The 57,671-nt window shown below is 74.9% G+C and carries 49 protein-coding genes and 1 pseudogene (1 of these 50 running past the window's edge); 23 read left to right on the top strand and 27 right to left on the bottom strand.

Annotated features, from left to right (window positions below; translation table 11 throughout):
- The 3 genes in view from sdhA to sdhC are tightly spaced (at most 31 nt apart) and all read right to left on the bottom strand, a layout consistent with a single transcriptional unit that may run on beyond the window.
- Positions 1-772: the start of a succinate dehydrogenase flavoprotein subunit gene (gene sdhA, locus KJP73_RS04310; protein WP_213281557.1), read on the bottom strand. Its footprint begins 1,067 nt before the window's first position; 772 of the gene's 1,839 nt are visible here — the first part of the coding sequence; the start codon lies at positions 770-772; the stop codon falls past the left edge of the window.
- Between the two features lie 31 nt (positions 773-803).
- Complete coding sequence (locus KJP73_RS04305) at positions 804-1,253, bottom strand: succinate dehydrogenase hydrophobic membrane anchor subunit (protein ID WP_213281556.1); 450 nt, start codon at positions 1,251-1,253, stop codon at positions 804-806.
- A complete protein-coding gene (gene sdhC, locus KJP73_RS04300; RefSeq protein ID WP_346016320.1) occupies positions 1,253-1,624 on the bottom strand; it encodes a succinate dehydrogenase, cytochrome b556 subunit in 372 nt (123 codons plus the stop codon). The genes KJP73_RS04305 and sdhC overlap by 1 nt, the downstream gene beginning before the upstream one ends.
- A 258-nt stretch (positions 1,625-1,882) precedes the next feature.
- Here sdhC and KJP73_RS04295 point away from each other — a divergent pair, with 258 nt between their 5' ends.
- The 12 genes from KJP73_RS04295 (at position 1,883) to deoC (ending at position 15,126) form a co-directional block, all read left to right on the top strand.
- Positions 1,883-3,025, top strand: a complete 1,143-nt coding sequence (locus KJP73_RS04295) for a mannose-1-phosphate guanylyltransferase (protein WP_213281552.1) — start codon at positions 1,883-1,885, stop codon at positions 3,023-3,025.
- A gap of 43 nt (positions 3,026-3,068) precedes the next feature.
- Positions 3,069-4,286 carry an amidohydrolase gene (locus KJP73_RS04290; protein ID WP_213281550.1) on the top strand — a complete coding sequence of 406 codons (1,218 nt, stop codon included), beginning with the start codon at positions 3,069-3,071 and terminating at the stop codon, positions 4,284-4,286.
- A gap of 229 nt (positions 4,287-4,515) precedes the next feature.
- A complete protein-coding gene (locus KJP73_RS04285; protein ID WP_213281548.1) occupies positions 4,516-5,604 on the top strand; it encodes a BMP family lipoprotein in 1,089 nt (362 codons plus the stop codon).
- 153 nt (positions 5,605-5,757) lie between these two features.
- On the top strand, positions 5,758-7,338 hold the full coding sequence (locus tag KJP73_RS04280) for an ABC transporter ATP-binding protein (RefSeq protein WP_213281546.1): 1,581 nt from the start codon (positions 5,758-5,760) through the stop codon (positions 7,336-7,338).
- The gene (locus KJP73_RS04275) at positions 7,335-8,624 is read left to right on the top strand and encodes an ABC transporter permease (protein WP_433995142.1); all 1,290 of its coding nucleotides are present in this window, start codon (positions 7,335-7,337) and stop codon (positions 8,622-8,624) included. Before KJP73_RS04280 ends, KJP73_RS04275 begins: the two co-directional genes overlap by 4 nt.
- Positions 8,621-9,907: an ABC transporter permease gene (locus tag KJP73_RS04270; RefSeq protein WP_213281544.1), complete on the top strand. Its 1,287-nt coding sequence runs from the start codon at positions 8,621-8,623 to the stop codon at positions 9,905-9,907. The genes KJP73_RS04275 and KJP73_RS04270 overlap by 4 nt, the downstream gene beginning before the upstream one ends.
- A 90-nt stretch (positions 9,908-9,997) precedes the next feature.
- Entirely contained in the window at positions 9,998-10,414 is a 417-nt protein-coding gene (locus tag KJP73_RS04265; RefSeq protein WP_213281542.1) for a cytidine deaminase, read from the top strand.
- A complete protein-coding gene (locus KJP73_RS04260; RefSeq protein ID WP_213281540.1) occupies positions 10,411-11,706 on the top strand; it encodes a thymidine phosphorylase in 1,296 nt (431 codons plus the stop codon). Before KJP73_RS04265 ends, KJP73_RS04260 begins: the two co-directional genes overlap by 4 nt.
- Positions 11,707-11,904: 198 nt before the next feature.
- A complete protein-coding gene (locus KJP73_RS04255) occupies positions 11,905-13,005 on the top strand; it encodes a hypothetical protein (protein ID WP_213281538.1) in 1,101 nt (366 codons plus the stop codon).
- A gap of 78 nt (positions 13,006-13,083) precedes the next feature.
- A complete protein-coding gene (locus KJP73_RS04250) occupies positions 13,084-13,305 on the top strand; it encodes a hypothetical protein (RefSeq protein ID WP_213281537.1) in 222 nt (73 codons plus the stop codon).
- A 61-nt stretch (positions 13,306-13,366) separates the two neighbouring features.
- Positions 13,367-14,455 (top strand): adenosine deaminase, encoded by a 1,089-nt coding sequence (locus KJP73_RS04245; protein WP_213281535.1) that lies wholly within the window; start codon positions 13,367-13,369, stop codon positions 14,453-14,455.
- Complete coding sequence (gene deoC / locus KJP73_RS04240) at positions 14,452-15,126, top strand: deoxyribose-phosphate aldolase (protein WP_213281533.1); 675 nt, start codon at positions 14,452-14,454, stop codon at positions 15,124-15,126. Before KJP73_RS04245 ends, deoC begins: the two co-directional genes overlap by 4 nt.
- Before the next feature lie 130 nt (positions 15,127-15,256).
- Here deoC and KJP73_RS04235 read toward each other — a convergent pair whose 3' ends face one another.
- The 3 genes from KJP73_RS04235 to KJP73_RS04225 form a co-directional block, all read right to left on the bottom strand.
- On the bottom strand, positions 15,257-16,048 hold the full coding sequence (locus KJP73_RS04235) for a hypothetical protein (protein ID WP_213281531.1): 792 nt from the start codon (positions 16,046-16,048) through the stop codon (positions 15,257-15,259).
- A gap of 115 nt (positions 16,049-16,163) precedes the next feature.
- Positions 16,164-18,041 carry a phospho-sugar mutase gene (locus tag KJP73_RS04230; RefSeq protein ID WP_213281530.1) on the bottom strand — a complete coding sequence of 626 codons (1,878 nt, stop codon included), beginning with the start codon at positions 18,039-18,041 and terminating at the stop codon, positions 16,164-16,166.
- Positions 18,042-18,141: 100 nt separating this feature from the next.
- Positions 18,142-18,972, bottom strand: a complete 831-nt coding sequence (locus tag KJP73_RS04225; RefSeq protein WP_213281524.1) for a purine-nucleoside phosphorylase — start codon at positions 18,970-18,972, stop codon at positions 18,142-18,144.
- Positions 18,973-19,327: 355 nt separating this feature from the next.
- Here KJP73_RS04225 and KJP73_RS04220 point away from each other — a divergent pair, with 355 nt between their 5' ends.
- Entirely contained in the window at positions 19,328-20,743 is a 1,416-nt protein-coding gene (locus KJP73_RS04220) for an NAD(P)H-quinone dehydrogenase (protein ID WP_249669094.1), read from the top strand.
- Between the two features lie 7 nt (positions 20,744-20,750).
- Here KJP73_RS04220 and KJP73_RS04215 read toward each other — a convergent pair whose 3' ends face one another.
- The 4 genes from KJP73_RS04215 to KJP73_RS04200 form a co-directional block, all read right to left on the bottom strand.
- On the bottom strand, positions 20,751-22,709 hold the full coding sequence (locus KJP73_RS04215; RefSeq protein WP_213281520.1) for an endonuclease/exonuclease/phosphatase family protein: 1,959 nt from the start codon (positions 22,707-22,709) through the stop codon (positions 20,751-20,753).
- 93 nt (positions 22,710-22,802) lie between these two features.
- Complete coding sequence (locus KJP73_RS04210; RefSeq protein ID WP_213281519.1) at positions 22,803-23,306, bottom strand: NUDIX hydrolase; 504 nt, start codon at positions 23,304-23,306, stop codon at positions 22,803-22,805.
- Positions 23,307-23,310: 4 nt separating this feature from the next.
- Entirely contained in the window at positions 23,311-25,107 is a 1,797-nt protein-coding gene (locus KJP73_RS04205; protein ID WP_213281517.1) for an acetyl/propionyl/methylcrotonyl-CoA carboxylase subunit alpha, read from the bottom strand.
- Between the two features lie 276 nt (positions 25,108-25,383).
- The gene (locus KJP73_RS04200) at positions 25,384-26,013 is read right to left on the bottom strand and encodes a Maf family protein (protein WP_213281568.1); all 630 of its coding nucleotides are present in this window, start codon (positions 26,011-26,013) and stop codon (positions 25,384-25,386) included.
- A 108-nt stretch (positions 26,014-26,121) separates the two neighbouring features.
- On the opposite strand from KJP73_RS04200, the gene KJP73_RS04195 reads away from it, so the two are divergent.
- Entirely contained in the window at positions 26,122-26,820 is a 699-nt protein-coding gene (locus KJP73_RS04195; protein ID WP_213281516.1) for a vitamin K epoxide reductase family protein, read from the top strand.
- A gap of 88 nt (positions 26,821-26,908) precedes the next feature.
- On the opposite strand, the gene KJP73_RS04190 is transcribed toward KJP73_RS04195, so the two are convergent.
- The 4 genes from KJP73_RS04190 to KJP73_RS04175 form a co-directional block, all read right to left on the bottom strand.
- Positions 26,909-28,633 carry a DUF885 domain-containing protein gene (locus KJP73_RS04190; protein WP_249669090.1) on the bottom strand — a complete coding sequence of 575 codons (1,725 nt, stop codon included), beginning with the start codon at positions 28,631-28,633 and terminating at the stop codon, positions 26,909-26,911.
- Positions 28,634-28,699: 66 nt separating this feature from the next.
- On the bottom strand, positions 28,700-28,939 hold the full coding sequence (locus tag KJP73_RS04185; RefSeq protein ID WP_213281515.1) for an acyl-CoA carboxylase epsilon subunit: 240 nt from the start codon (positions 28,937-28,939) through the stop codon (positions 28,700-28,702).
- Complete coding sequence (locus tag KJP73_RS04180) at positions 28,936-29,532, bottom strand: hypothetical protein (protein WP_249669089.1); 597 nt, start codon at positions 29,530-29,532, stop codon at positions 28,936-28,938. Before KJP73_RS04180 ends, KJP73_RS04185 begins: the two co-directional genes overlap by 4 nt.
- Positions 29,529-31,151 (bottom strand): acyl-CoA carboxylase subunit beta, encoded by a 1,623-nt coding sequence (locus tag KJP73_RS04175; RefSeq protein WP_213281514.1) that lies wholly within the window; start codon positions 31,149-31,151, stop codon positions 29,529-29,531. The genes KJP73_RS04180 and KJP73_RS04175 overlap by 4 nt, the downstream gene beginning before the upstream one ends.
- 107 nt (positions 31,152-31,258) lie before the next feature.
- Here KJP73_RS04175 and KJP73_RS04170 point away from each other — a divergent pair, with 107 nt between their 5' ends.
- Positions 31,259-32,179, top strand: a complete 921-nt coding sequence (locus KJP73_RS04170) for a biotin--[acetyl-CoA-carboxylase] ligase (RefSeq protein ID WP_249669088.1) — start codon at positions 31,259-31,261, stop codon at positions 32,177-32,179.
- On the top strand, positions 32,176-33,288 hold the full coding sequence (locus KJP73_RS04165) for an adenylate/guanylate cyclase domain-containing protein (protein ID WP_213281512.1): 1,113 nt from the start codon (positions 32,176-32,178) through the stop codon (positions 33,286-33,288). The genes KJP73_RS04170 and KJP73_RS04165 overlap by 4 nt, the downstream gene beginning before the upstream one ends.
- Before the next feature lie 42 nt (positions 33,289-33,330).
- On the opposite strand, the gene KJP73_RS04160 is transcribed toward KJP73_RS04165, so the two are convergent.
- A complete protein-coding gene (locus KJP73_RS04160; protein WP_213281510.1) occupies positions 33,331-34,815 on the bottom strand; it encodes a PQQ-binding-like beta-propeller repeat protein in 1,485 nt (494 codons plus the stop codon).
- A 167-nt stretch (positions 34,816-34,982) separates the two neighbouring features.
- Here KJP73_RS04160 and KJP73_RS04155 point away from each other — a divergent pair, with 167 nt between their 5' ends.
- Positions 34,983-36,266 (top strand): multidrug effflux MFS transporter, encoded by a 1,284-nt coding sequence (locus tag KJP73_RS04155; RefSeq protein ID WP_283770214.1) that lies wholly within the window; start codon positions 34,983-34,985, stop codon positions 36,264-36,266.
- Positions 36,267-36,381: 115 nt separating this feature from the next.
- On the opposite strand, the gene KJP73_RS04150 is transcribed toward KJP73_RS04155, so the two are convergent.
- The 8 genes from KJP73_RS04150 to KJP73_RS19190 form a co-directional block, all read right to left on the bottom strand.
- Entirely contained in the window at positions 36,382-37,674 is a 1,293-nt protein-coding gene (locus KJP73_RS04150; RefSeq protein ID WP_213281507.1) for an aminotransferase class I/II-fold pyridoxal phosphate-dependent enzyme, read from the bottom strand.
- A gap of 88 nt (positions 37,675-37,762) precedes the next feature.
- Complete coding sequence (locus KJP73_RS04145) at positions 37,763-38,161, bottom strand: PIN domain-containing protein (RefSeq protein WP_213281506.1); 399 nt, start codon at positions 38,159-38,161, stop codon at positions 37,763-37,765.
- Positions 38,146-38,400: a type II toxin-antitoxin system Phd/YefM family antitoxin gene (locus tag KJP73_RS04140; protein ID WP_213281505.1), complete on the bottom strand. Its 255-nt coding sequence runs from the start codon at positions 38,398-38,400 to the stop codon at positions 38,146-38,148. Before KJP73_RS04140 ends, KJP73_RS04145 begins: the two co-directional genes overlap by 16 nt.
- 51 nt (positions 38,401-38,451) lie before the next feature.
- Positions 38,452-38,574 (bottom strand): molybdopterin oxidoreductase, encoded by a 123-nt coding sequence (locus tag KJP73_RS04135; RefSeq protein ID WP_213281504.1) that lies wholly within the window; start codon positions 38,572-38,574, stop codon positions 38,452-38,454.
- 118 nt (positions 38,575-38,692) lie between these two features.
- Positions 38,693-39,208, bottom strand: coding sequence for a hypothetical protein (locus tag KJP73_RS04130; protein WP_213281502.1), 516 nt, complete (start codon positions 39,206-39,208; stop codon positions 38,693-38,695).
- Between the two features lie 145 nt (positions 39,209-39,353).
- Positions 39,354-42,080, bottom strand: a complete 2,727-nt coding sequence (adhE, locus tag KJP73_RS04125; RefSeq protein ID WP_213281500.1) for a bifunctional acetaldehyde-CoA/alcohol dehydrogenase — start codon at positions 42,078-42,080, stop codon at positions 39,354-39,356.
- Between the two features lie 209 nt (positions 42,081-42,289).
- Entirely contained in the window at positions 42,290-44,803 is a 2,514-nt protein-coding gene (locus tag KJP73_RS04120; protein ID WP_249669087.1) for a glycoside hydrolase family 65 protein, read from the bottom strand.
- The gene (locus KJP73_RS19190) at positions 44,800-45,576 is read right to left on the bottom strand and encodes an HAD family hydrolase (RefSeq protein WP_283770213.1); all 777 of its coding nucleotides are present in this window, start codon (positions 45,574-45,576) and stop codon (positions 44,800-44,802) included. The genes KJP73_RS04120 and KJP73_RS19190 overlap by 4 nt, the downstream gene beginning before the upstream one ends.
- Before the next feature lie 316 nt (positions 45,577-45,892).
- Between KJP73_RS19190 and KJP73_RS04110 the strand changes: the two genes are divergently transcribed.
- On the top strand, positions 45,893-47,125 hold the full coding sequence (locus KJP73_RS04110) for an AGE family epimerase/isomerase (RefSeq protein WP_213281497.1): 1,233 nt from the start codon (positions 45,893-45,895) through the stop codon (positions 47,123-47,125).
- A gap of 68 nt (positions 47,126-47,193) precedes the next feature.
- Positions 47,194-48,351 (top strand): SLC13 family permease, encoded by a 1,158-nt coding sequence (locus tag KJP73_RS04105; RefSeq protein ID WP_213281496.1) that lies wholly within the window; start codon positions 47,194-47,196, stop codon positions 48,349-48,351.
- Positions 48,352-48,363: 12 nt separating this feature from the next.
- Here the strand turns inward: KJP73_RS04105 and KJP73_RS04100 are convergent, their stop codons facing one another.
- A complete protein-coding gene (locus KJP73_RS04100) occupies positions 48,364-48,978 on the bottom strand; it encodes a helix-turn-helix domain-containing protein (protein ID WP_213281495.1) in 615 nt (204 codons plus the stop codon).
- Between the two features lie 90 nt (positions 48,979-49,068).
- On the opposite strand from KJP73_RS04100, the gene KJP73_RS04095 reads away from it, so the two are divergent.
- Genes KJP73_RS04095 through KJP73_RS04085 form a run of 3 tightly spaced genes read left to right on the top strand, consistent with a single transcriptional unit; the run spans position 49,069 to position 51,270 of the window.
- Complete coding sequence (locus KJP73_RS04095; RefSeq protein WP_213281494.1) at positions 49,069-50,103, top strand: NAD(P)/FAD-dependent oxidoreductase; 1,035 nt, start codon at positions 49,069-49,071, stop codon at positions 50,101-50,103.
- Positions 50,100-50,777, top strand: coding sequence for a class I SAM-dependent methyltransferase (locus tag KJP73_RS04090; protein WP_249669086.1), 678 nt, complete (start codon positions 50,100-50,102; stop codon positions 50,775-50,777). Before KJP73_RS04095 ends, KJP73_RS04090 begins: the two co-directional genes overlap by 4 nt.
- 13 nt (positions 50,778-50,790) lie before the next feature.
- On the top strand, positions 50,791-51,270 hold the full coding sequence (locus KJP73_RS04085; protein ID WP_213281493.1) for a heme-degrading domain-containing protein: 480 nt from the start codon (positions 50,791-50,793) through the stop codon (positions 51,268-51,270).
- Between the two features lie 37 nt (positions 51,271-51,307).
- On the opposite strand, the gene KJP73_RS04080 is transcribed toward KJP73_RS04085, so the two are convergent.
- The gene (locus KJP73_RS04080; RefSeq protein WP_213281492.1) at positions 51,308-55,441 is read right to left on the bottom strand and encodes a S8 family serine peptidase; all 4,134 of its coding nucleotides are present in this window, start codon (positions 55,439-55,441) and stop codon (positions 51,308-51,310) included.
- 141 nt (positions 55,442-55,582) lie between these two features.
- Positions 55,583-56,266, bottom strand: a complete 684-nt coding sequence (locus KJP73_RS04075) for an alpha/beta hydrolase family protein (protein ID WP_249669085.1) — start codon at positions 56,264-56,266, stop codon at positions 55,583-55,585.
- Positions 56,267-56,374: 108 nt separating this feature from the next.
- Between KJP73_RS04075 and KJP73_RS04070 the strand changes: the two genes are divergently transcribed.
- On the top strand, positions 56,375-56,644 hold the full coding sequence (locus KJP73_RS04070; protein WP_213281491.1) for a DUF7218 family protein: 270 nt from the start codon (positions 56,375-56,377) through the stop codon (positions 56,642-56,644).
- Between the two features lie 22 nt (positions 56,645-56,666).
- On the opposite strand, the pseudogene KJP73_RS04065 reads toward KJP73_RS04070, so the two are convergent.
- A pseudogene (locus tag KJP73_RS04065) lies at positions 56,667-57,467 on the bottom strand (metal ABC transporter substrate-binding protein); the annotation flags it as partial.
- Between the last annotated feature and the right edge of the window lie 204 nt (positions 57,468-57,671).

The following is a 57,671-nucleotide window of genomic DNA, read 5'->3' as shown; positions in this document are numbered from 1 at the left end:
CCAGGCCCGCGAGGCCGGTCGGGTGGAACTGGAAGAACTCCATGTCCTCCAGCGGCAGGCCGCGGCGGTAGGCGAGCGCCATGCCGTCGCCGGTCAGGGTGTGCGCGTTGGAGGTCGTCTTGTAGATCTTGCCCGCGCCGCCGGTCGCCAGGACGACGGACTTCGCGCGGAACACGTGGATCTCACCGGTGGCGAGCTCGTACGCGACGACGCCCGAGACGGCCACGTCCTCGCCCTCGGGGACCTCGCGGGCGGTGAGGTCGTGCGTGAGGATCAGGTCCAGCACGTAGAACTCGTTGAAGAACGCGACCTCGTTCTTCACGCACTGCTGGTAGAGCGTCTGCAGGATCATGTGGCCGGTGCGGTCCGCGGCGTAGCAGGCCCGGCGCACGGCGGCCTCGCCGTGGTTGCGGGTGTGGCCGCCGAACCGGCGCTGGTCGATCCGGCCCTCGGGCGTGCGGTTGAACGGCAGGCCCATCCGCTCCAGGTCGAGCACGGCGTCGATGGCCTCGTTCGCCATGATCGTCGCGGCGTCCTGGTCGACCAGGTAGTCGCCGCCCTTGACGGTGTCGAACGTGTGCCACTCGGGGTTGTCGTCCTCGACGTTGCCGAGCGCGGCGCACATGCCGCCCTGGGCCGCGCCGGTGTGCGAGCGGGTCGGGTAGAGCTTCGAGATGACCGCCGTGCGGGTGCGGGCGGACGACTCGAGGGCGGCGCGCATCCCGGCGCCGCCGGCGCCGACGATGACGACGTCGAACTGGTGGGTCTGCATCGGGGTCGATGCCTCCAAGGCTGTGGGGGTGTCAGGCGGTGCAGAACGACGGCAGCAGGTCGGCCGGGGAGTCCACGGGGCACGGGTCGAAGGTGAAGATCACCAGGGTGCCGAGCACGACCACGACGACGAACGCGGTGTAGAGCGCGAGCTTGAGGACCAGGCGGGTGCCGTCGCGCTCGGCGTAGTCGTTGATGATCGTCCGCACGCCGTTGGTGCCGTGGATCATCGCGAGCCAGAGCATGAGCAGGTCCCAGACCTGCCAGAACGGGGACGCCCACTTGCCGGCGACGAAGCCGAAGTCGATGGCGGTGATGCCGTCGCCCGCGACGAGGTTGACGAACAGGTGCCCGAAGATCAGCACGAGCAGCACCACGCCGGACGCGCGCATGAACACCCAGCCGTACAGCTCCCAGTTGCCGCGGCTCGTCCGGCGGCCGGGACGCGGCGCGACGGTGCGGGGGGCGGGGATCGTCGTCATCACTCGCCTCCGAAGACGTGCATGAGGTGCCGCGGCAGGAACCCCGCCATGGTCACGACGAACAGGCCGAGCACGACCCAGAGCATCACGCGCTGGTACTTCGCGCCCTTGGACCAGAAGTCGACCAGCATGATCCGCACGCCGTTGAAGGCGTGGAACACGATGGCGGCGACCAGCCCGGCCTCGCCGAGGCCCATGATCGGGTTCTTGTAGGTGCCGATCACGGCGTTGTACGCCTCGGGCGACACCCGCACGAGCGAGGTGTCCAGGACGTGCACGAGCAGGAAGAAGAAGATGAGCACGCCGGTGACCCGGTGGGCGACCCAGGACCACATGCCTTCACGGCCGCGGTAGAGGGTGCCGCCGGGGATCCGCTTCGCCGTGGGGGCGGCGACGCTGCGGGGTTCGGCAGGCGCAGTGGGCACGAGAGGCCTCCTGGCGAGTTCGGGCGGGACTGCTGTGTCCGGTCACACAACTGTAGTGATGGTGCGCCGCGCCACCGCCCGCGGGGGTGTCGATCGGCCCTGATGTGACCAAGCGCACACCCGGGTTGGGACCGAGGTCCCTGGTCGAAGATCCACCCGTTGGGGGCCCGGTGTGTGCCGGTTCGTCCCGATACCCTGACCGCCATGCCCGTCCCTGCCGCGAACGCCCCGCGCCCGATCCCCGGCTTCCACGCCGTCGTGCCCGCCGGTGGCGCCGGCACCCGGCTGTGGCCGCTGTCCCGCCAGGGGTCGCCGAAGTTCCTGCACGACCTGACCGGCACCGGGCGCACGCTCCTGCAGAGCACGGTCGACCGGCTGCTGCCGCTCACCGGCCGCGACGGCGTCCTGGTCGTCACCGGCGTCCGGCACGCGGAGGCCGTCGGCGCGCAGCTGCCCGAGCTCGGCCCCGGTCAGGTGGTCGCGGAGCCGTCGCCGCGCGACTCCATGGCGGCGATCGGGCTCGCGGCGGCGGTCCTCGCCGAGCGGCACGGCCCCGACGTGGTGCTGGGCTCCTTCGCGGCGGACCAGGTCATCGAGGACCTGCCGCAGTTCTGGTCGGCCGTCACCGAGGGCGTCGAGGCGGCCCGCGCCGGGTACGTCGTCACCATCGGCATCACCGCGACGTCGCCGTCCACCGCGTTCGGGTACGTCCGCTCCTCGGAGCCGCTCGGCGTGGAGGGCGCCCCGAGCGCCCGGCACGTGGCGGGGTTCACGGAGAAGCCCGACGCCGAGACGGCCGCCGCCTACCTCGCGACGGGGGACTACCGGTGGAACGCCGGCATGTTCCTCGTCCGGGCGGGCGTGCTGCTCGACCACCTCGCCGAGCAGCTGCCCCCGCTCGCCGCCGGCCTGCGCACCATCGCCGCGGCGTGGGACGACCCCGCGCGGCGTGACGCGGTCCTCACCGAGGTGTGGCCCGGGCTGACCAAGATCGCCATCGACCACGCCATCGCGGAGCCGGTGGCCGCCGCGGGGGGCGTCGCGGTGGTGCCCGGCGACTTCACCTGGGACGACGTCGGCGACTTCGCGTCGCTCGGGACCCTGCTGCCGCCGGTCGGCGTCGACGGGGCCCGGACGCTCGGTGACGAGGCGCTGGTGCAGCGGATCGACGCCGGGGGAGCGGTGGTCGTGCCCGCGGCCGGCCGGACCGTCACGGTGCTGGGCGTGCCGGACGCCGTGGTGGTCGACACCCCCGACGCGCTCCTCGTCACCACCCGCGCGCACGCGCAGGCGGTCAAGCAGGCGGTGGACGGCTGGCGCGGGCGCGGCCGGGACGACCTGCTCTGACGCGCACGCGCCCCGGCCTGCGCGGACGGCTAGGGTCGGTCGGGTGATCGTCGACGCCACCCGGGTGACCCAGCTCGTGGACACCCTGCAGCCCGAGCTGGTGGAGGTCCGCCGCGACATCCACGCCCACCCCGAGCTCGGCCGGACCGAGCAGCGCACCACCCACCTGGTCGCGGACCGGCTGCGGCTGGCCGGGCTCACCCCCCGGATGCTCGCGGGCACCGGCCTCACGTGCGACATCGGTCCCTCGTCCGTGGAGACCGGGCGCCGGCGGATCGCGCTGCGCGCGGACATCGACGCCCTGCCCGTGCAGGAGACGACCGGCCTGCCCTACGCCTCGACGGTGCACGGCGTCGCGCACGCCTGCGGCCACGACGTGCACACCACGGCGCTGCTCGGCGCCGGCCTGGTCCTGGCCGAGCTGCACGCCGCCGGGGAGCTGCCGACCGGCGTGCGGCTGGTGTTCCAGCCGGCCGAGGAGGTGCAGCCGGGCGGCGCGCTGGACGTGCTGAACCAGGGCGCGCTCGACGGCGTGGGCCGGATCTTCGCGCTGCACTGCGACCCGAAGGTCGACGTCGGCCGCATCGGCACCCGGATCGGCCCGATCACCTCGGCGTCCGACGAGGTCACGGTGATCGTGACCGGCCAGGGCGGCCACACCTCCCGCCCGCACCTCACGGGTGACGTCGTGTACGCGCTCGGCCAGGTCATCACGCAGGTCCCCGCGGTGCTCGGGCGCCGGCTGGACCCGCGCTCCGGCGTGAACCTCACGTGGGGTGCCGTGCAGGCGGGCTCCGCGCACAACGCGATCCCGGCGTCCGGCTCGGTGCGCGGGACGCTGCGGTGCCTCGACGTGCGGGCCTGGGAGCGGGCGTCGCAGGTCGTGCACGAGGCGGTCGAGCAGGTCGTCGCGCCCTACGGCGTCGAGGTCGAGGTCCGGCACCAGCGGGGCGTCCCGCCGGTCGAGAACGACGAGCGCGCGACCGCGGTGCTCGAGGCCGCCGCGCGGGACGTGCTCGGCGAGGACTCCGTGCAGCTGACCGAGCAGTCGCTGGGCGGCGAGGACTTCGCCTGGTACCTGACCAAGGTGCCGGGCGCGATGGCCCGGCTGGGCACGCGGACGCCGGGCGGCCGGACGTACGACATCCACCAGGGCGACCTCGTCGTGGACGAGCGCGCGATCGGCGCCGGTGCGGCGCTGCTGGCGCGCGCGGCGCTGCTGGCCGGCACCCCCCGGTCGGGGGACGTCACGGGCGCCTGACCGGCACACGGGTGGTCCGCTGGGCCGGTCGGGTGAGTTCGCCCGGCGGGCGAATGTTCCAAGTGAGTAACGAAGGCCCTCGGCGACCTCCCGGTAACACGACGGACACCTGCGCGTGGCTAGGGTTCGTGGCGAACACCGGACGGAACCGTCGTGTGCGGCGCGCAACGAGGCGCGCGGCCCGGGCGGGCGACCCGGACCGGTCGACGACGAGAAGCAGGAGTGTCGCGTGAAGAAGATCATCCGTGTGGCCGCCCTCAGCGGGGCTGTCGCGCTCGCCCTCGCCGCCTGCGGCAGCGCGCCGGAGGAGTCGGACGACAACGCCGGTTCCGACGGCGGCTCCGACTTCAAGGCCTGCATGGTCTCCGACTCGGGCGGTTTCGAGGACAAGTCCTTCAACCAGTCCGGTGCCGAGGGCCTCGACCGCGCCGCGGAGGAGCTGGGCATCGAGGAGGTCAAGGTCGAGTCCACGGCCGAGACCGACTTCACCCCGAACATCGACTCGCTGGTCTCCCAGGGCTGCAACCTCATCATCGGCGTCGGCTTCCTCCTCGAGGACCCGATCCAGACGGCCGCCGAGGCGAACCCCGACATCGAGTTCGGCCTCATCGACTCCTCGTTCTCGGACGCCGACTTCAACCCGGTGACCCTGGACAACGCCAAGCCCCTGCTGTTCAACACGCAGGAGGCCGCGTACCTGGCCGGCTACGCCGCCGCCGCCACCTCGACCACGGGCACCGTCGCCACCTTCGGCGGCATCCAGCTCCCGTCCGTGTCGATCTTCATGGACGGCTTCGTCGACGGCGTCGCGAAGTTCAACGAGGACAACGGCGCGAACGTGGCGGTCCTCGGCTGGGACAAGGAGGCCCAGACGGGTTCCTTCACCGGTGACTTCGAGAACCAGGCCAACGGCCAGAACATCGCCAAGGGCTTCATCGACCAGGGCGCCGACGTCATCATGCCCGTCGCCGGCCCGGTCGGCCTGGGTGCCGCCGCCGCCGCGCAGGAGGCCGGTGACGTCACGATCGTCGGCGTCGACGCCGACTGGTACGAGACGGCTCCGGACTACTCCGGCATCGTCCTGACCTCCGTCATGAAGGAGATCGGCCAGGCCGTGTACGACACGGTCAAGGAGGCCTCGGAGGGCAACTTCTCCTCCGACCCGTACGTCGGCACCCTCGAGAACGAGGGCATCGGCATCGCGCCGTTCCACGACTTCGACTCGGTCGTCCCGGCCGACGTCAAGACGGCGATCGACGAGCTGAAGGCCCAGATCATCGCGGGCGACCTGGTCGTGGAGTCCCCGAGCCAGAACTGACGCACGCACCACGGTGGCCCGGGCAGCGAGCCTGCCCGGGCCACCGGTGCGTCACCGGCCGGGCGACGGGGGCACGACCGGGACGGGTCCTACGACTCACCGTCTGAATTGCCCTAGTGTGCGCACCACGAACGATCGAAGGAGCAGGCCCACGTGAAGCTGGAGCTGCGCGGGATCACCAAGCGTTTCGGCGCCCTGGTGGCGAACGACCACATCGACCTCGTGGTCGAGCCCGGCGAGATCCACGCGCTGCTGGGCGAGAACGGGGCGGGCAAGAGCACGCTCATGAACGTGCTCTACGGGTTCTACGACCCGGACGACGGCGAGATCCTCGTCGACGACCGTCCCGTGACGTTCGCCGGCCCCGGCGACGCCATGGCCGCCGGCATCGGCATGGTGCACCAGCACTTCATGCTCGTCCCGGTGTTCACGGTCGCGGAGAACGTCGTCCTCGGCTACGAGCCGGTCAAGGGCGGCGGGATGATCGACCTCGCCGCCGCGCGCCGCCGGGTCAAGGAGATCTCCGACCGGTTCGGGTTCGACGTCGACCCCGACGCCCTGGTCGAGGACCTCCCGGTCGGCGCGCAGCAGCGGGTCGAGATCATCAAGGCGCTGTCGCGCGACGCGAAGGTGCTCATCCTCGACGAGCCGACCGCGGTGCTGACGCCGCAGGAGACCGACGAGCTCATCGCGATCATGCGCCAGCTCAAGGCGGCCGGCACGTCCATCGTCTTCATCACGCACAAGCTCCGTGAGGTCCGCGCCGTCGCAGACCGCATCACGGTGATCCGCCGCGGCAAGGTCGTCGGCAGCGCGTGGCCCGACGCCGCGGAGACCGAGCTCGCCTCGCTCATGGTCGGCCGTTCCGTGTCCCTCGGCGTCGACCGCGCGCCCGCGCAGGCCGGCGAGGTCGCCCTGCAGGTGCGGAACCTGACGGTGCTCGACGAGGCCGGCGTGCGGCAGGTCGACGACGTGTCGTTCGACGTCGCGCGCGGCGAGATCGTCGCGGTCGCCGGCGTGCAGGGCAACGGGCAGACGGAGCTCACCGAGGTGATCCTCGGCCTGCAGCACCCCGTCGCCGGCTCCGTCGTCCTCGACGGGACCGAGCTGGTCGGCCGGACGGTGCGCCAGACGCTCGCCGCGGGCGTCGGCTTCGTGCCCGAGGACCGCACGGAGGACGGCGTCGTCGCCGACTTCTCCGTGGCGGAGAACCTCATCCTCGACCTGTTCGACCGCGAGCCGTTCGCCCGCGGGGTGTCGCTCGACCCCCGCAAGGTCCGCGCGAACGCCGAGCAGCGCACGGTCGAGTTCGACGTCCGGACGCCGTCGGTCGACGCGCACGCCGGCACCCTGTCCGGCGGCAACCAGCAGAAGGTCGTGCTGGCCCGGGAGATGTCCCGCCCGCTGCGGCTGCTCATCGCCTCGCAGCCGACCCGCGGTCTGGACGTCGGCTCCATCGAGTTCGTGCACAAGCGGATCGTGCAGGAGCGGGACAGCGGCACCCCGGTCATCATCGTGTCGACCGAGCTCGACGAGGTGCTCGCCCTGGCCGACCGGATCGTCGTGATGTACCGCGGCCGGATCGTCGGCGTCGTCCCCGGCGGGACGGACCGCGACGTGCTCGGCCTCATGATGGCCGGCGTCCCGCAGGACGAGGCCGTGCAGCAGGCCGCGTCCCACCACACCGTGCTCGGCGAGGCCGACATCGACGCCTCCGAGGAGGACAGCAAGTGAGCCAGGCGACCCCCGCCCCGGACCAGCCGGCCGGGTCCACCGCGCCCGCTCCCGCCCCGCGCGAGGACGGGCTCGAGTCCCGCTCGCAGACCGCGCTGCGGGAGATGCTCAGCAGCAGCTGGCTCGTCACCGTCGCCGCCCTCGTGCTGGCGCTCGTGATCTCCGGCGTGCTGATCGCGGCGGCCGACAGCGACGTGCAGGACGCCGCGACGTACTTCTTCGCCCGGCCGATGGACTTCTTCTCCGCCGCGTGGGACGCCGTCTGGGGCGCGTACGTCGCGCTGTTCCAGGGCGCCGTGTTCGACCCGGCCGCGACGACGTTCGCGCGCGCGATCCGCCCGATCACCGAGACGATGACCTGGGCCGTGCCGCTGATCCTGGCGGGCCTCGGGCTGGGCATCGGCTTCCGGGCCGGCATGTTCAACATCGGTGCGCAGGGCCAGATCATCCTCGGCGCGGTCTTCGCCGGGTACATCGGCTTCGCGTGGGATCTGCCCCCGGGGCTGCACCTGCTGCTCGCGGTGATCGGCGCGATGATCGGCGGCGGCCTGTGGGCCGGGATCGCGGGCTTCCTCAAGGCCCGCACCGGCGCCAACGAGGTGATCGTCACGATCATGCTCAACAACATCGCGATCTACCTGGTCGGGTACCTGCTGACCACGACGGCGTTCAAGCGCGGGTCGAGCAACAACCCGATCTCGCCGCCGCTGAAGGAGAGCGCGCTGTACCCGCTGCTCCTCGGCTCGCAGTTCCGCCTGCACCTCGGCTTCGTCGTCGCGATCCTCGCGGCGGTGTTCGTGTGGTGGCTGATGAACCGGTCGACCATCGGCTTCGCGTTCCGCGCGGTCGGCTCGAACCCGAGCGCCGCGCGCACCGCGGGCATCAACGTCAACCGCATCTACCTCGTCGTCATGGTCGTCGCCGGTGCGCTGGCGGGCATGGCCGGCTCCGCGCAGGTGCTCGGCACCGAGAAGGTGCTGACCGCCGGCATCGCCGCGAGCTTCGGCTTCGACGCGATCACGGTCGCCCTGCTCGGCCGGTCCAAGCCGCTCGGCACGTTCTTCGCCGGTCTGCTGTTCGGGGCCCTGCGCGCCGGCGGGTTCGCCATGCAGGCCCGCACCGGCACGCCGATCGACATCGTGCTGGTCGTCCAGTCCCTCGTCGTGCTGTTCATCGCGGCGCCCCCGCTGGTGCGTGCGGTGTTCCGGCTCCCGGCCCCCCGCGGCCGGGCCGGCGCCCCCGCGCCCGAGCTGTCCGCGCCCGTCGTCAAGGAGGCCGCCGCGTGAGCGCCGTGACCGCACCCGCCCCAGCCGCGCCGGCCGCCCCGGCGGCGCAGGTCCTGCCGCCCGTCAGCCTGCGGGCGCCGATCGGCTACGCCTCGGTCGCCGTCCTCGCGCTGCTGCTGTTCGGCGTGCTGCCGGCCTCCGGTCGCGAGACGACGTTCACGATGTTCGCGCCCGGCGAGGACATCCGGTTCACGGTGCCGTCCAAGGCCACCGCGATCGTCCTGTGCCTCGTCGCGCTCGCCCTGTCCGCGTGGTCGTTCTACGCGGCGCGGAACCGTCGCAAGGTCGGCATCTGGCTGCCGGCCGTGTACGCGGTCGTGCTGATCTTCGCGCTGCTCACCTGGGCGGTCGCCGGCAAGACGCAGCCGCTGCCCCTGACGAGCCTGCTGCAGGGGTCCCTGTTCCTCGCGGTGCCGCTGGTGTTCGGCGCCCTCGCCGGCGTGCTGTGCGAGCGGTCCGGCATCATCAACATCGCGATCGAGGGCCAGCTGCTCGCCGGGGCGTTCCTCGCCGCGGTCGTCGCCACGCTGACGCAGAGCGCGTACATGGGCCTCATCGCCGCGCCGATCGCCGGTGCGCTGGTCTCGGCCCTGCTGGTGGCGTTCGCGATCAAGTACGTGGTCGACCAGATCATCGTCGGCGTCGTGCTCAACGTGCTGGTCGTCGGCATCACGTCGTACCTGTTCTCGACCGTGCTGAAGGACAACGCGACGACGCTCAACGCGCCGCCGCGCCTGCCGACGCTGCCCATCCCGCTGCTGTCCGACATCCCGGTCATCGGCCCGGTGCTGTTCCGGCAGACCGCGCTCGTGTACCTGATGTACGTCGTCGTGGTCGTGCTCCAGGTGCTGATCTTCCGCAGCCGGTGGGGCCTGCGCCTGCGCGCGGTCGGCGAGCACCCGAAGGCCGCGGACACCGTCGGCATCAAGGTCAACCGCACCCGGGTCCGCAACACGCTGCTCGGCGGCGCGGTCGCCGGCCTCGGCGGGGCGTTCTTCACCGTCGCGAACGGCCTCGCGTTCGGCAAGGAGATGACCGGCGGGAAGGGCTTCATCGCCCTCGCCGCGATGATCCTCGGCCGGTGGAGCCCGAAGGGCGCGCTCGCCGCGGCCCTGCTGTTCGGGTTCGCCGACAACCTGCAGGTGGTGCTCGGCATCATCGGCACGCCGATCCCCAGCCAGATCATGCTGATGACGCCGTACGTCGTGACGATCTTCGCCGTCGCGGGCCTCGTCGGCCGCGTGCGGGCCCCCGCCGCGGAGGGCATCGCGTACGTCAAGTGAGTCCACCGGCCGCCGTCCCGCCACCCGCGGGCGGCGGCCGTCGTGGTGTCGTGGGGCGGCCGGTCCGCCCCGAGAGGAGCCGGACCTGAGATGACCACCACCCCCACGATCGACTGGGACGCCCTGCGGGCCGCCGCCACCGAGGTGATGCACCGCGCGTACGTCCCGTACTCGAAGTTCCCCGTCGGCGTCGCCGCGCTGGTCGACGACGGCCGCGTGGTCGTCGGCTGCAACGTGGAGAACGCGTCCTACGGCCTGACGCTGTGCGCCGAGTGCGCGCTCGTGTCCGGCCTGCACGTGTCCGGCGGCGGGCGCCTGGTCGCGTTCGCCTGCGTGGACGCCCACGGCAACGCCCTGATGCCGTGCGGCCGCTGCCGCCAGCTCCTGTGGGAGCACGGGGGCCCCGACCTGCTCGTCGACACCGTGAGCGGGATCAAGCCGATGACCGAGGTGCTGCCCGACGCGTTCGGGCCCGCCGACCTGGTCGAGAGGAAGTCCGACAAGTGAGCACCGAGCAGTTCGACGCCGTCGACGTCATCGTCACCAAGCGCGACGGCCACCGCCTGAGCGACGCCCAGATCGACTGGGTCATCGACGCGTACACCCGGGGCGTCGTCGCCGAGGAGCAGATGTCCGCCCTCAACATGGCGATCCTGCTCAACGGCATGGACCGGGCGGAGATCGCCCGCTGGACCGCCGCGATGATCGCGTCCGGCGAGCGGATGGACTTCTCCGGCCTGCGCCGCCCGACCGCCGACAAGCACTCCACGGGGGGCGTCGGCGACAAGATCACGCTGCCGCTGGCGCCGCTGGTCGCCGTGTTCGACGTCGCCGTCCCGCAGCTGTCCGGCCGCGGGCTCGGCCACACCGGCGGCACGCTGGACAAGCTCGAGTCGATCCCGGGCTGGCGCGCCGCGCTGTCCAACGACGAGATGATGGCGCAGCTCGACGGCGTCGGTGCGGTCATCTGCCAGGCCGGCTCCGGGCTCGCCCCCGCCGACCGCAAGCTCTACGCGCTGCGCGACGTCACCGGCACCGTCGAGGCCATCCCGCTCATCGCCTCGTCGATCATGAGCAAGAAGATCGCCGAGGGCACCGGCGCGCTCGTGCTCGACGTCAAGGTCGGGTCGGGCGCGTTCATGAAGGACCTCGACCGTGCGCGCGAGCTCGCCCGCACCATGGTCGACCTCGGCACCGACGCGGGCGTGAAGACGGTCGCGCTGCTCACCGACATGTCGACGCCGCTGGGCCTCACGGCGGGCAACGCCCTCGAGGTCCGCGAGTCCGTCGAGGTGCTCGCCGGCGGCGGGCCCGGCGACGTCGTGGAGCTCACCGTCGCGCTCGCGCAGGAGATGCTCGCGGCCGCCGGCAAGCCCGACGTCGACGTGGCTGCCGCGCTGCGGGACGGCCGCGCCATGGACGCCTGGCGCCGGATGATCGCGGCCCAGGGCGGCGACCCCGACGCGACGCTCCCGGTCGCCCGGCACACCGAGCAGGTGCTCGCGCCCGCCGACGGCGTGCTCACCCGCCTCGACGCGTACGCGGTCGGCATCGCGGCGTGGCGCCTCGGCGCGGGCCGCGCCCGCAAGGAGGACCCGGTGCAGGCCGGCGCGGGCGTCGAGCTGCACGCGAAGCCGGGCGACACCGTCCGGGCCGGGCAGCCGCTGATGACGCTGCACACGGACACGCCCGAGCGCTTCGACCGCGCCCGGGACGCGCTCCTGGACGCGGCGGAGGTCTCCGCGGACGCGGCGTACACCCCGACCCCGCTGCTGCTGGACCGCGTCGACGCGTCCTGACGCGAGGCGTCCCGCGCCTCCCCGGCGCTGACGGGGCGCCGAGATGACACTTCGCGCCTGCATCCGACCCGCGGGTTGCAGGCGCGGAATGCCATCTCGCCGCACTCACCTCGCCGCCCGCGCGCCGCTCCGCTGCCCGCCCCGCGCGCCGGGCGGTGGGAGGGCAGGAGATGTGGGCTGCGACGGCGGGGAGGCAGCATGTACTGGACTCTCGGCGTGGAGGTGGCGGACGTGGGCGGACGGGCGGGCTGGCGGCACGCGCAGCTGACGACGGTGCTGCGGGCGGTGCGCGGGCGCGTGGTGCCCCCGGCGCCGCGCAAGCCGGGGGCGGCTGCGGGTGTCGCGGGTGCGGGTCTCGCGGATGCGGGCGCGGGTGCCGGTGCGCGGCACGTCGGCGCCCACGCCGGCGCGCGCGTCGGCACGTCGGAGGACCCCGCCGCCGGGCACGAGGGCGCCGCGCGGCACCGGGCGTCCGCCTCCCTGATCGACCCCGCGGCGCTCGACGCCCTCGACCCGCGCCGGCGCCGGCAGGTGCTCGCGCCGCTGGACGTGCCGCTCGGTCGCACGGTCCGGTGGAGTTCGGCTGCGGCGCGCCAGGTCGACGGCACCACGTGCGGGGCCGCGGTGCTCGGCATGCTCGCCGCCGCGGGCGACCCGGCGCTGGCGTACTGGCTCGTGACCGGCCGGGCCCCCGACGGCGTGCTGCCGCCGGAGCTGACGGGCCTCGACCTCACCGACCCGCCCGCGCCGCACGACCCCGACGCGCCCGAGTGGTTCCGGACCCCCGACGGCCGGGCCGCGCACGCCGACGCGACGGGCGAGGAGGCCGCCGCCGCGCGCTGGGGCCTGCTGCAGGCGGCCCTGCACCGGCGCAGCACCGCGCGGGCGCTCGGGCCGTTCCCGTGGCCCCGCGCGCTCGGCACGCCGCCGTGGGGCGCGGCGCGGCTGGCGCGGTTCCCGGGGGTCGCGTACCGGTCGGTGCTCGTGGACGACACCCGCACCGCCGAGGTCGACGACGTGCTGGCGCGGGTCGACTCGGCGCTCGACCGCGGGGTGCCCGTCCCGCTGTACTCCGGGGGCGACCTCGCGGACGGCCTCGGGGCCGCGGTGCCCCGGCACGTGGTGCTCGCGGTCGGCCGGACGGACGACGGCTACCGGGTCTACGAGCCCGGCGCGGGGGCGGTGCTGCCCGTCGAGCGGGCGGCGCTGCGGGAGCCGGCGGGACCCGTGCCGGGCCTGGGCAGCTGGACGCACCTGGCGTGGGCGCTGCTGCCCGTGCGGCCGCGCTCGACCGCCTGAGCAGCGGCGCGCGGCTGGCGGGTGCGGCACGTCCGCGCGACGATGGCCGGGTACTGCCCGCCGAGCGGAGGAGTGGCCATGAGCACGGTGCCCGGTGACCAGAGCTGGCAGGACGCGGGGCTCAGCGAGCCCGCGCTGACCGACCTGCCGGAAGTCGAGCCGGACGACGACCGCGACGCGCGCGACGGCGCCTACGAGCCGCCGGAGCCGCGCCCGGACCTGTCGGGGGAGGCGGACCCGGGGGACGTCTCGGAGCAGGCGACGCCGGTCCCGGACGACGACCGCGACGACTACCCCTGACGGCGGTGCCCGCGGGTCCGCGATGCGGGCCCGCGGGTCCGCGCCCAGTACCGTGGGGCGCATGACCGTGACCTTCGAGCAGATCGTCGCGCTGCCGAAGGTGCTGCTGCACGACCACCTGGACGGCGGCGTGCGCCCCGCGACCGTGGTCGACCTGGCCGCGCGGCAGGGGCACGACCTCCCCGCCACCGACCCGGAGGCGCTGGCCGCCTGGTTCCGGGACAGCGCCGACAGCGGCAGCCTCGAGGCGTACATCGACACCTTCGTCCACACCGCCGGGGTCATGCAGACCGCCGACGCCCTGCGCCGGGTCGCGCGCGAGGCCGTCGAGGACCTCGCGGCCGACGGTGTCGTGTACGCCGAGGAGCGCTTCGCCCCCGAGCTGCACCAGTCCGGCGGCCTGTCGCTGCAGCAGGCGGTCGACGCCGTGCGCGAGGGTCTGGCCGAGGGGGAGGCGTCCGCCGCCGCCCAGGGCCGCACCATCCGGACCGGCCTGATCCTGTGCGCCATGCGGCAGTCCGACCGCGCCGACGAGGTCGCGTCCCTGGCGCTGGCGAACCGGGAGCGCGGCGTCGTCGGCTTCGACGTGGCCGGCCCGGAGTCCGGCTTCCCGGCGAGCGCGATGAGCGCGGCCTTCGCGCAGCTCCGCACCGCCCGGTTCCCGGTCACGGTGCACGCCGGCGAGGCCGCGGGCGCGGACTCCCTGGACGACGCGGTCGACGTCGGCGCGCTGCGGCTCGGGCACGGCATCCGGCTGACCGACGACATCACGGCGGCGGGGGAGACGTACCGCCTCGGCCGGCTCGCCCACTGGGTGCGGGACCGCCGCATCGCCCTGGAGGTCTGCCCGACGTCGAACGTGCAGACCGGCGGTGCCGTGTCGATCGCGAAGCACCCCGTCACGACGCTGCTGCGGCTGGGCTTCGCGGTGACGATCAACACCGACAACCGTCTGCAGTCCCGCACCAGCCTGAGCCGGGAGCTGCACCTGCTCGTCACCGAGGCCGGCTGGACCGCCGACGACCTGCGCGCGGTCACGCTGACCGCCGCGCACCACGCGTTCTGCCACGAGGACGAGCGCACCGACCTCATCGACCGGGTGATCCTGCCCGGCCACGCACCCCTCGGATCAGGAAGGCACCGCGCATGACCACCTCCTTGGACGCCGCCGGACTCGCGCAGTTCGTCGACCACACCCTGCTGAAGCCGGAGGCGACCGTCGCGGACGTCGAGGCGCTGATCGCCGAGGGGGCCGGGCTCGGCGTCTACTCGGTGTGCGTGTCCCCGTCGTTCCTGCCGCTGGACGCGCAGGGCCTCAAGGTCGCCACCGTGTGCGGCTTCCCGTCCGGCAAGCACCACAGCGAGGTGAAGGCCGCCGAGGCCGCGCGCTCCGTCGCCGACGGCGCGGACGAGGTCGACATGGTGATCGACGTGGGCGCCGCCAAGGCCGGGCGGTTCGAGGCCGTGCAGGCCGACATCGCCGCCGTGCGCGCCGCCGCCCCCGCGCCGACCGTGCTCAAGGTCATCATCGAGTCCGCCGCCCTGAGCGACCACGAGATCGTCGAGGTCTGCCGGGCCGCCGAGGCCGCGGGCGCCGACTTCGTGAAGACCTCCACCGGCTTCCACCCCGCGGGCGGCGCGTCCGTGCACGCCGTGGAGATCATGGCCGCGACCGTCGGCGGCCGGCTGGGCGTCAAGGCGTCCGGCGGCATCCGCACGACCGCCGACGCGCTGGCGATGATCGAGGCCGGTGCGACCCGGCTCGGGCTGTCCGGCACGGCCGCGGTGCTCGGCGGCTTCGAGGCCGACGGCGGGTACTGAACCCTCCCTTCGACGCGGACGACCCGACGCGGGCGTCCCGGCTGGAGGCGGGACGCCCGCGTTGTGCTCCGCGTTCCCGGTGCAGGCCACCGCGCCCAGCAGCATGCCCGTTGCCTTCTGGCTCCGCGCCCTACCGTCCTGTTGCGCGGAGATGGCGGTGCATCTGATTCACGGCGTCAATGGCGCTCGCAAGAAGGTCCTGAGCCTCATCGATGTCGTAGGTCTTTTCGGGGTGCTGGGTTGGATTGCGGAAGTGCTTTCGCAGGGAGTCGAGCGTCGTCGTGAGCAGCTCTGGGGGAGGTGACGATCTGCGCTTGAGGTCGACGATGATTGGTCCCCACATTCGAGGCTCAGGAATTCGCCCTCGCCGCACCAGGCGCGAGTAGAAGTCGCGCAATGCCGCCTCGGTTCCCCGGAGCATATGAAACGCCGCAGCCGTAGGAAGCATGAAGGCCACGGCTCGTCCGGCGCTAACAAAGTCGTCCTGTGCTATCGCTGGAAGCTCATCAAATGCGTCCGGAACGAATAGGCTACGCATGTCGCCGGTCAGCTTCTCGACCGTGTAGCGCTTGTCTTCGGCGATGTAGGCGATTTTGCCCGCCGCCTCTGCGAGAAGTGTTTCGCGACATATCATGGCGGCGCGGCGAACCTGCTCTGCTTCGCCCTGCGTCAGCACGCGGTTGTCCTGCGACTCATCAGGGCTTTCAGTTTGCTCGCGTCGCCACTCATCGGAAAGGGCGCGGAGGTTTGCTGCAACGCGCCAAGTCACGTGGAGCTCGTAGTCGAGGAGGCGTCGACTCAGTCCGTCGATGTTCTCTAGGACAGCACCCTTCTCGAAGATCAACTCCCCGCCGTTGCAATCCATCAGATAGCGAACGGCTGTGCCCGCGTAGACGTAGCCGCCGACCGAGCGCTTTTCCAATGCCTGTTCCTTGATGTCGAGCGCCGTGTGAGTAGGGCACTAAGAATTCGGGCTCAGCTGGAGGGTCGGGTCCGCAGAGTGCGCTCGCAGAGAGCATCCACCTTCGCGTCGTCCGTCAGATCCCCAGCGCCTCCGCCACGTCGAGCCGCACGCGGTCCAGCCGCTCCCGCGCGACACGGCGCGCCTCGCCGACGGTCTCCGCCGACGCGTGCTCCTCGACCGGCACGACGACCTCCAGGTAGCACTTCACCTTCGGCTCGGTGCCGGACGGCCGGACGATGACGCGGGTGTCGTCCTGGGACAGCAGCCGGATGCCCTCGGTCGGCGGGAGGCCGTCGCGGTCGGCGTCGGTGCCGGCCGCCAGGTCGACGACCTGCATGACGGGGGAGCCGGCGAACAGCACGGGCGGGTGCTCCCGCAGGCGCTGCATGACCTCGGGGATGCGGGAGAGGTCGGTGAACCGCGCGGAGAGCTGGTCGGTCAGGTGCAGGCCGTGCCGGCGGGCCAGCTCGTCGAGCACGTCGACGGGGGTGCGGCCCGCGGCCTTGAGCCGGGCGGCGAGGCTCGCGAGCGTCAGCGCGGCCGAGATGCCGTCTTTGTCCCGCACGTGGGCGGGGTCGACGCAGTAGCCCAGCGCCTCCTCGTAGCCGAAGGCGAGGCCCTCGACGCGGGAGATCCACTTGAACCCGGTGAGCGTCTGCGCGTGCCGGAGGCCGGCGTCGGCGGCGATCCGGGCGAGCAGGCGGGACGACACGATGGAGTTCGCCAGCACCGGGGCGCCGGGCGCGACCGCAGCGCCCGGGCTGCCGAGCCGCTCCGCCGCGACGCTGCCGAGCAGCGCGCCGGTCTCGTCGCCGTGCAGCATCCGCCAGCCGTCGGCCGCGGCCGCGCCGGCGCCGGTCGCCATGCGGGCACGCAGGTCGACGACCGCCGCGCCGCACCGGTCGGCGTCGGGGTCGAGCGCGATGACGAGGTCGGCCTGCACCGCCTGCGCGAGCGCGATGGCCAGGTCGATCGCCCCCGGCTCCTCGGGGTTCGGGAACGCGACGGTCGGGAAGTCGGGGTCGGGCAGAGCCTGCTCCGCGACCACGTGCACGTCGGTGAACCCGGCCTCGGCGAGCACCCGCTGGGCGACCGCGCCGCCGACGCCGTGCATCGGGGTCAGCACGACCCGCAGGGCGGCGTTCGCGGCGCGCGCCTCCTCGGAGGTGTCGGCGAGGGCGCCGACCTGCGCGACGTAGGCGTCGACGACCTCGGGGCCCGCGGTGGTCCAGCCGCCGGACGCGCGGGGCACGGCGGCGACCGACGGGACGCGGCCGATCTCGGCGGCGATGGCGCCGTCCATCGGCGGGACGATCTGCGCGCCCTGGCCGGAGTCGGTGACGACGCGGCCGCCGAGGTAGACCTTGTAGCCGTTGTCCTGCGGCGGGTTGTGGCTGGCGGTGACCATCACGCCGGCGTCGGCACCGAGGTGCCGGACGGCGAACGCGAGCACCGGGGTGGGCAGGTGCGGCGGCAGGGCGACGACCTCGATGCCGACGGCGGTCAGCACGGCAGCGGTGTCCCGCGCGAAGTCCGCGGAGCCGTGCCGGGCGTCGTGCCCGACGACCACGCGCGGGGCGGGGCTGACGCCCTCGAGCTCACCCAGCAGGTACGCGCCGAGGCCCGAGGCCGCGCGGATGACGACCGCGCGGTTCATCCGGTGCGGGCCGCCGCCGATCGCGCCGCGCAGGCCGGCGGTGCCGAACTGCAGCAGCCCCTGGAACCGGTCGGCGAGGTCCGCGCGCGCGTCCCGCACCTGGCCGGCGGCGTACTGCTCCTCCAGCGTGGTGGTGTCCGGGTCGGCGTCCGTCGGGCCCGACTCGGCGCGCTCCAGCAGCGACCGCAGCTCGCCGCCCGTGGCCGGGTCCGGGTCGTCGGCGATCCACGCCCGCACCCGGTCGGCCAGGGCCGCCCAGGTGTCCGTCCGGGTCTCGTCCGTGCGCTCGCTCATCGGTCCCTCTTCCTGGGGCGCCCCGCCCCGGCCTCGCTGCGTCGTGCTGGTCCCGCTCGTCGTGCTGGTCCTGCTGGTGCGGCCGCCCGGCCGCGGTGGGTCAGAGCCGGCCGACGATGTCCGCGAGCAGCCGGCTGATCCGCGGGCCGGCGGCGCGGCCGGCCTCGAGGACCTCCTCGTGCGACAGCGGCTCGTCGCCGACGCCGGCGGCCAGGTTGGTGACCAGGGAGATGCCGAGCACCTCCATGCCGACGTGCCGGGCGGCGATGGCCTCGATGGTGGTGGACATGCCGACCAGGCTGCCGCCCATGATCCCGGCCATCCGCACCTCGGCGGGGGTCTCGTAGTGGGGGCCGCGGAACTGGACGTACACGCCCTCGTCGAGGCTCGGGTCCACGTCGCGGGCGACGTCGCGCAGCCGCGAGGCGTACAGGTCGGTCAGGTCGACGAACGTCGCGCCCTCCAGCGGGGAGACGGTCGTGAGGTTGATGTGGTCGTTGATGAGGACCGGGGTGCCGGGGCCCCACGCCGGGTTCAGGCCGCCGCAGCCGTTGGTGAGCACGATCGTGGAGCAGCCTGCCGCGGCGGCGGTGCGGACGCCGTGCACGACGCGGCGCACGCCCTTGCCCTCGTACAGGTGGGTGCGGGAGCCGAGCACCAGCGCGTGCTTGCCGGTGGCGGCGACCTTCACGGACCGGATGGTGCCGACGTGGCCGACGACGGCCGGGGCCGCGAAGCCGGGGACGTCGGTGGCGGGGATCTCCGCGACGGTCTCACCGAGCAGGTCGGCGGCGCCGCCCCAGCCGGACCCGAGCACCAGGGCCACGTCGTGCTGCTCGACGCCGGTCGCCTCCGCGAGGAACGCCGCTGCGTCGGCGGCGACCGCCAGGGGGTCGGTGGTCGGGTCGTCGAGGCGGGCGTCGTCGGCCATGCGGGTGCTCCTCCTGGGGCGGCGTTCAGCGGCGGTGCGGTGCCCGCGGTGGCGGGCGGTCGCAACGGTCGAGCGTACCGGCCCGGGACCCGTCGCGGCCCGGCCGGAGGTCCGGGGTGCCGCCCCGGCGCGGCGCGCGCGTGCGCCCCGGCCCGGAACCGGGAAGATGGGCAGCGTGACGCAGCCGACCCCCACGCCCGCGCCCGCCGACGACCCGACCGCGGACGACACCGCCGACGCCCGGACCGCCGCAGCGGCCGACGCCGCCGACGCGGCCGCCGCACCCCCCGCCACGTCCCCGACGACCGCCGCGTCGCCCACGGGCGGCACCCCCGACCGGCCGGCCCAGCACGTCGTGGTGGTCGGCGGCGGCCCGGGCGGGTACGAGGCCGCGCTGGTGGCCCGCCGCCTCGGCGCGGACGTGACGGTCGTGGAGCGCTCGGGGCTCGGCGGCTCCGCGGTCCTCACCGACGTCGTGCCGTCCAAGACCCTCATCGCGACGGCCGAGTGGATGACCATCGCGGAGCGGGCGTCGGACCTCGGCATCCGCCTCGACGTCCCGGCCGGCCAGGGGGACGACTCGCCGCTCGGGGACGACACCGGCCGCAGCCGCCGGCACAGCATCGACATGGCGGTCGTGAACGCGCGCGTGCGGGACCTGGCGCTCGCGCAGTCCGACGACATCCGCACCCGCCTCGAGCGTGAGGGCGTCCGCGTCCTCATCGGGCACGGCCGGCTCGACGGGCCCGAGCGGGTGGTGGTGACGGGCGAGGGCGGCGCGCAGCAGACCGTGGACGCCGACGTGGTCCTGCTGGCCACGGGCGCGACGCCCCGGACCCTGCCCGCCGCGCAGCCGGACGGCGAGCGCATCCTCACGTGGACCCAGCTGTACCACCTGGACGAGCTGCCGGAGCGGCTGATCGTCGTCGGCTCCGGCGTGACGGGAGCGGAGTTCGCCGGCGCCTACGTGTCGCTCGGCTCCCAGGTGGTGCTGGTGTCGAGCCGCGACCGCGTGCTCCCGGGCGAGGACGCGGACGCCGCGACCATGCTCGAGGAGGTGTTCCGGTCCCGCGGCATGGAGGTCGTCCCGCGCTCGCGGGCGGAGGCGGCCCGCCGCACCGAGGACGGCGTCGTCGTGACCCTGTCCGACGGGCGCGAGATCACCGGCTCGCACGTGCTGCTGGCGGTCGGCTCGATCCCCAGCACCCAGGGCCTCGGCCTGGAGGAGTCCGGCGTGCGGATGACGCCGTCGGGGCACATCGAGGTCGACCGGGTGTCCCGCACGTCCGCGCGCGGCGTCTACGCGGCGGGCGACGTCACCGGCGTGCTGCCGCTGGCGTCGGTCGCGGCCATGCAGGGCCGCATCGCGATGTCCCACGCGCTCGGCGACGCGGTCGCGCCGCTCAAGGTGAAGGGCGTCGCGGCCAACATCTTCACCGCCCCGGAGATCGCGACCGTGGGGCTGAGCGAGGAGGCGTTGATCGAGCGCACCGCCCACTTCGTCACCCACACGCTGCCGCTGGCGCGGAACCCGCGCGCGAAGATGCTGGGCGTCCGCGACGGGTTCGTGAAGCTGTTCGCGCACTCGACGGCGGGCACGGTGCTCGGCGGCGTGGTCGTGGCGCCGCGGGCCTCGGAGCTGATCTTCCCGATCACGCTCGCGGTGTCGCACAGCCTGACGGTGGACGACGTGGCCAGCGCGTTCACGGTCTACCCGTCGCTGTCGGGCTCGATCGCCGAGGTCGCGCGGGTCCTGCACCTCACGGAGTAGGGCCGGCTCAGCCGACGCGGACGGTCGTGACCACCGCCAGGTGGTCGGAGGAGTCGTCCGTCAGCACCCGCGCGTCGTCGAACGTCACGCCGCGCCCTAGCACCCAGTCGATCCGGACGTCGGGGTCGTCGCTCGGGTGGGTGAGCGCGCCGGGGTCGCCCGCGGTGTCGACCGCGCTGGACCAGCCGGCGCCGGTCAGCGCGTCGAGCTCCGGCGAGCCGGGTCCGGCGTTGAGGTCGCCCGCGAGCACGGACGGCCCGTCGGCCGGCAGGGCCGCCTCCAGCGCCGCGAGCTGCTCGAGCCGGGTGGGCGTGTTGCCGTCCCGGTGCTGCAGGTGCACGGACGTGACCCGCACGGGCGTGCCGTCCGGCCCGTCGACCAGCGCGGTGAGGGCGGAGCGCGCCTGCGGCCCGTCGCCGTACGGGAGCGGGACCACCTCGACGTCGGTGAGCTCCGTGCGGGAGAGCAGGGCGTTGCCGAACTGGCGGTCGGCGGCGGGCGCGAACGCGACGTGCATGCCGAGCCGCTCGCCGAGCCAGGTCGCCATGTCGACGCCGCCGCCGAGCACCCAGCCGCGCGCGACCTCCTGCAGCGCCACGACGTCGGGGCCCTCGGCCTCGATGGTGCGGGCGATCTGCTCCAGGTCGACGGCGGTGTCCGCGGCGACGCCGTAGTGCAGGTTCCAGTCGAGCACCACGAGCTGGTCCGGATCGCGGTCGACCGCGGCCGCGGGGGAACCGGCGGTCGAGGTCCACCAGCCGACGAGCAGGAGCACGACCGACGGCAGGACGAGGAACCGCAGGGCGTTCGCGCGCAGCGGCGGGGCGGGCTCGCGCGGCGCCGGCTCGACCGGGGTGCGGAACCGCAGGCCGCCGCACGCGAGCAGCACCGCCGCAGCGACGACCACCCAGGCGTTGTCGACCCCCAGCGGCACGTCGTAGTCGAGCAGGTAGACGAGCAGCACCCCGACCAGCAGCAGCCCGACGGCCCCGGTCGCCAGCGACGTGCGCGGGATCCCGGGCGGCGCGGGCCGGCGGGTCTTCAGCGCGACCGCGAGCACCAGCCCGGCGGCGACCTCGGCCAGGGCGACGGCCACCAGCGCGGCGACGCCGGTGGTGAGCAGGGCGACGGCCACGCAGACCGGCAGCAGCACCGCGGCGGCCCACCGCACCGGCCGCACCATCACGCGCGGGACCAGCAGCACCCAGGCGGTGAGGGCCGACGCGAGCACGACGACGGTCCCGACGGCCATCAGCGGCACGCCGGACTGCGAGGCGGCGAACGCCGGGTTCGCCAGCACCATGAGCACCAGCGCGAGCGCCGGGCCGAGCACCCACGTGCGGCGCGGGCGACCGGTGGCCTGCTCGCCCTGCGCGATGGCCGCGAACGTCACCGTCGCCAGGACCAGGACCAACGCGACCACGGAGCCGACCACGCCCCCGCGCCACAGCGGGTCCCAGGTGCCGAGCGCGAGCTGAAACGCCGCGGACAGGCCGGTGCCGAGCGTCAGGCCCAGCGCCGCCTGCCGGCCCCCGGCGGCGCGGCCGGCGACCAGCGTCGTGGCGAGCACCAGCGTCGCGACGGCGAGCGCCGCGGTGACGAGCCCCGCGACGAACCGCGCCTCGTCGTGCACCACCTGCGTGACCAGCCGCGCGACGCCGGTGACGACGGCCGCGACCAGCACGGTGCGGCCCGACGCCGTGCCCGGCCCACGACGCCCGGTCGCGACCAGCGCGAGGGCCGCGAGCACGCCGGCGGCGAGGAACGTGACCAGCGCCGTGCCGGCGACGACCAGGGTGCCGACGGAGAACGCCCGGTCCAGCACGGGACCCGACGCGCGGACGGCGTCGACGGCCAGCACGGTCACGAGCGCGACGAGCGAGACCCGCGTGGGGGTGCCGGCGTCCGGGGGGAGCGGGCTCCCGGCGGGCGGCGTGGTGGGACGCGCGGACGCGGGGACGCTCATCCGGCCAACTTACGGCCCGGCGACCTGTGCGTGCGAACAGCGGCGGGCGAACAGCGGCGTGCGAGCAGCGGCGTGCGCGGCCGTCGGCGCGCCTCAGCCTGCGTGCGGCGCCTCGACCTCGGACGGCAGGGCGGCGCGCAGCGTGGGCCAGGCGTCGGCGAACGCGGGCAGCAGCGGCAGCGCGGGGACGTCGTCCAGGGTGACCCAGGCGATGGCGAGGCTCTCGTCGTCGGTCGGGCGGGGGTCGACGGGGCCGTCCGTCACCGCGATCACCGTCGTGTACGTCCAGTCCTCGTGGTCGAGCAGGTGCTCGCCGACCACCCGGACGGACGCGGGCTCGATGCCGGCCTCCTCGGCCGCCTCGCGCAGCGCGCCGTCGACCGCGGACTCACCGGTGTGGCGGGCGCCGCCGGGCAGGCCCCAGGTGCCGCCCTGGTCGCTCCACGGGGCGCGGTGCTGCAGCACGACGACCGCCGGCTCGGTGGGCGTCGCGGGGCGCGCCAGCAGCAGCCCGGCGGCGCCGGCGGTGCCCCAGTGCCGGCGCCCGCACCGGCACTCCACCCAGCCGTCGCCCGGGTGCCGCGGTCCGCCCCTCACCTGGTCAGTCGACGATCTCGCAGATGGCCGACCCGGCGGCGACCATGCCGCCGACGCCCGCGGACAGCGAGGCGACGGTGCCGGCGCGGTGCGCGACCAGCGGCTGCTCCATCTTCATCGCCTCCAGCACGACCACCAGGTCGCCCTCGGCCACCGTGTCGCCCTCGCCGACCGCGACCTTGACGATCGTCCCCTGCATCGGGGAGGTCAGCGTGGTGCCGGACGCGGCGACCGCGGTCGAGCGGCCCCCGTTCCGGCGCGGGGCGGGTCGCCGGGGGCCGGCGGTGCGGCCGCGCCCGGCCCGGAGGGCCAGCGCGGCGGGGAGCACGACCTCGAGCCGCTTGCCGCCGACCTCGACGACGACCCGCTCGAGCTCCGTCGGGTCGGCGTCCTCGTCGTCGGCCACGGTCACCGCGGGGGAGCGGGTGAGCGTGGGCAGCGTGTCCGCGAACTCCGTCTCGATCCAGCGGGTGTGCACCGTGAACGGCTGCGTCGGGTCCGCCGGGACGAACGCCGGCGCGTCGAGCACCGCGCGGTGGAACGGCACGACCGTCGGGATGCCCGCGACCTCGAGCTCGGCGAGCGCGCGGCGGGCCCGCTCCACGGCCTGCGTGCGCGTGGCGCCGGTGACGACCAGCTTCGCGATCATCGAGTCGAACGCGCCCGACACCGTGTCGCCCTCGACCACGCCGGAGTCGACGCGGACGCCGGGGCCGGCGGGGAACCGCAGCGTCGTGATCTTCCCGGGGGCCGGCAGGAACCCGGCGGCCGGGTCCTCGCCGTTCAGCCGGAACTCGATGGAGTGGCCGCGGGTCTCCACGTGGTCGTAGCCGAGGGGCTCGCCCGCGGCGATCCGGAGCTGCTCGCGGACCAGGTCGATGCCGCTGATCTCCTCCGAGACCGGGTGCTCGACCTGCAGGCGGGTGTTCACCTCCAGGAACGACACGGTGCCGTCGGCCGCGACCAGGAACTCGCAGGTGCCGGCGCCGACGTAGCCGGCCTCCTTCAGGATGGCGATCGAGGAGTCGACCAGCTGCGCGCGCTGCGCGTCGGTCAGGAACGGCGCGGGGGCCTCCTCGACGAGCTTCTGGTGCCGGCGCTGCAGGGAGCAGTCGCGGGTCGAGACCACGACGACCGTGCCGTGCTCGTCCGCGAGGCACTGGGTCTCGACGTGCCGCGGCCGGTCCAGGTAGCGCTCCACGAAGCACTCGCCCCGGCCGAACGCCGCCGTCGCCTCGCGCACCGCGGAGTCGTACAGCTCGTCGATCTCGTCCTCGGTGCGGGCGACCTTCAGGCCGCGCCCGCCGCCGCCGAACGCCGCCTTGATGGCCACCGGGAGGCCGTGCTCGGCGACGAAGGCGTGCACCTCGCCCGCGCCCGAGACCGGGTCCGCGGTACCCGCGACGAGCGGGGCACCGGCGCGCTGGGCGATGTGCCGCGCGCTGACCTTGTCGCCGAGGTCCCGGATCGCCGCCGGCGGCGGGCCGACCCACACGAGGCCCGCGTCGATGACGGCCTGCGCGAACTCGGCGTTCTCGGACAGGAACCCGTAGCCGGGGTGCACGGCGTCCGCGCCGGAGCGGCGGGCGACGTCGAGCAGCTTGGCGATGTCCAGGTAGGTCTCGGCGGCGCGGGCGCCGTCCAGGGCGTACGCCTCGTCCGCGACGCGCACGTGCAGCGCCTCACGGTCGGGGTCCGCGTAGACGGCGACGGAGCCGAGGCCGGCGTCCCGGCACGCGCGGGCGATGCGGACGGCGATCTCGCCGCGGTTCGCGACGAGGACCTTCGAGATGCGGGGCACGGCTCACCGTAACGCGGGGGGCCCGGGCGGACGACGTCCGCCGGGCGTCCGGCGCGAAGATTGCGGAACCGCCCACACCGGCGCGCCGGCCTTTGGAGGGTTCCACAGGCGCCACGCGCGCGACGTCGCCGGCCGGGGGCCGCTCGTTGTCCCGACCGGACAACCCCCGCGGCCGTCCTCCTCCCGGCGGAGTGGAGTGTTCTGCCCGAAACGCCAGGGCGTGTCGGGCACATCGCTCCACTCCGCGGCTCGGAGGTGGTCGGGCGGGGAGGTGGGTCAGGCGGGGAGGTGGGTCCACAGGGCCGTGATGGGGACGCCGCGGGCGGCCAGGAGCGTGCGGAGCAGGGGGAGGCTCAGCCCTACGACGCCGTGGTGGTCGCCCTCGATGCCCGCGACGAACGGGCCGCCGAGGCCGTCGATGGTGAACGCCCCCGCCACCCACAGCGGCTCGCCGGTCGCGACGTAGGCGTCGATCTCCGCATCGGTCACGTCGGCGAAGTGCACGACCGTCGTGGACGTGGCACCCGCCTCGGCGTCCGGCCCCGCACCGGCGCCGTCCCGCTGGTCGACCAGCCAGTGGCCGGTGTGCAGCCGCCCGGACCGCCCGCGCATCGCGTGCCAGCGGGCGACCGCCTCGGCGGCGTCCGCGGGCTTGCCCAGCACCTCGCCGTCCAGCTCGAGCATGGAGTCGCACCCGAGCACCAGCGTGCCGGCGTGGGCGGGTGCGACGTCGCGCGCCTTGGCCCGCGCGAGCAGCAGCACCGCCTCGGCCGGCGGCACGTCCCCCGCGGCGGCGAGCACCGCGGGCTCGTCGACGGCGGACACCGCCACCCGGGGCTCGACGCCGGCGGCGCGCAGCGTGGCGAGCCGGGCGGGGGACGCGGAGGCGAGCACGAGGGTCGTCACGGGGGTCACGGGGGTCACGGGGACGGAGCCTACGGGGACGTACGTCCCTCGGCCGGGGGGCCGCCGGTGCCGATGATGTCCGGGGAACTCCCAGTGGAGGATGCGACGATGACCAGCGTGACCGAGCCCAGCACCACCGAGCCCAGCACACCGACGGCCACCCGCGCGCCCGGCGACGCCGCCGACCCGGTGGACCCCGACCCGGACTCGCCCGCCCGCCGCGCGTGGCGGCGCCGGACCGCGATCGAGATGGTCGTGTCGGGCGTCATCGGCCTCTACACGTCGTTCGTGCTGTCGATCGAGGCCTGGCACCTCGCCGCCGACCCGGACCGGACCTTCGGCTGCGACCTCAGCTCGGTCGTCTCGTGCGGGACGGTGGCCCGGACGTGGCAGGCGCAGCTGCTCGGCTTCCCCAACGCGTTCCTGGGCATCGCGTTCGAGGTCGTGGTCATCACGATCTCGGTCGCGGCGATCGGCGGGGTGCGGTTCCCGCGCTGGTTCATGCTCGGCACGCAGGTCGTGTACACGGTCGCCCTGCTGTTCGCGTACTGGCTGTTCCTGCAGTCCTACTTCGTGATCGGTGCCCTGTGCCCCTGGTGCCTGCTCATCACGATCACGACCACGCTGGTGTGGGCGGGGCTGACCCGGTGGAACGTGCGGGACGGGAACCTGCGCCTGCCCGGCCGGGCGGGGCCGTGGGCGCGAGACTTCGTCGCTTCCGGCCTGGACTGGTACGTCACCGCGGCGTGGCTGGTGCTGTTCCTGGCGGCGGTCGTCCTCAAGTACGGGCCGTCGCTGCTGGGCTGACCCGCCCGCCCGCCCTAAATCGCACCGACGACGACGGCCCCGGACCGTGCTGGTCCGGGGCCGTCGTCGCGTCACGGGCGACGCGGGGTCACGCCAGGGCGCCGCGCAGCACGTCGAGCGGCAGCGCGCCCATGCCGAGCGCCCGCGCGTGGAACTCGCGCAGGTCGAACGCCTCGCCGCGGGCCTGCGCCGAGGCCGACGCGCCGTCGCGCACCTGCTCCCAGATGCGCTGGCCGATCTTGTACGCGGGCGCCTGCCCGGGCCAGCCGAGGTAGCGGTTCAGCTCGAACCGGATGAACTGCTCCGGCATGTTGACGTTGGCGCGCAGGAACTCCCACGCCTTGTCCGCGTCCCACGTGCCGCCGCCCCAGCGCTCGGGCGCCGGCAGCCCCAGGTGCACGCCGAGGTCCAGGACGACGCGCGCGGCGCGCATCCGCTGCCCGTCGAGCATCCCGAGCCGGTCGCCCGGGTCGTCCAGGAAGCCGAGGTCCGCCATGAGCCGCTCGGCGTACAGCGCCCAGCCCTCGCCGTGGCCGGACACCCAGCACGCCAGCCGGCGCCACGAGTTCAGGGTCGCCCGCTGGTACACCGCCTGGCCGATCTGCAGGTGGTGGCCCGGGACGCCCTCGTGGTAGACGGTCGTCTTCTCGCGCCAGGTGTTGAACGTGGTGACGCCCGGCGGCACGGACCACCACATGCGGCCCGGGCGGCTGAAGTCGTCCGACGGGCCCGTGTAGTAGATGCCGCCGTTCTGCGTCGGGGCGATCCGGCACTCGAGCGTGCGGATCGGGCCGGGGATGGCGAAGTGCACGCCGTCCAGCGCCTCGACGGCCGCGTCGGAGGTGGCCTGCATCCACTCCCGCAGGGCGGTGGTGCCCTCCAGCCGCCGGCTCGGGTCCTGGTCCAGCACGGCGACGGCCTGCTCGACGGTCGCTCCCGGTCCGGCGATCTCGGCGGCGACGCGCTCCTGCTCGGCGACGACCCGGTCGAGCTCCTCCAGGCCCCACTGGTACGTCTCGTCCAGGTCGACGGTCGCGCCGAGGAAGTACCGGGACCACAGGGCGTAGCGCTCCCGGCCGGCGGCGTCCGCCTGCGGTGCCTGCGGCGCGAGCTCGTCGCGCAGGAAGGTCACGAGCTCCGCGTAGGTCTGCCGGGCCGCCTCGGCGCCGCGCTCGAGGTCCGCGCGCAGGGCGTCGCCGCCGCCGGCCGCGATGGCCGCCTGCGCCTCGGGACCGTCGACGAACGACGTGAAGAACGACGTGGCGGGGTCGGCGAGCTCCTGGGCCTGCGTCACGGCCTCGCGGACCTGCCGGATCGCGGGGACGCGGCCCTGCGAGGCGGCCAGGCGCAGCGACTCGACGTAGCCGGCGCCGGCCTGCGGCAGCCCGGTGAGGCGCTGCGCGATGGTCGACCAGGCGTCGGCGCCGTCGGTGTTCATGACGTCGAAGACGTCGCGCAGGTTCTGCACGGGCGAGGCGATCACGTTCAGGTCGGCGAGCAGCTCGCCGGCGTCGTGCAGCTCGAGCTGCAGGCCGAGGCGCTCGCGCATCGCGGCGAGGGTGACCTCGTCCACGTCGTCGCTCGGCGCGTGGCCGTCGAGGGCCAGCAGGGTGGCGCGTGCCGCCTCGGCGCGGGCCTCGTGCCCGGCGGGGGACAGGTCCGTCACCTCGTGGTCGTGCCCCGGGATGCCGAGGACGGTCGCGTCCATCGGGTCCAGCGCGGCCAGCGTGGTGACGTAGGAGTCGGCGATCGCGTCGATCGGGGTCGCGGGACGCTCGGGCGCCCCGCCGTCAGCGGTGGGTGCAGTGGTCACCCGGCCGACCCTACCCGCGCGCGCGGGCGTCGCTCGCGCGGAATTCCCGCCCCGCCGCGAGGTCGGTCAGCCCCGCAGGCTGTGCCGCCAGGCGTCCCCGCCCGTGCGCCACGTGGCTCCCGCCCCCGGCACGGTGCGCGCGCGGTCGGACCACGCGGAGGGCGGCTCCGGGACGTCGTCCCCGTCGTCCTCGCCCGATCCCGCGGCGGCCACCAGCCCGGCGACGAGGGCGGCGAGCTCGACGTCGTCCGGCGTGCCGCGCACGACCTGCACGTGCGCCGGCGCCCCCGCGCGCGGCTCGGTCACGCCTGGTCCTCGTCGTCGTCGTCGAACGACACCGGCGCGCCGCGGGCGGCACCCCAGCCCTCGACGGTGAACCCGCTGTCCAGCAGCCGCTCGACGATCTCGGCGCCGCCGTTGTCGACGATGCCCAGCACCGCGTCGATCGACTGGTCGGACGGGCCGCTCGGCACGCTGACGACGAAGCCCAGGTGGAACTCGTCGGTGTCCTCGTCGGCGAGCGGCTCGCTGGCGGGGCGGGCCTCCTCCTCCCACGTCATGCCCGTGAGCTCGGAGTGCATGCCCAGGTTCTCGTGCAGCTGGTCGTAGAGCCGGGCGTTGAGGGCCGACACCCGGTTCTCGAGGGCGAGCACGCGGGGGTCCTCGTCGGCCTCGCCCGCGCCGAACTCCGCGCGCACCCCGGCGGCGGTGTCGACGTACTCGTGCAGCGCCACGGCGAGCTCGGCCACCGTGGCGTGCAGCGCCCCGGTGTCGACGCCGGGCAGCGGCTCGGAGCCGTGCGCCCCGCCGCTGTGGTCGTGCGCGCCGTGCCCGTGCTCGTCGTGCTCGTCGTGCCCGTCGTGGCCCTCGGCCCCGGGCAGGTTCGCGTCGCCCGTCACAGCGGGATGTTCCCGTGCTTCTTGGGCGGCAGCGCGGCGCGCTTGGTGCGCAGCACGCGCAGGGAGCGCGCGATCTGCGAGCGCGTCTCCGCGGGCGCGATCACCGCGTCCACGTAGCCGCGGTCGGCGGCGTCCCAGGGGTTCACGATGGCCTCCTCGTACTCGCGGGTCAGGCGGGCCCGCTCGGCGTCGACGTCCCCGCCGGCCTCCGCCACCTGCTTGAGGGCCCCGCGCTGCAGGATGTTCACGGCGCCCCCTGCGCCCATGACCGCGATCTGGGCGGTGGGCCACGCGAGGTTCACGTCGGCACCGAGCTGCTTGGACCCCATGACGATGTACGCGCCACCGTACGCCTTGCGCGTGATGACGGTGACGAGCGGGACGGTCGCCTCGGCGTAGGCGTAGATCAGCTTCGCGCCGCGCCGGATGATGCCGTTCCACTCCTGGTCGGTGCCGGGCAGGAACCCCGGGACGTCCACGAAGGTCAGCACCGGCAGCCCGAACGCGTCGCAGGTCCGCACGAACCGCGCGGCCTTCTCGGCGGCGTCGATGTCCAGCGTCCCGGCCATCGTCAGCGGCTGGTTCGCGACGACGCCGACCGCGTGGCCCTCGACGCGGCCGAAACCCACCAGGACGTTGCGCGCGAACAGCGGCTGCACCTCGAGCAGCTCGCCGTCGTCCAGCACGTGCTCGACGACGGTCCGCATGTCGTACGGCTGGCTGTCGGAGTCCGGCACGAGCGTGTCGAGCTCGAGGTCCTCGTCCGTGACGTCGAGGTCGCTCTCGTGCGGGTACGCGGGCGGGTCCGAGAGGTTGTTCTGGGGGAGGTACGACAGCAGCTGGCGCACGTAGTCCAGCGCGTCGTCCTCGTCGGAGGCCAGGTAGTGCGCGACCCCGGACCGGGTGTTGTGGGTCGTCGCGCCGCCGAGCTCCTCGAAGCCGATGTCCTCGCCCGTCACCGCGCGGATCACGTCGGGGCCGGTGATGAACATGTTCGACGTGCCGTCGGCCATCACGATGAAGTCGGTCAGCGCGGGGGAGTACACCGCGCCGCCGGCGGACGGGCCGAGGATGAGGCTGATCTGCGGGATGACGCCCGAGGCGGCGACGTTCCGGCGGAAGATCTCCGCGAACTGCGTGAGGCCGGCGACGCCCTCCTGGATGCGCGCGCCGCCGCCGTCGCTGATGCCCACGAGCGGCATCCCGGTGCGCAGCGCGAGGTCCATCACCTTGGTGATCTTCTGGCCGTGCACCTCGCCGAGGCTGCCGCCGAACACCGTGAAGTCCTGGGAGTACACCGCGACCGGCCGGCCGTCGACCGTGCCGTGCCCGACGACGACGCCGTCGCCCGGGACGCGCTTGCGGTCCAGCCCGAAGTTGGTGGAGCGGTGCCGGACGAACGCGTCGAGCTCCGTGAACGAGCCCGGGTCCAGCAGGGACTCGATGCGCTCGCGGGCGGTGCGCTTGCCGCGCGCGTGCTGCTTCTCGGCGGCGGCCGCCTCCGGGTCGGTGACGGCACGCCGGTAGCGGTCCGCCAGGTCCGCGACCTTGGCGGCGGTGCCGGCGGGCGGGGGTGCGGACGACGACGCAGGGCTGTGCGGCGCGGGGGAGTCGGTCACCCGAGGAAGGCTAGTGGGCCACCCGCCCGGCCGCGGTGGGCGACGGCGACGGACCTCGGCGTGTCGGGTCGTGGGGATGCGACAACCGCGTGGCGGAGGATGGCGGCGTGACCGACCGCACCCGTCCCGCCGACCCCGCCGACCCCGCCGACCCCGCCCGGGCGCCGCTGCGCGCCGGCGAGGTCCGGGAGGCGCTGCTCGCCCCCGCGGGGCCGCTGCACCGGTGCGAGGTCGTCGCGCGCGCCGGCTCGACCAGCACGGAGCTGCTCGCGCGGCTGCGCGACGACGCCGGCTGGGCGGACGGCGGGCTGCTGGTCGCCGAGCACCAGGAGGCGGGCCGGGGCCGCGCGGGGCACACGTGGACCACCCCGCCCGGCGCGGCGCTGACCCTGTCCCTCGCGGTGCGCCCGCGCGTGCCCCGCGACCGCTGGGGCTGGCTGCCGCTGCTGACCGGGCTCGGCGTCGTGCGCGCGGTGCGGGCGACGACCGGGCTCGACGCCGGGCTGAAGTGGCCGAACGACGTGCTGGTGCCCGCAGCCGACGGCGGGGACGTGCCCGGCTGGGGGCGCGAGCGGAAGGCCGCCGGCATCCTCGCCGAGGTGGCGCCCGGCGCGGGCCCCGACGGTGTCGTGGTGCTCGGGATCGGCGTGAACGTCGGTCAGACGCCGGCGGAGCTGCCGGTGCCGAGCGCGACGTCGCTGCGGGCGGCCGGGGCGACCGGCGTGGACCGCACGAACGTCCTGGTCGGCGTCGTGCGGGAGGTCGCCGGGCTGCTGGAGCGGTGGCGGGCGCACGACGGCGACGTCACCGCGAGCGGGCTGGCCGACGAGGTCGCCGCCGCGTGCCGGACGCTCGGCGCGGTGGTCCGCGCGACCCTGCCCGACGGCGCCGAGCTCCGGGGCACGGCGGTGCGGATCGCCGGCGACGGGGCGCTCGTCGTGCGGGACGGGTCGGGCGCCGAGCGGACCCTGCTGGCCGGTGACGTGCGTCACGTGCGGCCGGTCGGTGAACTAGGGTCGGCGGAGTGACGGACGGAGCGCAGGACGAGGTGCAGGCGGTCGGCGGCAGCGGTCCGGCCGGCGCGCCGGACCTCGCCCCGGCGCCCGCGGCCGCGCTCGACGCGGTGCTGCTGGGCGGCCCCCGCACCCTGACCCTGCGGGACCTCGCGGAGCGGTCGGGCCTCGACGTGGAGCTCGTGCGCCTGTACTGGCGGACCCTCGGGCTGCCGCACCCCGACGCGGACGACCGGGCGTTCACCTGCCGGGACGCCGAGGCCGTCGACAAGGCGGCGGAGCTGATCCGCGAGGACCAGCTGGGCAGCCGCACGATGATCTCGCTGACCCGCGCGCTCGGGCACACGAGCGACCGGCTCGCGCTGTGGCAGGTGGAGGCGCTGGTCGAGGACATGGCGACCCGGCACGGCCTCGACGACCCCGCCGCCCGCCGCGCCGTGCTGGACGAGCTGCCGGACCTCGCCCCCGTGCTGGAGGCGCAGCTGCTGCACTCCTACCGGCGGCACCTGGCGGCGATCGCCGCGCGGTACGCCGTCGAGTTCGCCGCCGGGCAGGACGTCACCGGTGACCCCGCGGCGCTGCCCCTGGCGCGCGCGGTGGGCTTCGCCGACATGGTCTCGTTCACCCGGCGCACCGCCGGTCTCGGATCCACCGACCTGTCCGACTTCGTGCAGCGCTTCGAGACCGCCGCGCGCGACGTCGTGACGCAGGGCGGTGCTCGCGTGGTGAAGACGATCGGCGACGCGGTGCTGTTCGTCGCGGACGACGTCCGGACCGGCGCGCGGGTCGCCCTGGAGCTGGCGCGGGTGCTCGGCGGCGACCTCGACGTCGAGCGCGAGCGGGGTGCCGGCGGGCTCGCCGAGGGTGCGCGCGGCGTCACGCCCGTGCGGGTCGGCGTGGTGTGGGGGCGGGTGCTGTCCCGGTTCGGTGACGTGTTCGGCCCGTCGGTGAACGTGGCCGCGCGGCTGACGGACATCGCCGACCCGAGCACCGTGCTCACCGACCCGGCCACTGCGCGCCTGCTCGTCGAGGTCCCCGGGATGGTGCTGGAGCCACTGCCGGAGCGCGAGCTGGAGGGCATCGGGCGGATGGCCCCGGTCCGCGTCAGCGGCACCAGCGCCTGACGGGGACCGGGCGCCCGGTCAGGCGCAGCGCTCCCGGCCGCGTCACCGCGCCGCCGGCACCTCGGCCCCGAACCGGTAGCCGGTGAGCGCGGCCGCGGCACCCGGGTCCGCGCCCTGAGCCGGACGGCCGTCGACGACCATCACGTCGCCGAGCAGGTCGCTGGTGAAGGACCCGGAGGGCGCGGGGGCGTCGACCGACCACGGGACGCTGCCGTCGGAGGTGTCCAGGGCCCACACGGCGGCGTCGTCGGCCAGCACCAGCGCGTCCCCCACCTGCCGCGGGTCGCCCGCCCAGGTGCCCTCGTGCTCCCAGAGCGGCGCGCCCGTGGCGCCGTCGAGGCCCACGTAGGTGACGGCGGTCGTGGCCGCGACCACGGGCGTGCGCCAGAGCACCGTCACGTCGTCGGTCACCGCGGCGTCCCGGACCCGGGTGCCGTCCGGCAGCGCCGTCGTCCAGAGCGGCTCGTACGTGGCGGGGTCGACGGCGCTCGCACCGATCCCCGTGCGCGTGGCGGTCGAGCCCACGGCCCGCCGCCACGGCGCGCCCGGCAGCGCGGCGCGACCGGTGCCGTCCGCGGCCAGCACGACGGTGCCGGTCCCGTCGGCCGAGGACGCCCAGGAGCCGGTCGAGGGCATCGCCCCACCGCTGCCCACGGAGGTGGAGACCGTCGCGCCCGAGTCGGGGTCGAGGGCCACGACCAGCGGGCCGGCGGTGACCACGAGCGTCTCGGCGTTCGCGGAGATGCTGTCGAAGTAGTCCGACTCGAGCAGCCCCGGCGACTCGACCTGGACCGCCCACCGCGCCGTGAGGTCCGCCGGCGTCCCGCGGGAGATCGTCACCGGCGCGATCGCGTCGCTCTGCGACGGGCCAGCGAGGACGACGTCGTCACCGACCGCCAGGGCCATCTCCATGTTCCCGTCCACGGTGCCCTCGCCGAGCACGCGCCCGGTCGCCGACTCGACGACGGTCACGTGCGTGGTCGCGGTCGACCGCACCTGGCTGAGGCACGCCGCCCGGAGGCCGTCCGCGAGCACGTGGCAGGTGTGCCGGGAGGCGGACGGGGTCGACCGGCGCCACACGACCTGCCCGTCGGAGCGTCCGATGCCGAGCACCTCCGCCGCCTGGTCGTCCGAGCCGTCCGGGCGGGACGCCACGACGACCGCGACGTCCGACACGTTCGCCGCACCGGACGCGCTGGGCTCCGCGAGGGTCAGGTCGGTCAGCCCCGGGACCGCGCCGGGCAGGGTCTCGCCGGTCAGGGTCCACGCGACGGTAGGGGCGACGGTCCCGTCGGGTCGCGCCGCGGGCGCGTCCTGCGTGGGGCTCGGGCCGGGCGTCGCGCTCGGGGCCGTCGAGATCGACACGGTCGGCACGGTGGCCGGGGCGTCGGCTGCACCCGCGCGACGGACGAGGACCGTGGCGACCAGGACGAGCACCACCAGGACGACGAGGGCGACGAGCAGGGCAGGGGTGCGGCGGCTTCCTGCGGGGCGCGGGCCGGCGGCGCCGGGGTCCGTGGTGGTCATGGTCGCGACGATAGGGCCGCAGGTCAGGCCGCGTGGGCGGTTTCGACGCCGTGATCGGATCGCAACCTGCTCGTCAGGAGCGAGGGCCGCGGAGGCCGGATCGACCGCCGCGGTGCGGGATCGAAACGATTCGCGACGGCGCTCCCCGCATGGGACGATCGGGCCACATGAGCACCGCCGACCCGACCCCCGCACCACCCGGCCGCGCGACCGTCCCCGTCGGTCAGGTCGCGGCCCCTGCCTTCAAGCCGAACGCCAAGTACATCCTGCTGCTCGGCGTGATGACCGCCCTCCCGGCGATCACGACGGACATCTACCTGCCGTCCCTGCCCGACGTCGCACGGGACCTCGACACCAGCGCGGCGGCGGCCCAGCTGACGATGACGATGATGCTCGTGGGCGGTGCGGCGGGGCAGCTGGTGATCGGCCCGATGTCCGACCGGTTCGGCCGGCGCGCCCCCGTCCTGGTCGGCGTGGCGCTGCACATCGTCACCTCGCTGCTCTGCGCGGTCGCCCCGGCGATCCTGCCGCTCATCGGGCTGCGGATGGTCCAGGGGTTCTTCAACGCGTCGGCGTCCGTGGTGGCGATGGCCGTGATCCGGGACCGGTTCGTCGGGCCGGACGCCTCGCGGCTGCTGTCGCGGCTGATGCTCGTGATCGGCGTCGCGCCGCTGTTCGCGCCGAGCGTCGGCGGGCTGATCGCCGGCGAGTTCGGCTGGCGCGCGGTGTTCGTCGCGCTGGCGATCTACGGCGCGGTGCTGTGGGTGGTGGTGTTCCTGCGGCTGCCCGAGACGCTGCCCGTGCACCGCCGCGTCGCGTCGACCCGCGGCGCCTGGTCCGGGTACCGGGTGCTGCTGCGCGACCGGCACTTCGTGGCGCTGGCGCTGCTGCCGGGTCTCGGGCTGGCGGTGCTGATGAGCTACGTGGTGGGCTCGCCGTTCGTGCTGCAGGAGGGCTACGGGCTGTCGTCGAGCCAGTTCGCGCTGATCTTCGCCGTCAACGGCATCGGGCTCGTGGGCGGGGCACAGGTGAACGCCGCGCTGGTCCGCCGATACGCCCCGATCCAGATCATCCGGGTGGCGCTGCCGGTGTCGTTCGTGCTGGTGCTGGTGCTGCTCGTCCTCGCGATCACCGGCGCCGGCGGGCTGCCGGCGCTGCTGGTCGTGCTGTTCCTCATCATGTCGCTGGTGAACTTCACGCCGCCGAACGCGTCGGCCATCGCGCTGTCGCGGCACGGCGAGCGCGCGGGGACTGCGGCCGCGTTCATCGGGGCGCTCCAGGCCGGCGTGTCCGGGGTGGTCGCCCCGCTCGTCGGGGTGCTCGGCGAGTCCGCGTGGGCGATGGCGACGGTGATGCTCGGGGGTGCGGGCGGTGCGCTGCTCGTGCTCGCGCTGGCGACCCCCGCCTACCGCCGCGGCGGCTGGACCGAGAGCGACCACCCGGCGGGCTGACCCGGGCACCTCTCGCGCTGCCGCCGCTCAGTGGAGGGTTCCGCCCGACACGCCCGGCGTGTCCCGGCCGAACGCTCCACTCGGGCGTCGGGGGCCGGGGGTCGGGGGGCAGCGGTCAGGCGGCGAAGGCCGACGTCAGGCGGGACGTCGCCTCGCGCAGGACGGCCTCCTGCTTGACGAACGTGAACCGCACGGCCGTGCGCAGCGCACGGTCCGCCGGCGAGCCCGCGTGCGTGAACGCCGTGACGGGCACCCCGACCACGCCCGCGAGCCGCGGCAGGGCCCGGCACAGGTCGGCCGCGTCGGTCAGGCCCGAGCCCGCGAGCGGGCCCGCCAGCAGCCGCGCGGCGTCCGCCACCACGAAGTACGTGCCCTGCGGCCGCACGACGTCGAAGCCGGCCTCGGCCAGCCCTGCGCTCAGCAGGTCCCGGCGGTGGGCGAGCGAGCCGGCGAGGCCCGCGATCCACCCGGAGTCCGGTGCGGCGTCGCCGAGCGTCTCCAGCGCGAGGGCGTGCGCGACCGCCGGCTGGAACGGTGCGCCCGACACGTACGTGAGGAACTGCTTCACCGCGCGCACGGCGTCCACCAGGGCGGCGGGTCCGGTGACCCAGCCGATCTTCCAGCCGGTGAACGAGAACGTCTTCCCCGCGGACGAGATCGTGAGCGTCCGCGACGCGGCGCCCGGCAGGGTCGCGAAGGGGACGTGCCGCACGCCGTCGTAGGTGAGGTGCTCGTAGACCTCGTCGGTCACCACGAGGCAGTCGTGCCGCTCCGCGACCTCGGCGACGACCGCGAGCTCCTCGCGGGTCAGCACGGCACCGGTCGGGTTGTGCGGGGTGTTGAGCAGGATGATCCGGGTGCGGTCGGTGACGGCCGCGCGCAGCGCCTCGGCGTCGAGCCGGAACCCGCCCGGGGTCGCGACGAGCGGGGCGGTGGTGTGCCGGGCGCCCGCGAGGCCGATGACGGCGGCGTAGGAGTCGTAGAACGGCTCGAGGGTCAGCACCTCGTCGCCCGGCTCCGTCAGCGCGAGCACCGCCGCCGCCAGCGCCTCCGTCGCACCGGTGGTGACGAGCACCTCGGTGTCCGGGTCCGGCTCCAGGCCGTAGTGCCGCCGCTGGTGGTCCGCGACGGCGCGGCGCAGCTCGGGGATGCCCGGGCCGGGCGGGTACTGGTTGACCCCGGCGGCGATCGCGTCGGCGGCGACGCGCTTGACCGACTCCGGGCCGTCGACGTCGGGGAACCCCTGACCGAGGTTGAGGGCGCCGGTCGCCGCGGCGAGCGCCGACATCTCCGCGAAGATCGTCGGGCGCGGGACGCCGTCGGCGCCGAGTAGCCCGGTCGCGCGGGCGACGTCGCGCCACCGGCCGCCGGGCGTGGCGGCGGGGTCGGCGGGGGAGGTCGTGGTCATGGGGGTCCTGTCGTGAGGGGACGCCAGGAGGGTAGACCCGGGCGCCGCCGCGTCGCGGGGCTGCCCGCAGTGCGGTCGGCGGTGACGGTCAGGGCTCGACGAGCTCGACCCCGGGCAGCGCGTCGAACGCGGCACGCCGGTCGAGCGTGACCACCGCCCGTCCGTGCTCGGCGGCGTGCGCCGCGATGATGAGGTCGTGGGCGCCGCGCGGTACCCCTGCGCGCCGGACGTGCGCGAGCAGCAGGGCGTGCTCGACGGCGGTGCGCTCGGTGTAGTCCAGCACGGTCGTCGCCTCGACGATCGCCGCGAGCGCGCGTGCTCGGGAGGCGGCTCGGGCAGGGGTGTCGGCGAGCTCGACGCCGACGCGGAACTCGGCGACGGTCACGGCGGCGATCGCCAGGTCGTCGTCGAACAGCGCCGACCGGTCGAGCGTCCCGCGCTCGAAGGCGATCAGCGCGCCCGTGTCCAGGATCAGCCGGCGTGCCACGGGTCCGGGTCCTCCGTCAGCAGCGACGTCGCGGCGGCGATGTCCGCCTCGAGGTCGTCGTCCAGCGGGGGGATCCCGGCGAGGGCCTCGTGCAGGCGCCGTCCGGTGGAGGGCGACGCCGGGCGGATCTCGGCGACGACGTGGCCGGCCCGCGTGATGGAGATCGTCTCGCCGTGCTCGACGGCGTCCAGCAGGTCGGAGAACCCGCGGGACGCGCGCGTGGCTGTGACGGTCCGCATGTCAGGAGCCTACTCCGCGATCTGAGAACCAGACAGGCCCTCGCCTGAGGGCTACAGGACCCCGGAGGCCGCGGCCAGCCCGCCCGCGACGAGCAGCCCGATCGAGCCCCACGCGCACGCGACCCACCACGGCACGTGGTGCCGGGTCCGGGGGCGCGGGTGCTGCGTGGTCATACCCCAGTGATCGGCAGGATCCACCCCCGCGTGAAGTGGTCCGCGGTCGCTCCTGCGGGTGACCTCTGCGGGACCGGCCGCCCCCCGTCTCGCCCACGGTGCGCGGGCCGGGCGGGGCTCAGCCCTGCTCGGCCTGCCCGACCTGCTGGCTCAGCTCCTCGACCTGCTGCGCGAGGCGGTCGAGGGCGTCCGCGGTCGTCGCGTCGACCTGGCCGGACGCCGAGTCGAGCGCCGCCCGGGCGGAGTCGAGGCTGGAGCGCGCCGAGTCGAGCTGCTCCTGCGCGGCGGCCGAGCCGTCCGCCTGCGCCTGGTCCAGCGCGGCGGTGGCGTCGTCCATCGCGGTGGACGCCTGACCGAGGGCGTCCTCGGTGGCGGCGCGCGCCTCCGCGTCGAGGCCGGACAGCCGGGCGGTCACGTCGTCGACGGTCGTGCGGGCGGACTCGACGCGCTCCCGGGCGGAGTCGGCGAGCTCGCGGACCTGGTCGGCGGCGTCGCGGGCGGAGTCGACCGCCGACTGGGCCTGGCCGGCCGCCTCGTCGATCTCGGAGCACGCACCGAGCAGGGCGGTCGCGCCGACCAGCAGCGGGACGGCGAGCAGGGCACGGGCGGAGCGGGTGGCGCGGCGGGTGGTCATGGGGCCTCCTCGTCGGGGAAGGGCCAGTGTGCCAGGCGGACCTGGGCGCGCCCCGGACGCGCGGAGGCACCGTGCGGACGCAGAGGAGCGCCCCGCCCGCGGGATCCGCGGACGGGGCGCTCGGCGAGCAGCCGACCCTACGGGGTCAGGAGGACGCGACCGTGGCGTCGTCCTCGACCGGGGCCCCCGCCCCGGCGGGCGCGACGTCCGCGCCCTGCTGCTGCTCGCGGCGGCCCCGCACCTCAGCGACGGAGGTGCCGTAGTAGGCCGCGGTCATGATGTCCTTCATGTCGGCGCGCATCGGCATCCGGGGGTTGGCCGGTGCGCACTGGTCCTCGTACGCGCCCATCGCGACCTCGTCGAGCCGGGACAGGAAGTCCTGCTCGTCGACGCCCTGCGCCTGGAACGACGCCGGGATGCCGACCTTCGCCCGGAGCGCCTCGATCGCCAGCGCGTAGGACTCGACGCCCTGCTCCGGGGTCTCGGCGGGCAGGCCCAGCATCTGGGCGATCTGCTGGAACCGCTCCGGGGCGACGTAGTGCTCGTACTTCGGCCAGCTGGTGAGCTTGGTCGGGATCTGGCCGTTGTACCGGATGACGTGCGGCAGCAGCGTGGCGTTCGTCCGGCCGTGGACCAGGTGGAACGTCGAGCCGATGACGTGCGCCATCGCGTGCACGATCCCGAGGAAGGCGTTGCCGAACGCCATGCCGGCGATGGTGCCGGCGTTGTGCATCTTCTCCCGGGCCTCCTTGGTCGCCGGGTCGGCCGGGTCGCCGTTCACCGACTGCGCGAGGTTGTCGAAGATGAGGCGGATGGCCTGCAGGGCCATGCCGTCGGTGAAGTCGTTCGCGTACACCGCGACGAACGCCTCGGTGGCGTGGGTCAGGGCGTCGAAGCCGGAGTCGGCGGCCAGCGAGCGCGGCATCTTGGACGTGAGGACCGGGTCGATGATCGCGACGGTCGGCGTCAGGGCGTAGTCGGCCAGCGGGTACTTCTTGCCGGCGTCGGGGTCCGAGATGACGGCGAAGGGGGTGACCTCGGCGCCGGTGCCCGACGTGGTCGGGATGCACACCAGCTTGGCGAGCTCGCCCAGCGTCGGGAACTTGAACGCGCGCTTGCGGACGTCGAAGAACTTCTGCTTGAGGTCCGAGAACACGATCTCCGGGTGCTCGTACAGCAGCCACATGACCTTCGCGGCGTCCATCGGCGAGCCGCCGCCCAGCGCGATGATCGTGTCGGGGCGGAAGTGGCGCATCTGCGCGGCGCCGGCCTGGACCGTCTTGACGGACGGCTCGGGCTCCACCTGGTCGATGATCTGGACCGACACCTTGTTGGCGCGGCGGTTCAGGACGTCGAGCACGCGGTCCACGAAGCCCAGCGTGGTCATGGTGCCGTCGGTGACGATGGTGACGCGCTCGACGTCGGCCATGTCGGACAGGTACCGGATGGCGTTCGGCTCGAAGTACGTCTTGGCGGGGACCTTGAACCACTGCAAGTTGTTGTTCCTCCGGCCCACGCGCTTGACGTTCACGAGGTTGATCGCCGACACGTTGTTCGACACCGAGTTGTGGCCGTACGAGCCGCAGCCCAGGGTGAGCGACGGGATGAAGGCGTTGTAGATGTCGCCGATGCCGCCGAGCGACGAGGGGGCGTTCGCGATGACGCGGATCGCCTTGACGCGGGAGCCGTACTCCTCGGTCAGCGCCTCGTCCTGGGTGTGGATCGCGGCGGAGTGGCCCAGGCCGTCGAACTCGACCATCTGCTCGGCGAGCTGGATACCCTGCTCGGTCGAGCCGGCGCGCAGCACCGCGAGGACGGGGCACAGCTTCTCGCGGGTCAGCGGCTCCTGGGGGCCGACGCCGGAGACCTCGGCCAGGATGATCGAGGTGTCCGCGGGGACGGTGAAGCCGGCCTGCTCGGCGATCCACTGCGGCGACTTGCCGACGACCGTCGGGTTCAGCTTCGCGTCGGCGCAGTTCTTGCCCTTGGCCTCGACGCCGAAGATGAACTTCTCGAGCAGCGCCTTCTCCTTCTTGGACGCCTTGTAGGCGTGCAGGACGGCGAACTCCGCGAGCGCGGCGTCGTAGATCGCGTCGTCCAGGATGACGGCCTGCTCCGAGGCGCAGATCATGCCGTTGTCGAACGACTTGGACAGCACCACGTCGTTGACGGCCCGCTTCAGCTTCGCGGTCTTCTCGATGTAGGCCGGCACGTTGCCCGCGCCGACGCCGAGGGCCGGCTTGCCGCAGGAGTACGCGGCGCGGACCATCGCGTTGCCGCCGGTCGCGAGGATCGTCGAGACGCCGGGGTGGTTCATCAGCAGGCCGGTCGCCTCCATCGAGGGGGCCTCGACCCACTGGATGCAGTGCTCCGGGGCGCCCGCGGCGACCGCGGCGTCCCGCACGACCTTCGCCGCGGCGACGGACGACTTCTGCGCGTTCGGGTGGAACGCGAAGATGATCGGGTTGCGAGTCTTCAGCGCGATGAGCGACTTGAAGATCGCGGTGGAGGTCGGGTTGGTCACCGGCGTCATGGCGCAGATGACGCCGACCGGCTCGGCGATCTCGGTGATGCCGTTGATCTCGTCGCGGCTGATGACGCCGACCGTCTTGAGGTTCGCCATCGAGTTGGTCACGTGCTCGCAGGCGAAGATGTTCTTGACGGCCTTGTCCTCGAAGACGCCTCGGCCGGTCTCCTCGACGGCCAGCTCGGCGAGGTGCCCGTGCTGGTCGAGCGCGGCGACGGCGGCCTTCTTGACCAGGCGGTCGACGTCCTCCTGCGTGAAGCGGGCGTACTCGGCCAGCGCCTTGGTGGCGCCGTCGACCAGCTGGTCGATCGCGGCGGCGGTGTCGGTGCTCGTCGTGATGGTCACGGGATTCTCCCGATGGTGGTCCGGGTGGGGGTCGGAGGACTCCGTCGGCCTCACGTGGAACACGCTATCGAGAAACTTTTCACAAAGTCTGGGACCGGAGTCCCGGGGACGTTGGTCCTCCGTCGGCGGACCCCTCCCGACGGCCCCGCGACGCGCGGAGGCCCGCCGCCCCCGGGGGGTGCGACGGGCCTCTCGCGGGACCTGCGGCGTCAGTCGTGCGGCATCGGCGGCGGCGTGAGGACCGTCGGGTGGTCCGGGACCGTCGCGGTCAGCAGCGTGCCGTCGGCGCGACGGTTGCCCTCGATGTCGCGGACGGTCGGCGTGCCGATCAGCCGCGGGGCGGGGCTCAGCGCGACGACGACCGGGTCGCCCGCGGTCACCTTCACGTGCTCGCCGCGCACGACGACGTCCGCCGCGTCGCCGTCCTCGACCGTGAGCCGGAGCTCGGTGTGCCGGACGTCAACGCGAACGCGGGTGCCGCGCAGCGTGAGGCGGAACGTCAGCCCGTCCCAGACCTCGGGCAGGCGCGGGTCCAGGGACACGACGCCCTCGTGGTCGCGCAGACCGCCGAACCCGCAGGCCAGCGCGCTCCACACGCCACCGGCGGACGCCACGTGCACGCCGTCGGAGGTGTTGTGGTGCAGGTCCGCGAGGTCCACGTACAGCGCGGAGGTGAAGTACCGCAGCGCGAGCTCCTGGTACCCGACCTCGGACGCGACGATCGACTGGACGACCGCCGACAGCGTGGAGTCGCCGGTGGTCAGCGGGTCGTAGTAGTCGAAGTCGGCCAGCTTCTCCTCGAGGGTGAACTGGTCGCCCTGCAGGAACAGCGCGAGCACGACGTCCGCCTGCTTGAGCACCTGGAACCGGTAGATCACCAGCGGGTGGTAGTAGAGCAGCAGCGGGCGCTTGGCCGGGTCGGTGTTCGCCAGGTCCCACAGCTCCTTCTCGAGGAACTGCGCGTCCTGCGGGTGGATGCCCAGGCGCTCGTCGAACGGGATGTGCATCCGCTCGGCGGCGTGCGCCCACTCGTCCAGCTCGTCCTGCGTGAGGTGCAGGCGGGCGACCATCGCCCCGTGCGCGGCGGGGTCCTCGTGCGCGAGCCGGTCCACGGCCTCGACGGCGCCGCGCAGGTTCGCGCGGGCCATCACGTTGGTGAACAGGTTGTCGTTCACCACGGTCGTGTACTCGTCCGGGCCGGTGACGCCGTGGATGTGGAACGAGGAGTCGCCGTTGCTGCCGCGCCAGAACCCGAGGTCGGCCCACATGCGGGCCGTCTCGACGAGGATGTCGATCGCCTCCCGCGCGAGGAAGCCGTCGTCGCCGGTGGCGGCCACGTACTGCCGCACGGCGTGCGCGATGTCCGCGTCGATGTGGTACTGCGCGGTGCCGGCGGCGTAGTAGGCCGAGGCCTCCTCGCCGTTGATCGTGCGCCACGGGAACAGCGCGCCGTTCTGGTTCAGCTCGGCGGCCCGGCGGCGGGCGGCGTCGAGCATCGTGTAGCGGAACCGCAGGGCGTTGCGGGCCGCGCGCGGGGACGTGTACGTGAGGAACGGCAGGACGTAGATCTCGGTGTCCCAGAAGTAGTGCCCGCTGTAGCCGGAGCCCGTCAGGCCCTTCGCCGCGATGCCGCTGCCCTCGGAGCGGGCCGTGGCCTGGGCGATCTGGAACAGGTTCCACCGGATGGCCTGCTGCAGCTCGGGCTGGCCGTGCACCTCGACGTCGCTGCGCGCCCAGAAGTCGTCCAGCCACGCGCGCTGGTCGGCCAGCTGCTGCTCGACGCCCGTCTTCTGCACGCGGTCCAGGGTGCGGCGGCACCGGTCCGCGAGCTCGCGCGCGGGCACGCCGCGGGACGAGTGGTAGGCGACGACCTTGGTGATCCGGATGGTCTGGCCGCGCTTCGCGTCGACCCGGTACACGTGCTTGGCGAGGTCGTCCTCGACGAGCGTGCGCTCCTCGTAGGCGTTCTCGGTCTCGATGCTGTGGTCCGCCGCCACCGACAGGGTCATCCCCGACGCGGCCGTGCGGTAGGACAGCACGTACCGGCCGTCCGCGCCCCAGTGGGAGCGGGGCTCCAGGACGCGGTTCGTCAGCTGCTCGGACTTGCGAGGGTCGAAGCCCTCGCCCATCGCGGCGGCCCGTACGTGGTACTCGTCCTGGCCGTCCTGCCGGTTGAGGATCTGGCTGCTCACGACCACCGGGGCGTCGGCGTCGAGCATCGTGACCTCGTACGTCATGACCGCGAGGTGCCGCTCGGTGAAGGACACCATGCGCTTGGAGCGCACCTGCACCCGCTTGCCCGACGGCGTCTGCCACACCAGGTCGCGGTAGAGCAGGCCGTCACGGAAGTCGAGGCCGCGCTCGTACTCGTGCAGGTCCGCCACGGTCAGCAGCAGCGGCTCGTCGTCGACGTACAGCCGCATGATCTTGGCGTCGGGGACGTTGACGATGGTCTGGCCCACCCGCGCGAAGCCGTAGGCCTCCTCGGCGTGCCGGATCGGCCAGGTCTCGTGGAAGCCGTTGATGAACGTGCCGTGGCTGTGGCTGTCCCGGCCCTCCTCGACGTTGCCGCGCATGCCGAGGTAGCCGTTGCCGACGGCGAACAGCGTCTCGGTGCGGCCGAGGTCCGAGGCGTCGTGCCGCGTCTCGCGCAGCTTCCACGGGTCCCGCGGGAACCGGTGCCGGTCCAGGGGGTCGGGGGTGAACAGGGAGGTCGGGTTCACGGCGCGGTGCTCTCGGTGTCGGTGCGGTCGGGGGTGCTGCGCAGGAGCTCGGCGAGGTCGTCCACGACCAGGTCCGCGCCCTGCTCCAGGAGGACGTCGGCGCCGGCGCCCCGGTCGACGCCGACCACGAGGCCGAAGTCCCCGGCGCGGCCGGACGCGACGCCGGACTCGGCGTCCTCGACCACGACGGCACGCTCGCGCGGCACGCCCAGCTGCTCGGCGGCGTACAGGTAGGTGTCCGGCCGCGGCTTGCCCGCGAGGCCCCGCTCGGCGGCGACGAGCCCGTCCACGACCAGGGGGAAGCGGTCGGTCAGGCCCGCGGCGGCGAGCACCGGGACGGCGTTGCGGCTGCTGGAGACGACCGCGACGCGGCGCCCCTCGGCGATCAGCGCGTCGACCAGGCGCACCGAGCCCGGGTACGGCTCGACGCCCTCCGACTCGAGCACCTGCGTGAACACGGCGTTCTTCCGGTTGCCGAGGCCGCAGACGGTCGCGGTGTCCGGGCTGTCCGACGGGTCCCCCCACGGCAGCTCGATGCCGCGCGAGGTCAGCAGCGACCGGACGCCCTCGTACCGGGGCTTGCCGTCGATGTGCGCGAAGTAGTCGGCGTCCGTGTACGGCGCGGCCCCGCGCTCGTCGAGCAGCGGCGCGAACAGGCGCGCCCACGCGTGCATGTGCACGACGGCGGTCGGGGTGAGGACCCCGTCGAGGTCGAACAGGACGGCGTCGAGGCCGTCGAGGACCGCCGCGGGGCGGTCGGGCGCGGGTGCCACGGGAGGTGCTCCAGGGGGTGCGGAGGGTGGTGCTGAGGGGCGGGGTCGTGCGGGCGTGCGGGTCCGGAGGGCACCAGTCTGATCGGTCAGGGCGCCGCCGTCTGGAGGGACGCGCCACGGTCGCCAGGACCTCGGCACCCACGCGGCGGTGCGAGCGCTCGCGCGCGGGTGGTCGGCGCCAATCCTCCTGGCGTGCGTGCGCGGTGTCAAAGGTCCGGCGGCGGGTCGCGCGGGCACGCCGCGGTGGCCCCGGCCAGCGGTTTCGGGCCCGCGTGCGGCGCTGCTGCGCGCGCCGGGTGTGACTAGGGTGACAGCCATGACGTGGCTGACGACGCCCGCGCACGCCCGCTGGCTGGAGACCGAGACCGACCGCCTGCTCGCCTTCGGGAGGGCGTCCGCCGCGCCCTCCGGGGGGTTCCTGCGCCTGGACGACGTGGGGCGGCCGCTGCCGGGGCCCGTCGAGCTGTGGATCACGTGCCGGATGACGCACGTGTACGCGCTCGCGCACCTGCTGGGCCGTCCGGGGAACGCGGCCCTCGTGGACCACGGGCTCGCCGCGCTCGACGGGCTGTTCCGCGACACCGAGCACGGCGGCTGGTTCGCCGAGGTGAACGCCGACGGAACGCCGCGGGACGACGCCAAGGCCGCGTACCCGCACGCGTTCGTCGTGCTGGCCACGTCGTCCGCCACCGCCGCGGGCCGGCCCGGCGCGGAGGCGCTGCTGCGCGAGGCCCTGACCGTCTCCGAGCAGCGGTTCTGGGACGAGGAGGCCGGGATGGCCGTCGAGTCCTGGGACCGGACGTTCACGGAGCTCGACGGGTACCGCGGCGTCAACGCCAACATGCACACCGTCGAGGCGTACCTGGCGGCCCACGGCGTCACGGGCGAGCGGGTCTGGCTGGACCGCGCGGTGCGGATCCTCACCCGCGTCGTCCACGGGTTCGCGCGCGACAACGCGTGGCGCATCCCGGAGCACTTCGACGCCGGCTGGGACGCCGACCTGGAGTACAACGTCGACACCCCGGCGCACCCGTTCCGGCCGTACGGCGCCACCATCGGGCACTGGCTCGAGTGGGCGCGGCTCACCCTGCACGCCCGGGCCGCGATCACCGCCGCGGGCGACGTCGCGCCGCTGTGGATGCTCGACGACGCGGTGTCCCTGTTCGACGCCGCCGTCCGCGAGGGCTGGTCCGTCGACGGCGCGCCGGGGTTCGTGTACACCGTCGACTGGTCCGGGGCACCGGTGGTCCGCGAGCGGATGCACTGGGTGGCCGCCGAGGGCATCGCGGCCGCCGCGGCACTGCACGCCGCCACGGGGGACCAGCGGTTCGACGACTGGTACGCGACCTGGTGGGACTACGCCGAGCAGCACCTGATCGACCGGGACGGCGGGTCCTGGTGGCACGAGCTCGGCACCGACAACACCGTGTCCCGGACCGTGTGGGAGGGCAAGGCCGACCTGTACCACGCGGTGCAGGCGACCCTCGTGCCGCGGCTCCCGCTCACCCCGGTGATCGCGCCGGCGCTGGCCCAGGGGCTGCTGGACTGAGGGAGGCGGGGCGCGCCGGGCCCGTCCGCTGTCGGGCGGGCCCGTGGTCGCGGCCCTAGAGTGCCGCCGTGTCCCGACGGTCCGTCCCGTGGTGGGCGGCGGCCGTCGTGGCAGCCGCCGTCGTCGTGCTGACCGGCGCGCTCCCGGGCGCGGACGCCGCGGCGCTCGCGGCCCGCGTGGGGCCGGTGCTCGTGCTCGTCGCGGCGCTGACCGTGGTGGCCGAGCTGTGCGGCTCGGCCGGGCTGTTCGACGTCGCGACGGACGTCGCCGCCCGGTCCGCCGGCGGGCGCCGGTGGGTGCTGTGGCTGCTGCTCGTGGCCATCGCCGTGGTGTCGACCGTGCTGCTCTCGCTCGACACGACGGCGGTGCTTCTGACGCCGCTGGCCATCACGCTCGCCCGGCGCACCGGGACGTCGCCGCTGCTGCTCGCGCTGACCGTGGTGGCGCTCGCGAACACCGCGTCGCTGCTGCTCCCCGTCTCGAACCTCACCAACCTGCTGGCCGACCGCCGGTTCGCCGAGCAGGACGCGGGCTACGTCGGGGTGATGTGGGCGCCCGCGCTCGCCGCCGTCCTGGTCACCGTGGTGGTGCTGGCCGTCCGGGGCCGCCGGGAGCTGCGGGGGCGGTTCCGGCCGGGGGAGCGGTACGCGCCGCCCGACCGGCCGCTGCTGCTCGTCACCGCCGCGACCGTCGCCGTGATGGCCGCGGGCTTCGTCGCCGGGCTGCCGGTGTGGGCGGTCGCGTCCGGCGCCGCGGTCGTGCTGCTGGTCGCGACCGGGGTGCGCCGGCGGACGCTCCCGGGGCGGGCGCGGGACCTCGTGCCGTGGCGGATGCTGCTCGTGGTCGGCGCGCTGTTCGTGCTCGTGGAGACCCTGCACGTGCGCGGGCTGGGCGACGCGCTCGTGGCGCTGGCGCCCGGCGGCAGCGGGACCGGCGCGCTGCTCGGCGTCGCCGGGCTGTCGGCGGGCGCGGCGAACCTCGTGAACAACCTGCCCGCCTACCTGGTGCTCGAGCCGGTCGCTGGGGACGACACCCGGCGGCTCGCGGCCGTGCTGATCGGCACCGGGGTAGGGCCCCTGCTCACGCCGTGGGCGTCCCTGGCCACGGTGCTGTGGTGGCAGCGGTGCCGGCAGGCGCTGCTGCACGTGCCGGCGCGGGCGTTCCTGGTGCAGGGGCTGTGGCTGGCGCCGCTGTGCGTGGTCGCGGCGGTGCTGGCGCTGGGGTGAGCGGGGCCGGCGTCACCGGGCGGCGTCGGTGGCCCGGGCGGTGCGGGTCGACCGGGCGCGGACGTGCATCCGCTCGCCCTGCGGGCCCCAGAGGCTGATCACCTCCGCGGAACCCGGCCCGGGATTGGTGAACCAGTGCGGCAGCCGCGTGTCGAACTCGACGGCCTCACCGGGCTGCAGCAGCAGGTCGTGCTCGCCGAGCACCAGGCGGATCCGCCCCGACAGCACGTACATCCACTCGTACCCCTCGTGGGTCCGCGGCTCCGGCGGGCCGGGGTGGTGCCCGGCGGGGAACACCTGCTTGTACGCCTGCAGGCCGCCCGGCCGCTGCGTGAGCGGCACGTACGTCACGCCGTGGCGCTCGAACGGCGTGGCGTGCACGCGCGGGTCGCCGGTCTGCGGGGCCCCGACCAGCTCGTCGAGCGGCACCTGGTGCGCGCGGGCCAGCGGCAGCAGCAGCTCCAGGGTGGGGCGGCGGCCGCCCGACTCGAGCCGCGACAGGGTGCTCACGGAGATGCCGGTGGTGCGGGACAGGTCGGCGAGGGTCGCGCCGCTGCGCTGCCGCAGGGCGCGCAGCCGCGGTCCCACCGCGTCGAGCACCGGGTCCAGGTCGGAGGTCTCTGCCATGGAGCCATTTGCCGTTCCGGCAACGATGTTTGTCAAGTGGCGCCCCGCCCGGAACGGTGGACCGTAGACCCGGACGAGCGGAGGAGCACGATGGACGAGCAGGAGCGGTACGACGTGCTGGTGGTCGGCGGCGGTGCCGCCGGGCTGAGCGCGGCCCTCACCCTGGCGCGGGCGCGCCGGCGGGTGCTGGTGGTGCACGACGGCACACCGCGGAACAAGCCGGCGGCCCACATGCACGCCTACCTCGGGCTCGACGGCCTGCCGCCGGGCGAGCTGCTCGCCCGGGGCCGCGCGGAGGTCGAGGGGTACGGCGGCGAGGTCGTCGAGGACCGGGTGGTGGACGCCCGGCGGGACGGGGCGCTGTTCCGCGCCGAGCTCGCCGGCGGCCGCGTCGTGCACGCCCGCCGCGTGCTGGTCGCCACCGGCCTGTCGGACACGCTGCCCGCGGTCGACGGGGTCGCGGAGCGCTGGGGGCGGGACGTCCTGCACTGCCCGTTCTGCCACGGCTGGGAGGTGCGGGACCGCGCGGTCGCGATCATCGGGTCCGGTCCCTTCGGCGTGCACCAGGCGCAGATGTGGCGGCAGTGGACGCCCGACGTGACGCTCCTGCTGCACACCGGCGAGGAGCCCTCCGACGCGGAGTGGGAGCAGCTCGCCGCGCTCGGGGTCCGGGTCGTCGACGGGACGGTGGGCGGGCTCGTGGTGGTCGACGACGTGCTCCGGGGCGTGCGCCTCGCGTCCGGCGTGCAGCTGCCGTGCGACGCGGTGGTCGTGGCCACCGGGATGGCGGCGCGGCTGGACGGGCTGGCCGGGCTGGGGCTGACGGTCGAGCCGCTGCTGATGAACGGGCGCGTGGTCGGCTCCCGGGTCGTGGCGGGGGCGGACGGGGAGACCGAGGTGCCCGGCGTCCGCGTGGTCGGCAACGCGGCGGACCTGCGCGCGCAGGTGGTCGTCGCCGCGGCGGGCGGGCTCAGCGCCGCCGCGACGCTGGTCGCGGAGCTCGGGGCGGAGGACACCCGCGCGGCCGTCGAGCGGTACCGCGCGGAGCAGTCAGCGCCGTTCTCCGCGCGGGCCGAGCGGGAGCTCGCCGGGCGGCTCGCGGGCGACGGGCGGCACGGGCTGTGAGCGGGCACGACGGGCACGGGCCGCACGGCTCGCACGAGGTGCGGCACGACCGGGAGTTCTGGGAGGAGCGGTACCGCTCCGTCCGCCAGGTGTGGAGCGGGCGGCCGAACGTGCAGCTCGTCGACGAGGTGTCCGACCTGCCGCCGGGCACCGCGCTGGACATGGCGTGCGGCGAGGGCGGCGACGCGATGTGGCTCGCAGGGCGGGGCTGGCGGGTGACCGGGGTGGACCTGGCGCAGGCGGCGCTGGACCGCGTGGAGCAGGCCGCCGCGGCCGCGGGCCCGGAGATCGCGTCACGGGTCCGCACCGTGCGGTCGGACGTGACCGGCTGGGACGCCGGCGGCGAGCGGTACGACCTGGTCACGACGCACTTCCTGCACCTGCCCCCGGCCGACCGGGACGTCGCGTTCGCGCGGCTGGCCGACGCCGTCGCACCCGGCGGGACGCTGCTGGTGGTCGCGCACCACGCGAGCGACCTCGGCACGACGATCGGGCGGCCCGACGTGCCCGACCTGTTCTTCGCGCCCGAGGACGTGGTCGCCGCGCTCCGGCCCGGCGAGTGGGACGTGCTGGTCGCGGAGGCGCGGCCCCGGACCGCCCAGGACCCCGACGGCCGGGACGTCACCATCCGCGACACCGTGGTCCGCGCGGTCCGGCGGGCGGCGGCGGGATGACAGGATCGGCGGCATGAGCGACGAGACGGACGTGCAGGCACTGATCGCCGAGGTCGAGCGGCAGGAGCGGGAGCTGCGCTTCGCCACCTTCACCAACGACGACGCGTGGGAGCTGGGCTCGCTGCTGGTGCGCCTCGCGACCGAGCGCGCGCTGCCGGTGACCGTCGACGTCCGGCGCGGCACGCAGCAGCTGTTCCACGCCGCCCGGCCGGGGACGGCCGCCGACAACGACTCCTGGGTCGACCGGAAGGTCCGCGTGGTCGAGCGGTTCGGCACCTCGTCGTACCTGCAGGGCCTGCGCGCGCGGGCGAAGGGCACGACGTTCGCCGCGGTGCACGAGCTGCCGCTGCAGGAGTACGCCGCGCACGGCGGGTCCTTCCCGGTGCACGTCGAGGGCGTGGGCGTCGTCGGCGCGGTGACCGTCTCCGGCCTCCCGCAGGCCGAGGACCACGCGCTGGTCACCGAGGCCGTCCGCACGTTCCTCGACGGCTGAGGGGACGGGGGCCGCCGGCCGGCGGCCCCCGTCCGGCTCAGCGCCGGAAGTACCCCGCCACGTCGACGACCACGCCGATGCGCGCGGTCTGGGAGTACAGCGACACCGCACCGCCCTGGCCGAGCCTCGCGATCACGAGGTTCGGCTCGTCGCGCCCGGCGACCACGTTGAGGTTCGACACGAGCGGCACCGTGCCGGCGGCGTTCGCCGGGTAGACCCGCAGGTTCGAGAGCCGGTCGGGCCGCACGGCCGTCACGTTGAGGACGGCGGCGTCCGCGTCCGCCGGTACCCCGCCGGCTCCCGCCACGGTGAGCGTCGCCGGCACCCCGGCCTGGAGCGGACCGCCGGTGAGGCCGAGCCCCGACCGGGAGTCGGCGATGCGCGTCGGGTCCAGCGGCACGTACCCGCGGTCCCCGGTGGGCGAGTAGTAGCCGGCGAGGTCGGCGACGAGGTGCACCGCGGCCGTCTGCGTGTAGAACCGGACCCGGCCCCCGTCGCCCACCGTCACGGTGACCAGGTTCGGCTGGTCCCGGCCACCGGACAGGTTGAGGTTGGAGACGGTGGGCGGCGCCTGGTCCTCGGAGGCGGCCGGCGTCGGGTACACCCGGACGTTCGTCTTGCCGGTGGGGGAGACGCCGGTGACGTTCAGGACGACCGCCGACGCGTCGGCGGGCACGCCCTGACGGCCTCGGACCACCAGGTCGACCCAGCGCCCGGCCGCGACCTGCGCCTTCGGGACACCGCCCGTCCCGCTGCGGGTGTCCATCACGCGGACCGGGTCCAGCGGCACGAATCCCGTCGCACCGCCGGTGCGGTAGTACCCCGCGACGTCCGCGAGCAGGTGGGCGGTCGTGCCCTCCGTGGCGAGCGTGACCCGGCCGCCCGACCCGAGGGAGACGGTGACGAGGTTCGGCTGGTCGGTGCCCGGCACGACGTTGAGGTTCGACACCGTCGGGGGTGCGCCGCCGGCGGACGGCGTCGGGTAGACCCGGACGTTGCCGGTCCCCGTCGGGCCGACCGCCGTCACGTTGAGCACGACCGCGGAGGCGTCCTCCGGCACCAGGTCGCCGCCGACGTCGAGGGTGATCGGCGCGCCGGGACGGACGGGGCCGCCGGCCCCGGTCCCGTTGCGGGTGTCGAGCACGCGCCACGGCGTGACCGGGGTGAACCGCTCGCCGTCCGCGCCCGCGGTGAAGGGCACCCGGTACGGCTCGGCCTGGACCGCCCCGTCGGCGTCGGTCAGGCCGCCCACCCAGAGCTGGTAGTGGCGGCCCGGGACGAGGTCCGCGGCGGGGGTCACGGAGACCGCACCGGTGCCGGCGTCGTAGGCGCGCGTCGCGGCCACGTCCGTCCCGGACACGGCGTCGACCACGCGGACCGTCGACGCCTGCACCGCACCGGAGGCGAGGCTCCGGCCGACCGTGACGGTCAGCGTCGGACGCCCGTCGACCCCCGCCTGGTGCGGTGCGACGGAGGCGTCCAGGACCCAGGCACCGGAACCGGTGCCCGCGAGGGGCTGCTGGACGAGGGTCTCGAGGACCGTGGAGGCGAGCACCACGTCGGCCGTGCCGTCGCCGGTCACGTCGCGCACGGCGAGCGGGTCGCCGAAGTAGTGGGAGGCGTAGCTCACCCAGGTCGACCCCGACGTGCTCAGCGTGCCGTCCGGCCGCTGGGCCAGGACGGACACGGCGTTCCAGCCGCCGGCGACCGTCACGACGTCCTGCCGGCCGTCACCCGTGACGTCCGCGACGACGAGCGCCTCGGGGTTCGGGGCCGTGGCCGAGGGCACGGACGTCGCGAAGGTGCCGTCGCCGCGGCCCGGGGCCACCTGGATGGTGCCGGGGGTGCCGGTCACGGACCGGACGACGTCGATCCGGCCGTCCCCGGTGACGTCACCGAGCGCCAGGTCGGCCGTGCCCGAGGACGCCGGTACCTGACCCGCGGCGACGAACGAGCCGTCCGGCTGCTGGATGCGGACCTCACCGGCGCCCGAGACGAGGTCCCCCCGGCCGTCCCCCGTGAGGTCGCCCACGTGGAGCGCTGGGAACGACGCACCGACCGCGACGGGAGCCTCGAAGGTGCCGGTGCCCGCGTTGTGCCGCGTGACCGTCGCGGCGGGGGAGCCCTCGGTCGTCACGAGGTCGGCGGCGTGGTCCCCGTCGAGGTCGGACACCTCGAGGGCGGAGACGCCACCGGCGACGGGGACGGCCGGGTCGGCGGTGAGGACGCCGGCCGTCTGCCGCACGACGACGAGTCCCGCCGAGCTGGCGACCAGCACGTCCTCCTGCCCGTTGCCGTCGACGTCCGCGACCGCCAGCCCGGTGATCGACCCGGTCAGCCCGCCCAGCGGCACCGCGGTGCTGAGGGGGAAGCTGCCGGTGCCGTCGCCGGTGTCCAGCGTCACGGACGTCGCCGAGCCCTGCACGGCCCGCACGACATCGACCCGGCCGTCACCGTTCAGGTCCGCGGGCGCCTGCATCTGGGTGGCGTGGCCCAGGTTGGCGCTGGTGGTGCGCGAGAAGAACGCCGAACCCGTCCGTCGGACGTCCACGGTGTAGTCGTCGCCCCAGGCGCCGTCGACGTTGGCCACCCCGACGCGGAACGTACCCGCGGCCGGCACCGGCACGGGCAGGGTCAGCGTCTGGCCCGCCTCCACGGCCTGCCCCTCGGCCAGGACCTGGCCGTCGTCCGCGAGGGCGGTGACACGCGGCCTCGTGGCCGGCACGTCGGACGCCGACGGGTCCACGACCACGGAGTACCAGCCCGGCTCGGTCGCCGTCAGCGCGTACCAGTCCTGGTCGCCCTCCGGGGACAGCGCCGCGGTCGTCGTGGTCGCGAGGGCCAGCGGAGTCGCTCGGCCGGCGGTGTCGTCGGAGCCGCCGTCGCCGGGCGCACGGTCCAGGGGGATGGACACGCCGAGGCCGAGCGCGGCGGCCGCGTCGACGATCCCGGCGCCGTAGTACGGGTCCGACCCGCGGGGGCCGGCGTCGCGGGCCGTCGACACGAGCGACGACTCGACCTGGGCGGGCTCGACGCCGCGCGCCGTCAGCAGCGCGGCGACGCCGCTGACCAGCGGCGCGGAGAACGACGTGCCGCTCGCGTAGAGGTAGCCGCCGCCGTTGAACGGGACCACGATCTCGTAGCCGGGAGCCGCGACCGTCACGGTGTCGCCCCAGGACGAGAAGTCCGTCACGGCACCCCCGTCGTCGGTGGCGCCGACGGACAGGAGGCCCGCGAGCCCGGGAGCGTACGCAGCCGGGTAGTTCGGGACCTCCGTGCCCTCGTTCCCGGCCGAGGCGACGACGACGGAGCCCTTGGCGATCGCGTCCTGGATCGCGGCGCGGAGCACCGGGGACGCGTCCGGCCCGCCGAGCGAAAGGTTGATGATGTCGGCGTCGTGGTCAGCGGCCCAGGTGATGCCCTGGGCGACGTCGGAGTCGTACCCGCTGCCCGAGGCGCTGAGGACCTTGACCGGCATGATCTTCGCGTCGTAGCCCGCGCCGACGGAGCCCACGCCGTTGTCGCCAGCCGCGGCCGCGGTCCCGGCCACCGCGGTGCCGTGCCACTGGTCGTCGGAGGCGTCGGCGTCCTCGTGCACCGCGTCCCAGCCGGGGACCAGGCGTCCCGCCAGGTCCTCGTGCGACGGGTCGACCCCCGTGTCGAGGACCGCGATCACCTGGCCGGAGCCGGTCGTCACGTCCCACGCGCGGGGCAGGCGCAGCAGGTCGAGGTACGGCCACGCCAGCCCCACCAGCGGGTCGTCCGTCCAGCCGGCCGCGGTGCGCACGTGGTCCAGCTGCACCTCGGCGACCCGCGGGTCCGCGTCGAGGGCCGCGACGAGCTCGGCCGGGTCGGCGTCGCCCACGGGCACCTCGACGAAGCCGGTGCCGCCGACGGCCTCGTCCGCGGCGAGGCCCTCGGCCGACAGGGTGGCCGCACGCTGCCGCTGGCTGACCTCCGGGGCGAACCGCACGAGCACGTGCTCGGTCGAGGCCTCCGGGACGTCGCCCGACGTGGCGGCCGGTGCGGGGGTGAGCGAGGACCGGTCGGGCACCTCCCCCGTGGTGGGGTCCGGCACCGGGCCGGGGTCGGCCTGGGCCGCCGGCCAGGCGCCGAGCGCGAGGCTCGCCGTCACCGCCAGCACCGTGACGGTCCGGACGATCTGTCGCACAGCGCCTCCTTCGCGCGCCGCACCCCCCTGGTGCGAGCCTCGTGATCATCGGCACGAGCGCGGCGGTTCTTGACCCGCGGCGCACCGCGGCACCCGAACGGGTCGGCGCGCGGTGGCGTGAGGTGGGGCCCGAGTCGCGGTTCAGGCCGGGAGGACCGTCGGCAGCCACGCGCGGACCGCGGCGGTGACCGCCGGGAGGTCCTTGCGTAGCGCGTGGTCGCCCGCGACCGTCACCACGGTGCGGCCCGGCGCGGCGGGCGGGGTGCCGTAGGGGTCGCGCTCGCCCTGCACGATCAGCACCGGGACGCCCGCGCCGTCGAGCTCGGGCAGGCGACTCGGCGCGTCGGGGCGGCCGGGCGGCTGCGTCGGGAACGCCAGGCACAGCACGCCGACCGCACCCGTGACCGTCGCCGTGCGGCAGGCGGTGCGCCCGCCCGCCGATCGCCCGCCGGTGACGACCGGGGCGTCGAGCACGTGCTCCCGCAGGTGGGCCACCACGGCCGTCCACGCGGAGTCCAGCGCCGGGCCGCGCGGGCCGACGCGCCGGCCGGCGACCCGGTACGGCTGCTCGACCAGCACCACGGCGAGGCCCGTCGCGGTCGCGGCAGCCGTCACGGCGACCAGGTCCGGGGCGCCGATCCCGCCGCCGGCGCCGTGCCCGAGCACGAGCGCACCCGGGACCGTGAGCCGCCCGCGCGCGCCAACCCCAGCCCCGTCCGCCCCGGGCACGTCCACCCCGGGCGGGGCGTGCACGTGCGCGCGCGCCGGACCCTGCGGGGTGTCGATCTCCACCACGCGCACCGGTGGAGTCGGTTCGGGCGTCACGCCCGGCACGCTACCCCCGGCCGCCGCGACGCCGCCGTGCGGATGCGTCCGGACCGGCGCGGGGGCACAGTCGGAGGTGTCCGCAGACGTCGATGCGAGGAGGCCGCCGTGCCGCGCCGTGACCCGGGACCGAGCGTGAAGGACAAGGAGCTCTACGAGGAGCTCCGCGACGAGGGCAACAGCAAGGAGAAGTCCGCGCGGATCGCGAACGCCGCCGCCGCGCGCGGCCGCTCGTCGGTCGGGAAGAAGGGCGGCGAGTCCGGCTCGTACGAGGACTGGACGGTCGACGACCTGCGGAAGAAGGCGGCGGACGTGGGGATCGAGGGCCGGTCGTCGATGAACAAGGCGGACCTGGTCGAGGCGCTGCGGTCGCACTGACCCCCGCGCCCGGCCCCGGGGGTCACGCGGCGCAGGTCAGGCCGGTCGCGAGCGCATCCAGGTTGTCCCGCATCACGTCGAGGTAGTCGCGGTCGTCGTCCTCGGCCATGCCCTCCAGCGGATCCAGCATCGCCGTGGCGACGCCCAGCTGGTCGGCCAGGGTCTGCGTGACCTCGGGGCTGACGAGCACCTCGAAGTACAGCGTGCCCACGCCCTCCGCCCGGACGACGTCCGCGACGTCGCGCAGCCGCGCGGGGGACGGCTCGACCTCGGGGTCGACGCCGGAGATGCCGACCTGGTGGAGCCCGTACCGCTCCGCGAGGTACCCGAAGGCCTCGTGGGAGGCGACGAGCGTGGCGCCCCGGCAGGCGGCCAGCCCGTCGGCGAGCTCGGCGTCGAGCGCGTCCAGGTCCGCGGCGAGGTCCTCGGCGGCGGCGGTGAACGCGTCCGCGTGCGTCGGGTCGACCTCCGCGAGCTCCGCGGCGACCTGGTGCCCGACGGCGGCCAGGCGGGTCGGGTCCAGCCAGAAGTGCGGGTCGAGCGGACCGGAGCCCGACCCGCCGGGCTCGGTGCCGTCCGGCCCGGCCTCCAGGCCCGCCGCGGCGGCGGCGTCGACCACGTGCGCGGGGTCCGACGCCGCGACGGCCTGGTCGGTCGCGGCCTGGAACCCGGACAGGTAGAGGACGAGGTCCGCGTCGCCGAGCCGCGCGACGCTGCTCGGGGAGAGCTCCAGGTCGTGCGGCTCCCCGCCGGGCGGGGTCAGGGACGTGACGTCCACGTGGGTGCCGCCGACCCGCTCGGCGACGAACTGCAGCGGGTAGAACGCCGTGACGACGTCGGGCCGGTCGTCGGTCGTGGCGGGGGGGGGGGGGGGCGGGCCCGGCGGGGGGGGGCGGGGGGGCCCTCAAGACATCCGCTCGCGCGACAGAGCCATCCTCAAAACGCTGGTTGTCCTGCCCCTTATAAAAATATACACCGTCGGCGGCACGGTGTTAAAAGAAGAAAACCGCGCTCTTATCCGCAAAAG

This window comes from Cellulomonas hominis, from assembly GCF_901521055.1.
Classification (GTDB): Bacteria; Actinomycetota; Actinomycetes; order Actinomycetales; family Cellulomonadaceae; genus Cellulomonas; species Cellulomonas endometrii.
Note: the sequence above shows the minus strand (reverse complement) of the source record. Positions and strands in the feature narration are given on the sequence as shown.

Excerpts from the sequence above, each read along its gene's own strand:
- KJP73_RS04305 (WP_213281556.1), bottom strand. The coding sequence starts at position 1,253 with ATGACGACGATCCCCGCCCCCCGCACCGTCGCGCCGCGTCCCGGCCGC.
- KJP73_RS04295 (WP_213281552.1), top strand. The coding sequence starts at position 1,883 with ATGCCCGTCCCTGCCGCGAACGCCCCGCGCCCGATCCCCGGCTTCCAC.
- KJP73_RS04265 (WP_213281542.1), top strand. The coding sequence starts at position 9,998 with ATGACCACCACCCCCACGATCGACTGGGACGCCCTGCGGGCCGCCGCC.
- KJP73_RS04255 (WP_213281538.1), top strand. The coding sequence starts at position 11,905 with ATGTACTGGACTCTCGGCGTGGAGGTGGCGGACGTGGGCGGACGGGCG.
- KJP73_RS04250 (WP_213281537.1), top strand. The coding sequence starts at position 13,084 with ATGAGCACGGTGCCCGGTGACCAGAGCTGGCAGGACGCGGGGCTCAGC.
- KJP73_RS04245 (WP_213281535.1), top strand. The coding sequence starts at position 13,367 with ATGACCGTGACCTTCGAGCAGATCGTCGCGCTGCCGAAGGTGCTGCTG.
- deoC (WP_213281533.1), top strand. The coding sequence starts at position 14,452 with ATGACCACCTCCTTGGACGCCGCCGGACTCGCGCAGTTCGTCGACCAC.
- KJP73_RS04230 (WP_213281530.1), bottom strand. The coding sequence starts at position 18,041 with ATGAGCGAGCGCACGGACGAGACCCGGACGGACACCTGGGCGGCCCTG.
- KJP73_RS04225 (WP_213281524.1), bottom strand. The coding sequence starts at position 18,972 with ATGGCCGACGACGCCCGCCTCGACGACCCGACCACCGACCCCCTGGCG.
- KJP73_RS04215 (WP_213281520.1), bottom strand. The coding sequence starts at position 22,709 with ATGAGCGTCCCCGCGTCCGCGCGTCCCACCACGCCGCCCGCCGGGAGC.
- KJP73_RS04195 (WP_213281516.1), top strand. The coding sequence starts at position 26,122 with ATGACCAGCGTGACCGAGCCCAGCACCACCGAGCCCAGCACACCGACG.
- KJP73_RS04160 (WP_213281510.1), bottom strand. The coding sequence starts at position 34,815 with ATGACCACCACGGACCCCGGCGCCGCCGGCCCGCGCCCCGCAGGAAGC.
- KJP73_RS04155 (WP_283770214.1), top strand. The coding sequence starts at position 34,983 with ATGAGCACCGCCGACCCGACCCCCGCACCACCCGGCCGCGCGACCGTC.
- KJP73_RS04150 (WP_213281507.1), bottom strand. The coding sequence starts at position 37,674 with ATGACCACGACCTCCCCCGCCGACCCCGCCGCCACGCCCGGCGGCCGG.
- KJP73_RS04140 (WP_213281505.1), bottom strand. The coding sequence starts at position 38,400 with ATGCGGACCGTCACAGCCACGCGCGCGTCCCGCGGGTTCTCCGACCTG.
- KJP73_RS04135 (WP_213281504.1), bottom strand. The coding sequence starts at position 38,574 with ATGACCACGCAGCACCCGCGCCCCCGGACCCGGCACCACGTGCCGTGG.
- KJP73_RS04130 (WP_213281502.1), bottom strand. The coding sequence starts at position 39,208 with ATGACCACCCGCCGCGCCACCCGCTCCGCCCGTGCCCTGCTCGCCGTC.
- KJP73_RS04110 (WP_213281497.1), top strand. The coding sequence starts at position 45,893 with ATGACGTGGCTGACGACGCCCGCGCACGCCCGCTGGCTGGAGACCGAG.
- KJP73_RS04100 (WP_213281495.1), bottom strand. The coding sequence starts at position 48,978 with ATGGCAGAGACCTCCGACCTGGACCCGGTGCTCGACGCGGTGGGACCG.
- KJP73_RS04095 (WP_213281494.1), top strand. The coding sequence starts at position 49,069 with ATGGACGAGCAGGAGCGGTACGACGTGCTGGTGGTCGGCGGCGGTGCC.
- KJP73_RS04085 (WP_213281493.1), top strand. The coding sequence starts at position 50,791 with ATGAGCGACGAGACGGACGTGCAGGCACTGATCGCCGAGGTCGAGCGG.